General features: G+C 59.5%; 57 protein-coding genes, 3 tRNA genes and 2 pseudogenes (1 of these 62 only partly in view). 21 read left to right on the top strand and 41 right to left on the bottom strand.

Annotated features, from left to right (window positions below):
- The 12 genes from ACR0MI_RS14380 to ACR0MI_RS14325 form a co-directional block, all read right to left on the bottom strand.
- Positions 1-115, bottom strand: partial view of a hypothetical protein gene (locus ACR0MI_RS14380; RefSeq protein WP_480854705.1) — the start only. Its footprint begins 305 nt before the window's first position; the window shows 115 of its 420 coding nt (coding positions 1-115); the start codon lies at positions 113-115; the stop codon falls past the left edge of the window.
- Complete coding sequence (ftsA, locus tag ACR0MI_RS14375) at positions 102-1,436, bottom strand: cell division protein FtsA (RefSeq protein WP_170615246.1); 1,335 nt, start codon at positions 1,434-1,436, stop codon at positions 102-104. Before ftsA ends, ACR0MI_RS14380 begins: the two co-directional genes overlap by 14 nt.
- Positions 1,437-1,444: 8 nt before the next feature.
- Entirely contained in the window at positions 1,445-2,449 is a 1,005-nt protein-coding gene (locus ACR0MI_RS14370) for a cell division protein FtsQ/DivIB (RefSeq protein ID WP_170619697.1), read from the bottom strand.
- On the bottom strand, positions 2,437-3,357 hold the full coding sequence (locus tag ACR0MI_RS14365; protein ID WP_170615242.1) for a D-alanine--D-alanine ligase: 921 nt from the start codon (positions 3,355-3,357) through the stop codon (positions 2,437-2,439). Before ACR0MI_RS14365 ends, ACR0MI_RS14370 begins: the two co-directional genes overlap by 13 nt.
- 104 nt (positions 3,358-3,461) lie before the next feature.
- A complete protein-coding gene (gene murB / locus ACR0MI_RS14360; protein ID WP_170615240.1) occupies positions 3,462-4,388 on the bottom strand; it encodes a UDP-N-acetylmuramate dehydrogenase in 927 nt (308 codons plus the stop codon).
- A complete protein-coding gene (locus tag ACR0MI_RS14355; RefSeq protein ID WP_170615238.1) occupies positions 4,385-4,678 on the bottom strand; it encodes a hypothetical protein in 294 nt (97 codons plus the stop codon). Before ACR0MI_RS14355 ends, murB begins: the two co-directional genes overlap by 4 nt.
- A gap of 24 nt (positions 4,679-4,702) precedes the next feature.
- On the bottom strand, positions 4,703-4,969 hold the full coding sequence (locus ACR0MI_RS14350) for a DUF2484 family protein (RefSeq protein WP_170615236.1): 267 nt from the start codon (positions 4,967-4,969) through the stop codon (positions 4,703-4,705).
- Positions 4,966-5,214, bottom strand: a complete 249-nt coding sequence (locus ACR0MI_RS14345; protein ID WP_170615234.1) for a DUF2484 family protein — start codon at positions 5,212-5,214, stop codon at positions 4,966-4,968. Before ACR0MI_RS14345 ends, ACR0MI_RS14350 begins: the two co-directional genes overlap by 4 nt.
- Before the next feature lie 76 nt (positions 5,215-5,290).
- Positions 5,291-6,700 carry a UDP-N-acetylmuramate--L-alanine ligase gene (murC, locus tag ACR0MI_RS14340; RefSeq protein WP_170615232.1) on the bottom strand — a complete coding sequence of 470 codons (1,410 nt, stop codon included), beginning with the start codon at positions 6,698-6,700 and terminating at the stop codon, positions 5,291-5,293.
- On the bottom strand, positions 6,697-7,794 hold the full coding sequence (locus tag ACR0MI_RS14335) for a UDP-N-acetylglucosamine--N-acetylmuramyl-(pentapeptide) pyrophosphoryl-undecaprenol N-acetylglucosamine transferase (protein WP_170615230.1): 1,098 nt from the start codon (positions 7,792-7,794) through the stop codon (positions 6,697-6,699). Before ACR0MI_RS14335 ends, murC begins: the two co-directional genes overlap by 4 nt.
- A complete protein-coding gene (gene ftsW / locus ACR0MI_RS14330) occupies positions 7,794-8,957 on the bottom strand; it encodes a putative lipid II flippase FtsW (protein WP_170615228.1) in 1,164 nt (387 codons plus the stop codon). Before ftsW ends, ACR0MI_RS14335 begins: the two co-directional genes overlap by 1 nt.
- 165 nt (positions 8,958-9,122) lie before the next feature.
- Positions 9,123-10,175, bottom strand: coding sequence for a Hint domain-containing protein (locus ACR0MI_RS14325; protein WP_170615226.1), 1,053 nt, complete (start codon positions 10,173-10,175; stop codon positions 9,123-9,125).
- 235 nt (positions 10,176-10,410) lie between these two features.
- Here ACR0MI_RS14325 and ACR0MI_RS14320 point away from each other — a divergent pair, with 235 nt between their 5' ends.
- Positions 10,411-11,589, top strand: a complete 1,179-nt coding sequence (locus ACR0MI_RS14320) for a BaiN/RdsA family NAD(P)/FAD-dependent oxidoreductase (protein ID WP_170615446.1) — start codon at positions 10,411-10,413, stop codon at positions 11,587-11,589.
- Here the strand turns inward: ACR0MI_RS14320 and ACR0MI_RS14315 are convergent.
- From ACR0MI_RS14315 to mraZ, 9 genes are all read right to left on the bottom strand, one after another.
- Entirely contained in the window at positions 11,586-11,960 is a 375-nt protein-coding gene (locus ACR0MI_RS14315; protein WP_170615224.1) for a glycine zipper family protein, read from the bottom strand. The two genes, ACR0MI_RS14320 and ACR0MI_RS14315, sit on opposite strands and share 4 nt — an antisense overlap.
- A 106-nt stretch (positions 11,961-12,066) precedes the next feature.
- Positions 12,067-13,464: a UDP-N-acetylmuramoyl-L-alanine--D-glutamate ligase gene (gene murD / locus ACR0MI_RS14310; RefSeq protein ID WP_170615222.1), complete on the bottom strand. Its 1,398-nt coding sequence runs from the start codon at positions 13,462-13,464 to the stop codon at positions 12,067-12,069.
- A 150-nt stretch (positions 13,465-13,614) separates the two neighbouring features.
- A complete protein-coding gene (mraY, locus tag ACR0MI_RS14305) occupies positions 13,615-14,697 on the bottom strand; it encodes a phospho-N-acetylmuramoyl-pentapeptide-transferase (protein WP_170615220.1) in 1,083 nt (360 codons plus the stop codon).
- Positions 14,698-14,737: 40 nt separating this feature from the next.
- The gene (locus ACR0MI_RS14300; RefSeq protein WP_170615218.1) at positions 14,738-16,132 is read right to left on the bottom strand and encodes a UDP-N-acetylmuramoyl-tripeptide--D-alanyl-D-alanine ligase; all 1,395 of its coding nucleotides are present in this window, start codon (positions 16,130-16,132) and stop codon (positions 14,738-14,740) included.
- Positions 16,129-17,610 (bottom strand): UDP-N-acetylmuramoyl-L-alanyl-D-glutamate--2,6-diaminopimelate ligase, encoded by a 1,482-nt coding sequence (locus ACR0MI_RS14295; protein WP_170817075.1) that lies wholly within the window; start codon positions 17,608-17,610, stop codon positions 16,129-16,131. Before ACR0MI_RS14295 ends, ACR0MI_RS14300 begins: the two co-directional genes overlap by 4 nt.
- A gap of 22 nt (positions 17,611-17,632) precedes the next feature.
- Positions 17,633-19,420 carry a peptidoglycan D,D-transpeptidase FtsI family protein gene (locus tag ACR0MI_RS14290; protein ID WP_170817076.1) on the bottom strand — a complete coding sequence of 596 codons (1,788 nt, stop codon included), beginning with the start codon at positions 19,418-19,420 and terminating at the stop codon, positions 17,633-17,635.
- Positions 19,417-19,785, bottom strand: coding sequence for a cell division protein FtsL (gene ftsL, locus ACR0MI_RS14285; protein ID WP_170615212.1), 369 nt, complete (start codon positions 19,783-19,785; stop codon positions 19,417-19,419). Before ftsL ends, ACR0MI_RS14290 begins: the two co-directional genes overlap by 4 nt.
- Positions 19,782-20,774, bottom strand: a complete 993-nt coding sequence (gene rsmH / locus ACR0MI_RS14280) for a 16S rRNA (cytosine(1402)-N(4))-methyltransferase RsmH (protein WP_170615210.1) — start codon at positions 20,772-20,774, stop codon at positions 19,782-19,784. Before rsmH ends, ftsL begins: the two co-directional genes overlap by 4 nt.
- Positions 20,775-20,778: 4 nt before the next feature.
- Positions 20,779-21,282, bottom strand: coding sequence for a division/cell wall cluster transcriptional repressor MraZ (mraZ, locus tag ACR0MI_RS14275; protein ID WP_170615208.1), 504 nt, complete (start codon positions 21,280-21,282; stop codon positions 20,779-20,781).
- Between the two features lie 897 nt (positions 21,283-22,179).
- On the opposite strand from mraZ, the gene ACR0MI_RS14270 reads away from it, so the two are divergent.
- Together ACR0MI_RS14270 and ACR0MI_RS14265 are read left to right on the top strand one after the other, a co-directional pair.
- Positions 22,180-22,404, top strand: a complete 225-nt coding sequence (locus ACR0MI_RS14270) for a DUF1127 domain-containing protein (RefSeq protein WP_170615206.1) — start codon at positions 22,180-22,182, stop codon at positions 22,402-22,404.
- Between the two features lie 375 nt (positions 22,405-22,779).
- Positions 22,780-23,070, top strand: a complete 291-nt coding sequence (locus ACR0MI_RS14265) for a DUF1330 domain-containing protein (RefSeq protein ID WP_170615204.1) — start codon at positions 22,780-22,782, stop codon at positions 23,068-23,070.
- Here ACR0MI_RS14265 and ACR0MI_RS14260 read toward each other — a convergent pair.
- Positions 23,067-25,463, bottom strand: coding sequence for a UvrD-helicase domain-containing protein (locus ACR0MI_RS14260; RefSeq protein ID WP_170615202.1), 2,397 nt, complete (start codon positions 25,461-25,463; stop codon positions 23,067-23,069). The two genes, ACR0MI_RS14265 and ACR0MI_RS14260, sit on opposite strands and share 4 nt — an antisense overlap.
- Before the next feature lie 689 nt (positions 25,464-26,152).
- Between ACR0MI_RS14260 and ACR0MI_RS14255 the strand changes: the two genes are divergently transcribed.
- From ACR0MI_RS14255 to ACR0MI_RS14245, 3 genes are all read left to right on the top strand, one after another.
- On the top strand, positions 26,153-27,310 hold the full coding sequence (locus ACR0MI_RS14255; protein ID WP_170615198.1) for an alpha-hydroxy acid oxidase: 1,158 nt from the start codon (positions 26,153-26,155) through the stop codon (positions 27,308-27,310).
- Between the two features lie 124 nt (positions 27,311-27,434).
- The gene (locus ACR0MI_RS14250) at positions 27,435-30,872 is read left to right on the top strand and encodes a pyruvate carboxylase (RefSeq protein ID WP_170615196.1); all 3,438 of its coding nucleotides are present in this window, start codon (positions 27,435-27,437) and stop codon (positions 30,870-30,872) included.
- Between the two features lie 78 nt (positions 30,873-30,950).
- Positions 30,951-31,334 carry an MAPEG family protein gene (locus ACR0MI_RS14245; RefSeq protein ID WP_170615194.1) on the top strand — a complete coding sequence of 128 codons (384 nt, stop codon included), beginning with the start codon at positions 30,951-30,953 and terminating at the stop codon, positions 31,332-31,334.
- Between the two features lie 2 nt (positions 31,335-31,336).
- Here the strand turns inward: ACR0MI_RS14245 and ACR0MI_RS14240 are convergent, their stop codons facing one another.
- Positions 31,337-31,489, bottom strand: a complete 153-nt coding sequence (locus ACR0MI_RS14240; RefSeq protein WP_170615191.1) for a hypothetical protein — start codon at positions 31,487-31,489, stop codon at positions 31,337-31,339.
- Between the two features lie 151 nt (positions 31,490-31,640).
- Between ACR0MI_RS14240 and ACR0MI_RS14235 the strand changes: the two genes are divergently transcribed.
- From ACR0MI_RS14235 to ACR0MI_RS14225, 3 genes are all read left to right on the top strand, one after another.
- Positions 31,641-31,715, top strand: a tRNA-Gly gene (locus ACR0MI_RS14235).
- Positions 31,716-31,748: 33 nt separating this feature from the next.
- A tRNA-Gly gene (locus tag ACR0MI_RS14230) sits at positions 31,749-31,823 on the top strand.
- Positions 31,824-31,907: 84 nt separating this feature from the next.
- Positions 31,908-32,774, top strand: coding sequence for a GNAT family N-acetyltransferase (locus ACR0MI_RS14225; protein ID WP_170615189.1), 867 nt, complete (start codon positions 31,908-31,910; stop codon positions 32,772-32,774).
- 3 nt (positions 32,775-32,777) lie between these two features.
- On the opposite strand, the gene ACR0MI_RS14220 is transcribed toward ACR0MI_RS14225, so the two are convergent.
- Entirely contained in the window at positions 32,778-33,017 is a 240-nt protein-coding gene (locus ACR0MI_RS14220; protein ID WP_170615187.1) for an Lrp/AsnC ligand binding domain-containing protein, read from the bottom strand.
- Between the two features lie 154 nt (positions 33,018-33,171).
- Here ACR0MI_RS14220 and hisB point away from each other — a divergent pair, with 154 nt between their 5' ends.
- A complete protein-coding gene (gene hisB, locus ACR0MI_RS14215) occupies positions 33,172-33,759 on the top strand; it encodes an imidazoleglycerol-phosphate dehydratase HisB (RefSeq protein WP_170619696.1) in 588 nt (195 codons plus the stop codon).
- Complete coding sequence (hisH, locus tag ACR0MI_RS14210; RefSeq protein ID WP_170817077.1) at positions 33,760-34,398, top strand: imidazole glycerol phosphate synthase subunit HisH; 639 nt, start codon at positions 33,760-33,762, stop codon at positions 34,396-34,398. It begins immediately after the preceding gene.
- Positions 34,399-34,402: 4 nt separating this feature from the next.
- Here the strand turns inward: hisH and ACR0MI_RS14205 are convergent, their stop codons facing one another.
- Positions 34,403-34,804 (bottom strand): DUF2147 domain-containing protein, encoded by a 402-nt coding sequence (locus tag ACR0MI_RS14205; RefSeq protein ID WP_170615181.1) that lies wholly within the window; start codon positions 34,802-34,804, stop codon positions 34,403-34,405.
- A gap of 134 nt (positions 34,805-34,938) precedes the next feature.
- Here ACR0MI_RS14205 and hisA point away from each other — a divergent pair, with 134 nt between their 5' ends.
- The gene (gene hisA, locus ACR0MI_RS14200) at positions 34,939-35,658 is read left to right on the top strand and encodes a 1-(5-phosphoribosyl)-5-[(5-phosphoribosylamino)methylideneamino]imidazole-4-carboxamide isomerase (protein ID WP_170615179.1); all 720 of its coding nucleotides are present in this window, start codon (positions 34,939-34,941) and stop codon (positions 35,656-35,658) included.
- Here the strand turns inward: hisA and ACR0MI_RS14195 are convergent, their stop codons facing one another.
- A complete protein-coding gene (locus ACR0MI_RS14195; protein ID WP_480441403.1) occupies positions 35,659-36,105 on the bottom strand; it encodes a DUF302 domain-containing protein in 447 nt (148 codons plus the stop codon). It lies immediately after the preceding gene.
- 117 nt (positions 36,106-36,222) lie between these two features.
- On the opposite strand from ACR0MI_RS14195, the gene hisF reads away from it, so the two are divergent.
- From hisF to ACR0MI_RS14180, 3 genes are all read left to right on the top strand, one after another.
- Positions 36,223-36,984, top strand: coding sequence for an imidazole glycerol phosphate synthase subunit HisF (gene hisF, locus ACR0MI_RS14190; protein ID WP_170615177.1), 762 nt, complete (start codon positions 36,223-36,225; stop codon positions 36,982-36,984).
- Positions 36,981-37,298: a phosphoribosyl-ATP diphosphatase gene (locus tag ACR0MI_RS14185; protein WP_170615175.1), complete on the top strand. Its 318-nt coding sequence runs from the start codon at positions 36,981-36,983 to the stop codon at positions 37,296-37,298. Before hisF ends, ACR0MI_RS14185 begins: the two co-directional genes overlap by 4 nt.
- A 73-nt stretch (positions 37,299-37,371) precedes the next feature.
- Complete coding sequence (locus ACR0MI_RS14180; protein ID WP_170615173.1) at positions 37,372-37,938, top strand: hypothetical protein; 567 nt, start codon at positions 37,372-37,374, stop codon at positions 37,936-37,938.
- 3 nt (positions 37,939-37,941) lie between these two features.
- On the opposite strand, the gene ACR0MI_RS14175 is transcribed toward ACR0MI_RS14180, so the two are convergent.
- The 4 genes from ACR0MI_RS14175 to rlmB form a co-directional block, all read right to left on the bottom strand.
- Complete coding sequence (locus ACR0MI_RS14175; RefSeq protein ID WP_480854685.1) at positions 37,942-38,358, bottom strand: CoA-binding protein; 417 nt, start codon at positions 38,356-38,358, stop codon at positions 37,942-37,944.
- A 257-nt stretch (positions 38,359-38,615) separates the two neighbouring features.
- Complete coding sequence (locus tag ACR0MI_RS14170; protein ID WP_170615169.1) at positions 38,616-39,065, bottom strand: YHS domain-containing (seleno)protein; 450 nt, start codon at positions 39,063-39,065, stop codon at positions 38,616-38,618.
- A 107-nt stretch (positions 39,066-39,172) separates the two neighbouring features.
- Positions 39,173-39,454 carry a hypothetical protein gene (locus ACR0MI_RS14165; RefSeq protein WP_480854755.1) on the bottom strand — a complete coding sequence of 94 codons (282 nt, stop codon included), beginning with the start codon at positions 39,452-39,454 and terminating at the stop codon, positions 39,173-39,175.
- A gap of 12 nt (positions 39,455-39,466) precedes the next feature.
- On the bottom strand, positions 39,467-40,240 hold the full coding sequence (gene rlmB, locus ACR0MI_RS14160) for a 23S rRNA (guanosine(2251)-2'-O)-methyltransferase RlmB (RefSeq protein ID WP_170615167.1): 774 nt from the start codon (positions 40,238-40,240) through the stop codon (positions 39,467-39,469).
- Positions 40,241-40,356: 116 nt separating this feature from the next.
- Between rlmB and ACR0MI_RS14155 the strand changes: the two genes are divergently transcribed.
- A tRNA-Tyr gene (locus ACR0MI_RS14155) sits at positions 40,357-40,440 on the top strand.
- An 85-nt stretch (positions 40,441-40,525) separates the two neighbouring features.
- On the opposite strand, the gene ACR0MI_RS14150 is transcribed toward ACR0MI_RS14155, so the two are convergent.
- The 6 genes from ACR0MI_RS14150 to ACR0MI_RS14125 all read right to left on the bottom strand — a co-directional run bounded on the left by ACR0MI_RS14150 (position 40,526) and on the right by ACR0MI_RS14125 (position 44,380).
- Positions 40,526-40,957, bottom strand: coding sequence for a c-type cytochrome (locus ACR0MI_RS14150; RefSeq protein WP_170615165.1), 432 nt, complete (start codon positions 40,955-40,957; stop codon positions 40,526-40,528).
- The gene (locus ACR0MI_RS14145) at positions 40,954-42,273 is read right to left on the bottom strand and encodes a multicopper oxidase family protein (RefSeq protein ID WP_170615163.1); all 1,320 of its coding nucleotides are present in this window, start codon (positions 42,271-42,273) and stop codon (positions 40,954-40,956) included. The genes ACR0MI_RS14150 and ACR0MI_RS14145 overlap by 4 nt, the downstream gene beginning before the upstream one ends.
- An 8-nt stretch (positions 42,274-42,281) precedes the next feature.
- Positions 42,282-43,148, bottom strand: coding sequence for a CopD family protein (locus ACR0MI_RS14140; protein ID WP_170619695.1), 867 nt, complete (start codon positions 43,146-43,148; stop codon positions 42,282-42,284).
- Positions 43,149-43,150: 2 nt separating this feature from the next.
- Positions 43,151-43,492, bottom strand: a complete 342-nt coding sequence (locus ACR0MI_RS14135; RefSeq protein ID WP_170619694.1) for a copper resistance CopC family protein — start codon at positions 43,490-43,492, stop codon at positions 43,151-43,153.
- A gap of 10 nt (positions 43,493-43,502) precedes the next feature.
- Positions 43,503-43,934, bottom strand: coding sequence for a c-type cytochrome (locus ACR0MI_RS14130; RefSeq protein WP_170615158.1), 432 nt, complete (start codon positions 43,932-43,934; stop codon positions 43,503-43,505).
- A gap of 95 nt (positions 43,935-44,029) precedes the next feature.
- The gene (locus tag ACR0MI_RS14125) at positions 44,030-44,380 is read right to left on the bottom strand and encodes a hypothetical protein (protein ID WP_170817079.1); all 351 of its coding nucleotides are present in this window, start codon (positions 44,378-44,380) and stop codon (positions 44,030-44,032) included.
- Between the two features lie 369 nt (positions 44,381-44,749).
- Between ACR0MI_RS14125 and ACR0MI_RS14120 the strand changes: the two genes are divergently transcribed.
- The gene (locus tag ACR0MI_RS14120; protein ID WP_170817080.1) at positions 44,750-46,087 is read left to right on the top strand and encodes a DUF3300 domain-containing protein; all 1,338 of its coding nucleotides are present in this window, start codon (positions 44,750-44,752) and stop codon (positions 46,085-46,087) included.
- Position 46,088: 1 nt separating this feature from the next.
- A complete protein-coding gene (locus ACR0MI_RS14115; RefSeq protein WP_170817081.1) occupies positions 46,089-46,979 on the top strand; it encodes a DUF2950 family protein in 891 nt (296 codons plus the stop codon).
- A 199-nt stretch (positions 46,980-47,178) separates the two neighbouring features.
- On the opposite strand, the gene ACR0MI_RS14110 is transcribed toward ACR0MI_RS14115, so the two are convergent.
- Both ACR0MI_RS14110 and ACR0MI_RS14105 read right to left on the bottom strand, forming a co-directional pair.
- Positions 47,179-48,123 carry a L,D-transpeptidase family protein gene (locus ACR0MI_RS14110; RefSeq protein ID WP_170615439.1) on the bottom strand — a complete coding sequence of 315 codons (945 nt, stop codon included), beginning with the start codon at positions 48,121-48,123 and terminating at the stop codon, positions 47,179-47,181.
- Positions 48,124-48,539: 416 nt separating this feature from the next.
- Positions 48,540-48,959 (bottom strand): hypothetical protein, encoded by a 420-nt coding sequence (locus ACR0MI_RS14105; RefSeq protein ID WP_170615150.1) that lies wholly within the window; start codon positions 48,957-48,959, stop codon positions 48,540-48,542.
- Between the two features lie 415 nt (positions 48,960-49,374).
- On the opposite strand from ACR0MI_RS14105, the pseudogene ACR0MI_RS14100 reads away from it, so the two are divergent.
- Positions 49,375-50,147, top strand: a pseudogene (locus ACR0MI_RS14100) (transposase).
- Here ACR0MI_RS14100 and ACR0MI_RS14095 read toward each other — a convergent pair.
- A pseudogene (locus ACR0MI_RS14095) lies at positions 50,061-51,074 on the bottom strand (aromatic ring-hydroxylating oxygenase subunit alpha); the annotation flags it as partial. The pseudogenes ACR0MI_RS14100 and ACR0MI_RS14095 sit on opposite strands and share 87 nt — an antisense overlap.
- 43 nt (positions 51,075-51,117) lie before the next feature.
- Complete coding sequence (locus tag ACR0MI_RS14090; RefSeq protein WP_170615146.1) at positions 51,118-52,275, bottom strand: SRPBCC family protein; 1,158 nt, start codon at positions 52,273-52,275, stop codon at positions 51,118-51,120.
- Positions 52,276-52,407: 132 nt separating this feature from the next.
- On the opposite strand from ACR0MI_RS14090, the gene ACR0MI_RS14085 reads away from it, so the two are divergent.
- Together ACR0MI_RS14085 and ACR0MI_RS14080 are read left to right on the top strand one after the other, a co-directional pair.
- Positions 52,408-53,328: a LysR substrate-binding domain-containing protein gene (locus tag ACR0MI_RS14085; protein ID WP_170817082.1), complete on the top strand. Its 921-nt coding sequence runs from the start codon at positions 52,408-52,410 to the stop codon at positions 53,326-53,328.
- Between the two features lie 123 nt (positions 53,329-53,451).
- The gene (locus ACR0MI_RS14080; RefSeq protein ID WP_170817083.1) at positions 53,452-53,799 is read left to right on the top strand and encodes a hypothetical protein; all 348 of its coding nucleotides are present in this window, start codon (positions 53,452-53,454) and stop codon (positions 53,797-53,799) included.
- Positions 53,800-53,915: 116 nt separating this feature from the next.
- Here ACR0MI_RS14080 and ACR0MI_RS14075 read toward each other — a convergent pair whose 3' ends face one another.
- Positions 53,916-54,227, bottom strand: coding sequence for an ankyrin repeat domain-containing protein (locus ACR0MI_RS14075; RefSeq protein ID WP_480441412.1), 312 nt, complete (start codon positions 54,225-54,227; stop codon positions 53,916-53,918).
- Positions 54,228-54,387: the final 160 nt, after the last annotated feature.

Below are 54,387 nucleotides of genomic sequence, written 5' to 3'. Positions count from 1 at the left end.
TGCCGATGACCGCATCCAGAAACGCGTCGGGAGAGATGGCGGTCTGAGCGACCGCGCCGGCGGGCAACAGCAACGGGGCGATCAGCCCCCGAAGCAGCCTTCTACCAGTTGTCACGGAACCAGCGCACGGCGCGTTTGAAGGGGCGCGCCGCGTAGGTGTCGACCGGGATCTCGAAATCCCACCATTCGTCCTGCGGATGGGCGGCGAACAGGCTGAGGCCCACAGCAGACGAAAAGCTCGGCCCTGTGGCCGATTGCGGCAGGCCGTGAACGCGCAAGGGGCGACCAAGGCGGACACGTTGACCCAGGATACGGGTGGCGAGGCCGTCCAGCCCCATGATCTGGCTGCCGCCGCCGGTCAGGACGATCTGCTGGCTGGGCATGTGTTCGAACCCGGCTGCATCCAGCCGCACACGGACCTCTTCGAGAATTTCCTCGACCCTTGGGCGCATGATTCCGATCAGTTCGGCACGGCTGACGGTGCGACGGTCATGTTCCCAATCGCCGGTATCGCCACCGATATCGATCAGATCGCGGTCATCGGCCCCTGTGGCATGCACGCCGCCATTGAACGTCTTGATCCGCTCGGCCACTGCCGCTGGAACGCCGAGGCCCATGGAAATGTCCGAGGTCACGTGATCACCACCCATGCGCACGCAATCGGCATAGATCATGTGTTTCTTCATGAAGATCGACACGCTGGTCGTGCCGCCGCCCATGTCGATACAGGCCGCGCCCAGTTCCTGCTCGTCCTCGACCAGCGCCGAGATGCCCGAGACATAGGCTGAATTCGCTATCCCCGCCAATTCCAGGTCGCAACGTTTGATGCACCGCACGATGTTCTGAATCGCCACCGCATCAACGGTCAGCATGTGCATATCGACCGCAAGGCTCTGCCCCATTTGTCCCCGCGGGTCGATCAGGCCGGACCGGTTGTCCAGCGCGAAGTTCACCGGCTGGGCATGCAGAACCTCGCGCCCGGCCCCGTAATCGGGCACGTCGCAGGCGTTCAGCACACGTCCGACCTCGGCTTCGGTCACAAGCTGACCTTCCAGATCGACCTGTGCGTCCAGACCGTAGGAGCGCGGGTTCGCGCCCGAGAAACTGGCGATGACGTGATCAACGCGAATGTCCGCCATCTTCTGCGCCGCCTGCAAGGCAGTGCGGATGGCGCGTTCGGTTTCCTGCATGGCAGTGACTTCGCCGAACTGCACTCCGCGCGAGCGGGTCGTTGCGGCGCCGATGACACGGAACCCGGTCTGCCCAGCCAATGAGCCGATGCTGTTGTCATCGCTCAGCCGGCCGGTGCCGTCGAAGCGCAGCACCAGACAGGCGATCTTGGAACTGCCTACGTCCAGAATGGCGATGACGCCCCTTTGCATGGCTTGCCTGCGCATTTGCCGCATGGCCCGCTGGGACTGGTAAAGATCGGTCATCATTGTCGCTACTGCCCGCTACTCGTTGTCACTTTTGTATTCCACCAGTCTTCGCTGGCGGCTTTGGTCATTCGGATGGTCGGACGCTGACCGAGGCGCATGTCGACCACGGCCACATCACGTTCCAGAAGGTCCTGTACCTCGTTTACCGCCAATACCCGCTCGAGCGCGCGTACAGGGCGGTCGGTTGGCAGCATGATGCGCTGGCCACGATCCAGGACCAGGTCCCAGCGGCGTTCACCGATGCGTACCAGTCCGCGCACGCGGTCACCAAGGCTGCGCGCTGTGGTCAGGATCCGCAGCGCTTCGCCGACATGCTGATCCGCCCCCTGACCCGCGATCAGCGGCAGATCCGCATGATCCTTGCGCGAGGCGACCTGATCCACATGGGCACCAGTTTCGTCCAACAATTCGATCCCGTCGCGCGTGCGCCAGACGATGACCGGCTGACGTTCGACCACATCGACCTGAAGAATGCCGCCCGGGCGAATGCGGACGGTGGCCGATTTCACCGGGTCCAGTCCGGTTATGGTGTCGCGCATCTGTTCGACATCCAGATCCCAGGAACTGATCGGGAAGTCCAACGGCACGACTTCGCGGATGTCGTCGGACAGGCCCGGCCCCGCACCATCGATGGCCATCAGGTTGACCATGAATTCGGGGCGCTCCTGAACCGAGGTCTTGATGTCGGCGATATAGGCGCTGAGCGCTTCGCGCCGGTCTTCGGACGCGAAATAGAGCCCGACCGCCGCCGCAACAACGCAAACCGGCAGGCCCAGACGAACGCTCAGCCGGATGCCCGGTGTCAGCATCCAGCGCTGGAACCGGTAGCTGAGCCGCGACGGCGCGGGATCGGAGCGGCGGGCGTTGCGACCAAAAAACCGGGCGCCGCGCAGTTGCAGTTTCGGCTTGGCCTGAGGGGTCGGCTCGGCAGTGGCGAAATCGGCATCCGGCCCGGCCAGAGGCTTGCTGCGATGGATCACGGGTGCGCGGGTGGCGGTCAACGGTCGCATGAGGCGTCCTCCACCATCCAGGCGCAAAACTGGCCGAAACTCATGCCCAGATGCGCGCCCTGTTCTGGCGCCAGCGAGGTCGGCGTCATGCCGGGCTGGGTATTGGTTTCCAGCAGGAACAGACCATCCGCGCCCCGTGCATCGTCCCAGCGGAAGTCGGTGCGGCTGACGCCCTTGCACCCCAACACCTTATGAGCGCGCACGGCATAGTCCATGCACATGTCGAAAATGTCAGCCGGAATCTTGGCAGGCAGTTCGTGCGACGAGCCACCGGGCTTGTACTTGGCGTCGTAGTCGTACCAGCCTTCGGTCATGATCTCGGTTACGGTCAGGGCACGGTCGCCCATCACGGTCACGGTCAGTTCGCGCCCCGCCACATATTGCTCGACCATTACCTGATCCGGCATGTCGTCGGACAGTTTCGGGGGACCGTTGGTACCCTCGTGCACCAGATAGATACCGACGCTGGAGCCTTCGTTGTTGGGTTTGACCACATAGGGCGCAGGCATGACGTGGTCGGCTTCGACCTCAACCTTCGGGGCAATGATGCTTTCTGCGATGGGCAGGCCTTCGACGCGGAACGCTTCCTTGCTGCGCTGCTTGTCCATGGCCAGGGCCGAAGCCAGAACGCCGGAATGCGTATACGGGATACGCATCCATTCGAGCATCCCCTGCACACAGCCATCCTCGCCCCAGCGGCCATGCAGGGCGTTGAAAACCACATCAGGCCTGATATCCAGAAGACGCGCGTAAAGGTCGGGACCAGCGTCCAGTTCGACCACCTCAAAGCCTTCTTCCCTAAGGGCGGCTGCGCATTCGCGCCCGCTGCTGAGCGAGACCTCGCGTTCCTTCGAGGGGCCGCCCATCAATACCGCCACTTTGGGGTTTGTCCTGCTCGACTTACCCACTTCGTGCGCCTCAATGTCCCCGGACCTTATGTGGTGGTCCGTATCTTGTTTATGCCTTTGATCCGCCGCCTGAATTTGCCTGTTATGGTCTGACGGATGGGGCTTTATTCTGTCAGCGGATCACCGACCCGCATGATTTCCCACTCTAGCGTGATGCCGCTTGTTTCGTAAACCTTTTTTCGCACCTCCTCGCCCAGTCCTTCGAGGTCGGCGGCGGTGGCTGTGCCGGTGTTAATCAGGAAGTTCGAGTGCTTTGGACTCATCTGCGCCCCGCCACGTGTCGCGCCGCGCATGCCCGCATCATCGATCACTTTCCACGCCTTCAGGTCGTGGACGTCATCGGCCCGGCCTGTGGAGGAGAAACCGGCAGGGTTGCGGAAAGTGGAACCGGCGCTGCGATCCTTGGTGGGCTGTGTCTCGTCGCGCTTTTGCAACTGCGCCGCCATGCGCGCATGAAGGTCCTCGGGATCGCCCGGGGGGCCTTCGAACGTGGCCGAGACCAGAACCGCGCCTTCGGGCAGATCTGTCTGGCGGTAGCGGAAGTTCAGTTGGTCGGGCGACAGGTCCACAACACTGCCCTGCCGAGTCACGATGGTGGCCTTGCGCAGTACATCCGCCGTGTAGTTGCCGTAACAGCCTGCGTTCATTCGCACCGCACCACCGATGGAGCCGGGGATGGTTCGCAGGAAGGTCAGGTCGACCCCCGCGTCCGCCGCCTTGCGCGCCACATGCGCGTCCAGTGCCGCCGCGCCTGAGGTAACAGTGTTTCCCTTGACCGAGATGCCGTTGAAGCCGCGCCCCAGCCGGATCACCATGGCCCGCAAGCCGCCGTCGCGGACAATCAGGTTCGAACCGACGCCCATCGGGAACACCGGAACATCCGCCGGCAGGTCGCGCAGGAACGATTGCAGATCTTCAAGGTCGGCTGGCTGGAACAAATAATCCGCCGGTCCTCCGACACGAAGCCATGTGAGGTCGGCCAGCGGACGGGCCTCGGACAGGCGGCCTCGGGTCGCGGGGAGGGTTGTCATTCGGCTGCACGCGCAGCCAGGCTGCGCCCGCCGACCCCGCCCATGATCGCGGCGAATAGAAACGGAAGCACACCGGCGGTCAGCCAGACGAGCGGACCGAATGCCTGCTCTTCTTCGCCCGTTCCAACGCTGGCCAGCATCACGATCAGCACCAGCCCGGCGGCAGACGCCAGCCCAATCAGCCACAACAGACCGCGCAGTCCAATCCAGCGGCCTGCGGTGAACCCTGCGGCGGCACCAAGAACAAGGGAAATGAGCGGCAGATAGGCAAATGTGGTGATCGTCGCCATGGCGGACCTCGTGAAGTTGGCCGGTTATTCGTCAGCCGCCTTCATGCCCTGCATTTTCGCCTTTGTCCAACGGGTCAGATAAATCACCGGCCAGCGCAGCACCGACATGCCGGCGGCCAGTACGATCAGGCCGACCCATGGGCCATTCTGATAGGTCACAAATCCCAGGATCGGGATACCCAACGCGATCAGGAAATAGGCGCGGGTCCAGTGATTGTCCTTGCTGGGGATCATCGCCAGCACATTCGCGGCAACCCCCCAGAGAGCGGCGAGAGCAATGGACCAGTTCATTCCATGACCTCCCCGCGCACCCATTTGCGCCAGTAATAGCGGATCGGGTTGCGGAACATCGAGACAAAACCGCCCAAAGCCAGCATCGACCAAAGCCAGCCATGTACGTAGCCCAGCCAAACGATCAGCACCGGCGCACAGATCAGCAAAATGATACCCGGAGGGAATTGCAGCCGCATCGGCAACAACGCCACGATAGTAGCGCAGATCACCCAGAGCGCTGAGAAGATCATCGAATAATCCATTCGCCCCTCCAAGGACGCGCGGAAGCCGCCCGCAGCATATCACACTTTTGGGTTGTGCGCCAAATGAGCGCGGGGGTCAAACAGCTTGTTTTCGCTGCAATCTTTCGGGCAATCCATTGGCCCAAGCGCTGATTGTACCAGCACCGAGGCAGACGACCATGTCGCCTGGACGGGCCTGTTCCCGGACAAGGCGCTCCAGATCGTCCTCGCTCAGGATTGCACGGGAATGGCGGTGGCCATGGCGGATCAGGCCTTGCACCAGAGCATCGCGCGAGGCGCCTTCGATCGGGTCTTCCCCGGCCGCGAACACCTCGGCGATGGCGACCACGTCGGCGTCGTTGAAGCAGGTGCAGAAGTCATCAAACAGGTTCGACAGGCGGGTATAACGGTGCGGCTGGTGCACGGCGATGACACGGCCGTCGGTGGCCTGACGGGCCGCCTTTAGCACGGCGGCGATTTCAACCGGGTGGTGGCCGTAGTCGTCGATGATGGTGACACCGTCGACTTCCCCGACCTTGGTGAAGCGGCGGTTGACACCGCCGAAATTCGCCAGCGCCTCGCGGATTTCCGACGCCTTCATACCCAGATGACGGGCGACAGCCACTGCAGACAAGGCGTTCGAGACGTTGTGGTCGCCCGGCATCGGCAGGGTGCAACCTTCGATCACCTTATCTTCGTATTGCAGGTGGATGTCGAAATGCGCCACACCGCCCTTGTAGGTCAGGTTCACTGCCCGCACGTCCGCCTGCGCGTTGAAACCGTAAGTGCGGACGCGGCGATCGGTGATGCGGCCCACCAGCGCCTGCACTTCGGCATGGTCCGTGCAGCAAACGGCCAGACCGTAGAACGGCAGATTCGTGACGAATTCATAGAACCCGTCGCGCAGTGTGTCGAAATCGCCCCAGTGCTCCATATGCTCGGGGTCGATATTGGTGACGATAGCGATAGTTGCAGGCAGTCGGTTGAACGAGCCATCGGATTCGTCGGCCTCGACCACCATCCATTCGCCCTGCCCCATGCGCGCGTTGGAACCATAGGCATGGATGATGCCGCCATTGATGACGGTCGGGTCGAAATCGCCCGCCACCATCAGTTCGGCCATCATGGTGGTTGTCGTCGTCTTGCCGTGGGTTCCGGCGATGGCGATGTTGGATTTCAGGCGCATCAGCTCGGCCAGCATGTCGGCGCGGCGGACAACTGGCAGGCCCTGCGCACGGGCTTCGTCCAGTTCGGGATTGCCCGGCTTGATCGCGGTCGAGACAACGACAACAGCGGCGTTCTTCAGGTTCTCGGCGCGCTGCCCCACGAATATCTCGGCCCCCAGACTGGCCAGACGATCCGTGATTTTGGAAGCTTTCAGGTCAGAGCCCTGTACCCGGTAGCCAAGGTTCAGCAACACCTCGGCGATGCCAGACATCCCGATCCCTCCGATCCCGACGAAATGGATCGGCCCTACGTCCTGCGGCAGTTTGGTTGCTGGGGTCATGCGGTCTCCTTCTGCGCCAGATGTTCGACAAGGGCTGTCAGTCGCTCGGTTGCGTCCGGCGCCCCCGCGGACAAGGCGGCACGGGCCATTTTCTGCGCGGCTTCGGGGTTGGTCAGAACCGTGGTGATTTGCTGTGTCAGCGAGGCAACGTCAAGTGCATTTTCGGGGATCATGATCGCCCCACCCGCCTGAACCAGTCCGCGCGCATTGGCGGTCTGGTGGTCCCCTGCCGCGGCAGCAAAGGGGATCAAGATCGAGGGGCGGCCGATCACTGAGATATCGGCGACACTGGATGCGCCCGAACGGCTGATGACCAGTTGGGCATCTGACATGCGGCGGGGCACATCGTCGAAAAAGGGTTGAACATCGGCGCGAATGCCGTGGTCGCTGTAGAACGCGGTGACCCGTTCGCCATCTTCGTCGCGCGCCTGATGAGAGACGCGGATATGGTTGCGGATATCTTCGGGCAGTTCGGCGATGGCTCCGGGCACCATATCGCTTAGGATGCGTGCGCCCTGCGAGCCACCCATCACCAGGATCGACATCGGGTAATCACCCGGCGGGATATACCCTGCTGCGGCCCGATCCAGAACAGCAGCGCGAACCGGGTTGCCGGTATGGATGCCATGTGCACCTTCGGGCAGATCTGTGGGCCAGACGCCGCAGGCCACTTGTGCAACACGGGTGGCGAACAATTGGTTCACACGGCCCAGTACCCCGTTCTGTTCATGGATCATGCGGGGGATTTTCAGCATGGTCGCCGCACCCAACGCCGGAATCGAAGGATAGCCGCCAAAGCCCACGACCACATCCGGGCGGTCGCGCATCATCTGAAACGCCATCCCCGTTACACCGGCGGCGATCCGGGGCCCGACCATCGCCTTGGCCGCCAAGCCACCACGTGCGAAAGTGGCCGAAGATGCCTCGACAATCTCGGTCGCGTCGGGGAAGGCCCCGGTGTACCGGGCGCCACGGGCATCGGTGGACAGGCGCACGCGCCATCCTTTTTGCAGCATCGCCTCGGCCAGCGCCTGCGCCGGGAACATGTGGCCCCCGGTGCCGCCCGCCGCAATCAGAAGGTAGGGTTTGCTCATCAACCTCGTCCGCGCAGAATATCACCCAGTTCGCCCTGTGGGCGGGTGCGGGTAAACGCCAAAAGCATGCCGACCGCAATGCCGCCTGCAATCAGCGATGAGCCGCCGTAGCTGACGAACGGCAGCGTCATGCCCTTGGCGGGCAACAGGCGCACGGCAACGCCCATGTTGATCATCGCCTGAACGCCGAACATGCAGGCCAGACCGGTTCCGGCCAGACGGATGAACATGTCTCGTTCGCGCATCAGGCGCAGCAGCGACCGCACGACGATCAGTGAGTATAGCGCGATGATGATCAGCACCAGGATCAGGCCGTACTCCTCGGCCGCCACGGCGATGATGAAATCCGTATGCGCGTCGGGCAGCGACCATTTCACCTGCCCCTCACCGACGCCGACACCAAAAAGCCCACCCTCGCGGATGGCGTTGGTGGCATAGCCCAACTGGGTGGTCGGATCGACCTCCTGGTTGAGGAAACCGTCGATACGGCGGGCGAAGTGTTCCGAGTTCGAGTAAGCGAACATGCCGCCCAGAACCACAAATGCGGCCATCCCCACCAGCAACAGCATCGGTGCGCCTGCCACGAAGTACATAACACCCCAACCAAACAGGATCAGGCACGCCTGCCCGAAATCGGGTTGCATCACCAGCATGCCGACAATCGCCATGCACAGCGCGAAAGACCACAACCGCCCCGGCGGGCCGTTGATTTCCTGTGATGCGGCAAGAAGCCATGCAGCCACGACAACAAACCCGGGTTTCAGAAACTCGGACGGCTGCAGCGAGGCAAACCCGAGCGAATACCAGCGCACCGCGCCTTTGCCGAAATCGGTGCCGAAGACGGGCAGAAAGGCCAGCGCCACAAAGGAAGCCAGAAAACCCAGCACCGCCAGACGTCGCACCAATGTCGGCGACATCATCGAGGTCAGCAGCATTGCGATCAACGCCAATCCGCCGAAAAACGCCTGACGTTCGACATAGTGGAACGGGTCGAACCCGTTGCGCCCCGCCAGTGGCGGTGATGAGGCAAGCCCCAGCAAAAGCCCGATGACAAACAGGATCAGAACACAGGACATCGTCCAGCGATCAATCGTGCGCCACCACTTTGGTAGAATCGGTTCGCCGCGCTGGTCCTGGACCGCGCCATACACCATCTCAGTCATGAGATACCGCCACTTTCTGCCTCGTTCACGTCCCGTTTTCGGGATCTGATTGAGAGTCTAACGCGATTTTTGCGTTTGGGCCAGTGGAATGAGGGCGGTCAGCGGAATTCCCATCGCGAGAATGCCAGGGGCTCCGTGCCCCCAAGACTGTGGTGAGGGTGGAACTCAGGCCTCGGAAACCAGCGGCTTGCTGTTTTTCAGATGCCGCTTGACCAGTGTCCGCGTTTGCCCTCCGGTCCGCGGGATGATCCGCGCCATTTCGGGCGCATAGGTTTCGGACATGATCTCGGGAAACAGTTCTGCGATTTCGGCGGTGGCCTCTTCACCTATGCCTTTGAGGGCCTGTGGTCCGGTGAACAGGCTTTCCGACGGCGCCCCTTCGGCAAAAATCACCTCATGTCGATCAAACAGTATGTGGAAATACGTCACCTGCTGGTCGTCTTCTTCGATGGAAATACCAGGCATCCCAACCAGCTCGTGCGCAGGCACCAGAACCTCGGGCTTGGAAAACATTCTGGCCGCGATCGGGGATCGGACCAGCATCCGATGCTGCCGGGAGACTCGCAGGTCGTCTTTAGGCAGACCATTCCCAAGCGCACCCCTGGCGATCCGAACCGGCCGCAGCTTTGGCTTGACCCTCAGATCAATGCTGTCCAGTTCGCGCGAACCGATCCAGCGGATTATCTGGGGCCCATTGTCCAGGGTCGTGACCACATCGCCCGGAATCAAGGTCTCGATCCGGCGTGGACCATCAGGCGTCTGGATGCTTGTCCCTTCCACAAAGCAAGGGACAACAGTGTCGACATCGATGTCCGGGCCATTGTCTATAATGGCGGTGATGGTCAGCGTCGTGTTTAGGGGCGGTATGGTCCCGCCGATGAAGCCCAGAAAATACCCGTCCTCGCTGTCGACCCCGATCGAATTTCCATCCCCGTCGAGGTCATAGTCGAAAAGGCCGATCTGGTAAGTATTCGTGCCGTCCGTCACCGAAACGGTGAAATCCCAGAAGATGATCTCTCCGTTCAGGGTCTGGGTCGGGTCGTTGCCGGTCTCGTTTGAGATGTTGTCGCCATCGATAATCGTGGCGTCTGCGCCGTCCTGGATCGTGATCTGGCTGTAGGCCGATATCTGGAACGTGGATCCCACGACAGTGGATGAAGCCCCTGCATCGGACAATGTGCTGTCAGACCGAAAGGCACCATATACGTTCGTGGGCATGCGGCCCCTCCACCAAATTTATTAACGCAGACAAATAGTCACTTTACCGAAGAATTCGTAGGATTTGAGGCTCGTGCAGGTCAAGTGCCGCCGCGGGAAAACTTCGAAGTTGTGACCGGCAGGCAAGTCCTCGTCGTGCCGCCCACCTGTTGGAAAGACCGAAACCAAAGAAAATGGGGCGTTGGAAAACATCTCGCCCTTGCGGTTGCGGGAAAACCGGGCCATGCGCTTGCACATGACCTTTGACACGATCATCCTTGGTGCCGGAGCCGCCGGCATGATGTGCGCTGCCCACTGTGGCGGGCGTGTTCTCGTGGTCGATCATGCCAAGGCGCCCGGTGAGAAAATCCGCATCTCGGGTGGTGGGCGCTGCAACTTTACCAACATGTATGCAGGGCCGCAGAACTTCCTGTCGCGAAACCCCCATTTCTGCAAATCGGCGCTGGCGCGATATACGCAGTGGGATTTTATCGATCTGGTAAACCGCCACGGCATCGCCTGGCATGAAAAAACTCTGGGTCAGCTGTTCTGCGACGGGTCGTCAAAGCAGATCATTCAGATGCTGCTGGACGAGATGCAGCGTGCGGGGGCCGAACTTTGGATCCGAACCGAACTGAAGGACCTGCGCAAGGCCGAAGGCGGCTTTGCACTGGATGTCGAGCGTGAAGGTAAACGCCTGAGCCTGACCTGCGCCAATCTGGTGCTGGCCACGGGTGGCAAGTCGATCCCCAAGATGGGTGCGACCGGGCTGGCCTATGACCTCGCCCGGCAGTTCGGGCTAAGGCTGACGGAAACGCAGGCGGCGCTGGTGCCTTTTACCTTTTCGGACGGCAAGTTCCGGGACCTGTCTGGCGTGTCCCTGCCCGCACGGTTGTCAAACGCGCGGACCAGTTTTGACGAGGCACTGTTGTTCACCCATCGCGGCCTCAGCGGACCATCGGTGCTGCAATTGTCGTCCTATTGGCGCGAAGGTGAGACGATCAGAGTGAACCTGATCCCGGATCTGCCGCTGTTCGACATGCTGCGGGACCAGCGGCAAAGTGGTGGCCGCAAGGCCCTGACCACGGAACTGGCGCGCCTCCTTCCCGCGCGATTGGTGGATTACCTGAAACAGTACATCTCGATGCAGGGCAATCTGGCGGATCAGTCCGATGCCGCGCTGAACGACCTGATCGCTGCCCTGTCCGACTGGGAACTGACGCCTTCCGGCACGGAAGGCTATCGCACGGCCGAGGTCACGCTGGGCGGAATTGACACCGACGGCCTGTCGTCCAGAACGATGGAGGCCAGGGATGTCCCCGGCCTCTATGCGATTGGCGAAGCTGTGGATGTCACCGGCTGGCTGGGCGGTTACAATTTCCAATGGGCGTGGTCTTCGGGCTACGCCGCCGGAACTGCAATCGCGGGGCGTTAGCCGACGACGTTGTACCCGCGTCCGCGCATGCAGTTGCGCACGATAACTTCCTTGTTCTGGTTTTTCGCGATGACATCCGCGCCCGCGCCGATCACCGCCCCGGCGGCGGCGGCCCTGCCCAGGTTGGAACTGCTGTCCTGAATGATGGCGGTCGTGGCGGCAGCACCCGCCGCGCCGATCGCCGCGTTGCCGGCGGTCGAGCCGTCAACGCTGGCCTGCGACGCCGCCAGCTGCTGGCATTGCGCCAGATCCGAATTGTAGTTCGGACCAACCGGGCCATCGATGACCGGTTGGTAATTGGCACCGGAGTTGGCGCAGGCGCCCACCAGAACAAGTGCGGGAACGACAAAAAGTGACTTGCGATTGAGCATTTTCGTGACCTCGTATTGATTTACCCGCAGGTAATACCGCCGGGGACAGTCTTCAAGCAGGCAGGGTCCAAGCCTGCCCGAACCGGCGGTCTATTGCAAACGCGGCTCAATCCAGCCGTTGGCGCACCTGCGCGGTGAAGTCATCTCCGCGCTGCTCGAAATTGTCGTACTGGTCGAAACTGGCCGCTGCCGGAGCCAGCAATACCGTTTCACCCGGCTGCGCGTCCTGCATCGCGCGCTCGACCGCCATGGCCATCGTGGTGCAGATTTCGGTCTCGACCTCAAGCTGCATGGCGAATCCTGCGGCCTCGCGCCCGATCACGTAGGCTTTGCGGACCTGATCCTTCACGTCGTTCAGGCCGGACAGGCCGCCGTCCTTTTCCAGCCCCCCACAGATCCAGCGGATGTTGCGGAACGCGCTCAGCGCCTTTACCGCGCTGTCCACATTGGTCGCCTTGGAATCGTTCACATAGGTCACATCGTTTGCTTCGGCGATGATCTGGCTGCGATGCGGCAGGCCGGGATAGCTGCGCAGGGCCTGCTCGATCATTTTTGGCGCAAGCCCCACTGACCGGCAGGCAGCATATGCGGCGCAGGCGTTCTGGTGGTTATGCGCCCCTGGCAGTCCCTTGATCCCACGCAGGTCGATTGATCCGGCCTGGCGCCCCTTGCGGTACTCCGAAAGAAACCCCTTGCGGGCAAAAACCTGCCAGCCCGGCCCGGTCAGCTTGCGCGCAACCGATACCCGGATGACGCGGTCGTCGGCAGGGCCTTCGGACATCTGACCGGCCAGAAACGCGCCTTCGGCCTCACCCACGCCGATGACCGCGCGATCCGGTCCGCCTTCGGCAAACAGGCGACGCTTGGCGGCGAAATACCCGCCCATGCCGCCATGGCGGTCCAGATGGTCGGGCGAGAGGTTGGTGAACACAGCCACATCCGGCGTCAGCGCACGGGCAAGTTCGGTCTGATAGCTGGAAAGCTCAAGCACCACGACCGAACCATCACCGCCGGGATCAATATCCAGCACTCCGCGTCCGATATTCCCGGCCAGCTGCGCCTCGCGTCCGGCCTCGGTCAGGATGTGGTGAATCAGTGCCGCGGTGGTGGATTTGCCGTTCGACCCGGTTACGGCGATCACACGTGGCGGGGTGTCAAAGTTGTTCCATGTCTGATCCGCGAATGACCGGAAGAACAGGCCGATATCGTTGTCGACCGGCACACCGGCCTCAAGCGCGGCCGCCACGACCGGGTTGGGTTCGGGATAGAGATGCGGAATGCCGGGGGAGACGATCAGAGTGGCGATGTCATCGAAGGCCCCATGACGCCGCAGATCGGCACAGGTGAACCCTTCGCCTGACGCTATGTCACGCGCCGTCGGGTTGTCATCCCAGCAGATCGCATCGGCCCCACCCGCCCGCAGCGCACGCGCCGTGGTCAGACCGGACCGGCCCAGCCCCAGAACCGCAACTTTCTGCCCTGAAAACCCTTTGACCGGGATCATGCCGCCACCCTTCCTACGACCTTCAATTGGCCGCCACACTGCGCAGAAGACCTGACCGAAGGCAAGGGTCCGGAAAGGCTCGCGCGGCAGCGCGAGCCGGGCCCAACAGGTGGCAGGCGGACCGCAGGTCCGCCGAACCTGGCGGGAGCGTTAGCGGACCTTGAGCGTCGCCAGACCGATCATTGCCAGGATCAGCGAGATGATCCAGAAGCGGATGACGATGGTGGGTTCCGCCCAGCCCTTTTTCTCGTAATGGTGATGGATCGGCGCCATCAGGAACACGCGGCGACCTGTGCGTTTGAAATACAGCACCTGAATGATCACGCTCAGCGCCTCGACCACGAACAGCCCGCCGACAACGGCCAGTACCAGCTCGTGTTTGGTGGCCACGGCAATTGCGCCCAGCGCCCCGCCCAAGGCCAAGGATCCGGTGTCACCCATGAAAACCGCAGCCGGCGGCGCGTTGTACCACAGGAACCCAAGCCCCGCGCCAAAGAGCGCCGAGGTGAAGATGAAAATCTCACCTGTGCCTGGCACGTAATGCACATCCAGATATTCGGTGAAGTCGACCCGCCCCACCGCGTAGGCGATGATGCCCAGCGTCGAAGCCGCAATCATCGCGGGCATGATCGCCAGACCGTCCAGACCATCGGTCAGGTTCACCGCATTGGCGGCCCCGACAATCACCACGATCGAGAAGGGAATATAAAAGATCCCCAGATTGATCAGCGTGTCCTTGAAGATCGGCAATGCCAGCTGGCTTTGCAGCATTTCGGGGTGATTCAACGTTGCCCAAAGCGCCGCCAGGGCTGCAATGATGATGCCCAGCGCCATGCGCATTCGGCCGGACACGCCTTGTGTGTTCTGCTTGGACACTTTGGCATAATCGTCGGCAAAGCCTATGGCCGCATAAGCCAGAGTGACGAACAGTACCATCCAGACATACGGGTTATCCCATCGCGCCCAGATCAGCGTCGATGTCACCAGCGCCCCAACGATCAGCAACCCACCCATCGTGGGCGTTCCGGCCTTGGAAAAATGCCCCTCTGGGCCATCATCGCGGATCGGCTGACCTTTGCCCTGCTTGCGGCGCAGCACGTTGATCAGCGGTTTGCCGAACAGGAAGCCGAAGATCAGCGCCGTCATGAAGGCACCGCCTGCACGGAAGGTGATATACCGGAAGAGGTTCCAGAAATCTCCTCCGTCCGACAGGCCGGTCAGCCAATACAACATAGCGATACCTTTCTCACGCGGTGGTCACGGGGGCAAACGCTCATGACCCGGGCGCGCCCACTTGCCCCATTTTGCGCAAACCGTCAACAATACGGGCCAGCGCCATGCTCAGCGAGCCCTTGGCCAGAACGGTGTCTCCATCCCGGACCAGTTCCGGCAGGCGGTCGGCCATCTCGGCGCTTGTCTCAAACCACAATCCCCGTTTTTCTGCGGGCAACGCCTGATGCAACGACTGCATCAGCGGGCCGATGCAATGGATCTGATCGACCTCGCCCATGGCAGGCAGGTCAGCCATACCGGCGTGCATGGCGATTTCCTGCGCGCCCAACTCCTTCATATCGCCCAGAAATGCGATCCGGCGGGAGCCGCGCGACGCGGCCAGTACATTCAGCGCCGCCTCCATCGAGGTGGGGTTGGCGTTATAGCTGTCGTCGAGCAGTTCGATATTGCCGCCTTCAGCCAATGTGACTTGCTCGCGCACACCGCGCCCTTTGACCGGCGACCATTGCCCCAGTCCAGCGATCGCCTGATCAAGGTCCACACCCATTTCGACACAAGCTGCCAATGCACCCAATGCGTTCATGGCAAAATGCAGACCAGCGGACCTGACGCCAAAACGGATCGTTTTGCCGCCCACCATTGCCGTTGCGGAAACCGAATCGACCTCCTGTGCCGCGCCTTCCAGAATGAAATCCTGCCCATCGCGGCCAAATTCGACTGTTTTCAGGCCGAGCTTCTGCGCACATTCCCGCAGGATGTGCGCGTGTTCGATGTCCGCATTGACGATGGCTGCGCCGCCTTCGGTCAGTCCCTCAAAAATCGCGGCCTTTTCCCGGGCGATAGCAGCTACCGACTCGAAGGCTTCGAGGTGAACCGCCGCCACGGTTGTCACCAGCGCCACATGCGGCTTTGCCTGCCGCGCCAGCGGCGCAATCTCGCCCGGGTGGTTCATGCCGATCTCGATCACCGCGAATTCGGTGTCGCGCGGCATCCGGGCCAGCGTCAACGGCACTCCCCAGTGGTTGTTGTAACTGGCAACGCTGGCATGGGTCCTGCCCTGCGTTTCCAGAATCGTTGCAAGCATTTCCTTGGTCGAGGTCTTGCCGACGCTGCCGGTCACGCCGACAACTTTCGCATTTGTCCGGGCGCGTGCGGCCTGACCCAGCGCTTCGAGCCCCGCCTGAACATCGTCGACGATCAGCAACGGCGCGTCGTCTGGCACGCCATCCGGAATACGCGAGACCAGCGCTGCGCCTGCGCCCTTCTCAAGCGCCTGCGCCACAAAGTCGTGCCCGTCACGCGCGGCCTTCAGTGCGACGAACAGATCGCCCGGCTGGATGGTGCGGGTGTCGATGGACACGCCGTTTGCTTCCCAGTCAGAGGTCGCACGCCCGCCGGTTGCCGCGGCTGCCTCAGTCGCTGTCCAGAGCGTCATGCCACCCTCCCGTCCAGTGCGGCCACGGCGATACTGGCCTGTTCCGCATCGTCGAACGGCAAAACCTGATCGCCGACAATCTGGCCCGTCTCGTGCCCTTTGCCCGCAATCAGCAGCGCGTCACCCGGTTGAAGCGCGTCGATGCCACGCAGGATGGCTTCGGCGCGGTCACCCACTTCGGTGGCTTCCGGCGCGCCATCCATGACGGCGGCACGGATCGTGGCCGGATCTTCGCTGCGCGGGTTATCGTCGGTGACAAAGACGATGTCAGCGTGATCAGCCGCAGCCCTGCCCATCAGCGGGCGCTTGGTGGCATCCCGGTCCCCGCCCGCGCCGACGATGGCGATCAGGCGACCCATGACATGCGGGCGCATCGCTTTCAGCGCCGTGGCGACCGCGTCAGGCGTGTGGGCGTAATCGACAAAGACCGCAGCCCCGTTTTCGCGGGTTGCGGCAAGCTGCATCCGCCCGCGAACCGTTGTCAGGTACGGCAGGGTTTCGAACACACGCTCGGGTTCATCGCCAGCCGCGATGACCAGCCCGGCGGCCAGCAGTACGTTTTCGGCCTGAAACCCCCCGATCAGGTTCAGGCGGGTCAGATGCGTTTTGCCCTGCCACGAAAACCGCAAATCCTGCCCGGTCGCGTCAAAGCGCTGGTTCATCAGGCAAAGGTCCGCATCGCCCAGCCCGACTGTCAGGACGGTCTGACCGCGCTGTTCGGCAATCCGGCGCACCTGGGCCCCCTTGGGATCGCTCAGATTGACGACGGCTGTTCCATCCTGCGGAAGAACCCGGTCGAACAGGCCCATTTTCGCGGTGAAATACGCCTCGAACGTTTCGTGGTAATCCAGATGATCCTGCGTGAAGTTCGAGAATCCGGCGGCCGAAAGGTGCACACCGTCCAGGCGGCGCTGCTCCAGTCCGTGCGAGGACGCCTCCATCGCGGCGTGGGTCACGCCATTCCCCGCTGCCGCCGCCAGACAGCGATGCAAGGTGATAGGTTCCGGCGTGGTGTGGACCAGCGGCGCGGTCCATGCGCCTTCGACACCGGTGGTGCCGAGGTTCACGGCGGCGTGGCCAAGCTCGGTCCAGATCTGGCGGACAAACGTGGCAACCGAGGTTTTGCCGTTGGTCCCAGTGACGGCCACGATGGTTTGCGGCTGCGCGCCGAACCACAGGGCTGCGGCGCCTGCCAGCGCCTGACGCGTATCTTCGACAACAATCAGGGCCGCGTCCGATGCAGCCAGTTCGCTGGCCGCGATCTCAGCGCCCCTAGCATCGGTCAGGATGGCGGCGGCTCCCATGCGCAGGGCGAACTGGATGAATTCGCCCCCATGAACGCGTGTCCCGGGAAGCGCTGCGAAGAGAAAACCGTCTTTGACCTCGCGGCTGTCAACCGCCAGACCGGTGATGTCGGGATTCGCGCCGCCCCGCGCGGTCAGGGCCAGTTGGCTTAGTTTCTTTGACCTTGCGCCCATGACCCACCTCTTGTCCGACGGCCTAGTTCGAGGTCAGCGTTATAGCAGCGCGCGCCTCAGGCTCAAGCCGGGGTCTGAGGCCCAGCAAAGGTGCGACCCGGCCGATCAGTTCGGCAGCCACCGGGACGGCCGTCCAGCCTGCCGTGCGGCGTTTTTCGCCATAGGCCACGATCGACGGTTCATCGAGCGTGACGATCAGAACGTATTTCGGGTCGTAGGCCGGGAAGATCGTCGCAAAGGTGGCGATGACCTTGTCGTCATAGTAGCCCCCGCGCGGTTTTGGCTTGTCGGCGGTGCCGGTTTTGCCCGCAACATCATAGCCTGCAACTTCACCAAAGCTGGCGGTCCCGTCCGTCACGACCTTGCGCAACATCTTCTGGGCCTGCTGCGCCGCATTTGGCGACAGCACACGGGGCCCGTATTGCGGACCGTTCTTTCGCAGGATCGTGGGGCTGACATAGTGGCCGCCATTGGCGATCGACGCATACCCGGCCGCCAGATGCATGGGGCTGGTCGACAGACCGTGACCATATGAGATGGTCACAGTGCTCAATTCGCCCCATTTCTTGGGCTTCAGGGGCGCGCCACCTGCGGCCTCGACAATTTCGAACGGGGTGGGTTCGAACATGCCCAGCGATTCAAGGAAATCCTGTTGTCGCTGTGCGCCAATTTGCAGGGCCAGACGCCCGGTGCCCCGGTTCGAACTGTGGACGATCACGTCCGCCACGCTGATCTTGCCGTAGTTCTTGCCGTTGAATTCACCAATCGGAAAGCGCCCGATCTTCATCGGCCCCGAGGTGTCGATGATGGTGTTCGAATTCACCAGCCCAAGCTGGACCGCCTGCGCGGCGGTGAAAATCTTGAAGACCGATCCCAGTTCGTAGACACCCTGAACATAACGGTTGAACAGCGGGCTGTCCGAGGGATCAAACCCCGAAGTCGGCGGGCGCGGACGGTCGTTGGGGTCAAAGGATGGCAGGGAGGCCGCCGAAATCACCTCACCCGTGTGGGCATTCATCAGGACAGCCGAAGCACCTTTGGCATTCATGATCTTCATGCCGCCGTAAAGCACCTGTTCGACCGCGGCCTGAACGGTCAGGTCCAGCGACAGTTGCAGCGGCTTGTTTCCGTTGGCCGGATCGCGCAGATAGTCGTCAAACTGTTTTTCAACACCGGCAACGCCAATCACCTCAGCCGCGCTGACGCCTTCGCGACCAAACCCCGACCCACCGAGGATATGCGCGGCCAGCCTGCCGTTCGGATACAGCCGCATCTCGCGCGGGCCGAACAGGATGCCGGGGTCGCCGATGTCGTGCACCGCCTGCTTTTGCTCGGGCGAGATACGTTTCTTGATCCACAGAAACTTGCGGTTGCCAGTGAAATCCTTGACCAGACGATCCTTGTCGAGATCGGGGAAGATGGCCACAAGCTGATCGGCGGCGGCAACCGGGTCGATCATCAGCGGCGGCTGTGCATAGACCGAATACGTGTCCAGATTGGTCGCCAGAATGCGCCCGTCGCGGTCGACAATATTGGCGCGCTGCATGGCGATGGCCGCACCGGGGGCGCTGGCCAGTGGCTCCTGCGCTTCGGACGTGGCAAGCATTCCCATCCGCACGCCAACGACCGAAAAAGCGCAAAAGAAGAACAGCCCCAGCACCAGAAGACGCCCTTCGGCACGGGCGCGGGCGCGGTCTTTCATGCCCTCGTGACGTTGGCGAATGTTCTCGCGCTCGATGGCCTTGGGGTTTTCGCCCCGGGCGCGGGCGTCAAGGATGCGCGCCAGTGGGCGCAGAGGCGTGCGGGTCATGGAAACTGTACCTCGCCCAGCGCCTGAATGCTTGTGATGGCCTGCAGTTCGATCGGATCAACGATCGGCAGGTCGGGGTCTTCGGCATAGGCAATCTGGTCGGCGCGCCCGAACTGCTCGGCCCGCAGCGGCAGCAGACCAAGCCGTTCAAAGTTCAAATCCGCCAGTTCGCGCAGCCGGTCGGGTCGGTTCAGATAGGCCCATTCGGCGTTCAGCACGGCCAGCCGAACCTGCGCCATGCCAATTTCACGTTGCAGACCCTGCGTTTCCTTCAGCACCTGCTGGGTGCGGTAATTCTCCTGATAGGCCCACAACGCCAGTCCGAACACGGACAGAGCAGTCAACACATACAGAACACTCTTCATCTTGCCCTTCCCCCCAGTTGCGGCATGCCGATTGCACGGGCGTCAATTTCCCCTGCAGGCGCCTCGGTTCGTACAGCCACACGCAGCTTGGCCGAGCGCGCGCGCGGGTTTTCCAGCAATTCCTGATCATCCGGGCCGACGGCTTTACGGGTTTTCAGGGTGAATTGCGGCTGTTCCTGTTCCATCTCGGGCGCATAGCGATTGGCGCGGCCCGTTTTCCCTGCGCGCGCCTGGAAGAACCGCTTGACCATCCGGTCTTCGATGGAATGGAACGTCACAACGGCCAGTTGCCCGCCCGGTTTCAGCGCGCGTTCGGCGGCCATGAGGCCCTGAAACAATTCCTCGTATTCGGCGTTCACGGCAATGCGCAGCCCCTGAAAGCTGCGGGTCGCCGGGTGCGACTGCCCCGGTTTCGGGCGCGGCAGGCAGGATTCGATGATTTCAACCAGACGCAGGGTCGTTGTGATCGAAGCATCCGTCCGCGCCCGTGCAATCGCTTTGGCGATGCGGCGGCTGGCGCGTTCTTCGCCATAGTGAAACAGGATGTCGGCCAGTTGCGCCTCGGTTGCGGTATTCACCAGATCGGCTGCGCTTTCGCCATCCTGACTCATCCGCATGTCCAGTGGACCGTCCTTCATGAACGAAAATCCACGCTCGGCCTGATCCAGCTGCATGGACGAAACACCAAGATCCAGCACGACACCGTCCAGATCCTGAGCGTATTCATCCAGTTGCGAGAAAACGCCGGGCTGCATCACCAGTCGGTCGCCGTAGTCACCTGCCCATCCGGCTGCCATCTCAAAAGCCAGAGGATCGCGATCGACACCGATAACCTTGTCGGCGCCAGCCTCGAGCAGCGCACGCGTGTACCCGCCCGCACCAAAGGTTCCGTCCAGCCAAACGCCCGAGACGGGCGCAACGGCGGCCAGCAAAGGACGCAGCAAAACGGGGATATGGGGTTTGTCGGAAGGGGACCCGGCGCCGGCCATGCCGTTACGCGTCCCCGACGCCGTCTAGGAACTCCAGAGGATCAAAGTCCTCGGGCTGATCGTCCAGCCAGTCTTCGGCCGCGGCCAGTTCTTCGGTCTCGTAGGTTTCGGGCTTCCAAATCTGGAACGTGTCGCCAGCGGCGATAAAGAAGGCCTCATTCCCAAGCCCGATCTTGTTGCGCAGCTTGGCCGGCAGGACCAGACGCCCGGTTTCGTCGACCGTTGTCGGGAAGGACTGGCCATGGAACATACGCTGCAGCATCTTGCGCTGCATCGACCCGCGCGGCAGTGCATTAATCTTTTCGTCGACCTCGTCGATCGCCTGCATTGTATAACATTCAAGGAACTTGCGGCGGTGATCCCCGTAGACAATCACCAGTTCGGGGGTATCTCCAGGTTGCCAGTTGGGGTCCGAAGCCTCTAGCACACGGCGAAACGAGGCCGGGATCGAAACCCTGCCCTTCGTATCCACCTTGTGGTGGCTTTCACCTCTGAACCTGCGCGCCAAGACGACTGTCCCTTTCGCTTGCGCCCCACTTGATCTTTACGTTCCCCCCTGATGAAAAACGGCGGGTTGATCTGCTGCCACTGATCAACCCGCCGCATTCGCCCGCTGTGCGGGGATGTCCAGCTGCGCGCGCCACCTGGGGGGATGTCTGCTCGCCCGCGCGCCGGATCTGTTAAGTGATGAAAGCGAGATGCCTGTATGAAACCTGATTGTTTTTGGTCGGGGTCGTTTGGTGCCCCATCTGCCTCGTCCTCATCGGATGTATTAGGGATGACATGGGAAATCATGGAAATCAACAATTTTTTTGGGCACTGACGTATTCCGGACGCAATCCACGCGCGAAAAATCAACATAAACTTCACCAGTAGATACCATAAATAGACACTCTTGGTCGACTACACACAACATATCCACGGAATTTGCTCAGCCCAAATTGTCCCATGATTTCCCAGAAAATTTGAAATTCTCCTACTTCGGTTGGTGAAAAATCGGTATTTTGCCGAACACCGCCTCGAATCAACCGTGTCGGATGGCGCAATTACCCCACACACATCGCAAGAACACCGGCAGCCCATGAATTCCCATCCGGAATGCAAGGGCCCCTTAACATGTGAATGTGCATGTGCCGAACGATCGGCCTGGACACCATTTCCATTCCTCCATCACGCCCATGCGCCGGACAGCTTCACCCAAAAGCACACCCGCCGAAGCCCCAAAGGTGACCCTACGGCACCCGCTACCCCTGGGCGCGACTGCCCCAACAATTTGATATCTATGCATTTGCTGCATAGCGGCATTGATAACGCCCGCTATTGTGCATCTGCAGCATTTGCCTATTTTCATCCTCAAGCAAACGCCGGAAAACTTCGGCAAACGATCAAGTCAGAGGCATTGAAAATGGCAGTCGCAACCAACCACTCCGCGCTTGGCAATGCACCGGCAACCGGGCTGGTGGCACTGTTTGAAGCAGTAAAAACACGTTTTGTTCGCTATCGCCTGTACCGCCAGACACTCAACGAGCTGTCAGGCCTTTCGAACCGCGAACTGGCCGATCTGGGCCTGCAACGCTCGATGATCCGTCAACTGGCCCTGCAGGCCGCTGCGGATTACACCGCGCAGTAAGCGCACAACAGTTTAACGAGATCAGGTCCGTCCTCCTCCCTTTGGACCTGCATTTCGGCGGCGGCATCTCTCCTCCTCCCTGATGCTGCCGCCCCAAATACCGGCCCTGACAGCCGGGACATGACACATCGGGGCTCTCCTCCTCCCTACCCCGATGTTGAAAGCACGCGGCGACACTTATTCTCCTCCCTTGTGTCGCCGCGTCTTCCTCATACCGGGATCAGACCCGGGTTCGGATACATCGGGGCCTTCCTCCTCCCTGCCTCGATGTTGAAAAGAACGGCGGTTCCCCTTCCTCCTCCCTGGGAACCGCCGTTTTTTGTTTGTGCTTGTGTGTGTAAGGTGAAGCCGGAACCGAAGTTTCAGGAGTTTCCAATGGCTGCATATTTCATCGCCCAGATCACAATTCACGACCCAGACGGATACCAGAAATACCTTGAAGGGTTCATGCCGGTCTTTGACAGGCACGGAGGTCGCCTTCTGACAGTATCATCCAAACCAGTGGACGTGATCGAGGGCACCTGGGCTGAGGAAGGGATAGTCCTTATGGAGTTTCCGTCGATCGAAGCCGCAAAGGCATGGAAAGACGATCCCGACTATGTCGCACTGGCGAAAATCCGGCACAAGACCGCGACGGCAAACATGGTTCTGGTCGAAGGCCTTTAAAACGGAACGTCATCCTTGGCGGACAGAAAGCGCGAGACAACCTTCTTCATGCCCGCCTTGTCAAAATCGACCTCGACCTTGTCCCCTTCGATACCGATCACTGCGCCATAGCCGAATTTCTGGTGGAATACCCGTTCGCCCAGCGTGAAACTGGCCACCGCGGTCGCATCGATGACGGTGTTGCGGCTTTCGCGCGGTTGCGACATGCCATACTGACCCTGCCGCGCCTGCATCCGTTTCCAGCCGGGTGAGTTGTAGACGTTTGCTTCGGCGGCGCGGGTTTCGATCCCGGCCGTGGTCTGACCGCCACCGTAGAGACCCGGAGGCGTCAGAACCTCCACATGATCTTCGGGCAATTCATCGATAAATCGGGACGGCATCGAATTCTGCCACTGACCAAAAACGCGCCTGTTGGCGGCAAAGGATATCGTGCAGACCTCCTCCGCGCGGGTGATGCCGACATAGGCCAGCCGCCGTTCCTCCTCGAGACCCTTGAGGCCAGCTTCGTCCATCGACCGCTGCGAGGGGAACAACCCGTCCTCCCACCCCGGCAGGAAAACGGCGGGAAATTCCAGACCTTTGGCGGCATGCAGGGTCATGATCGACACTTTCGCGCCATCCGATTCCTGCTCGTTATCCATCACCAGACTGACATGTTCCAGAAAGCCCTGCAGGTTTTCAAAATTGTCCAGCTGGTTGACCAGTTCCTTGAGGTTTTCCAACCGCCCCGGGGAATCTGGATTCTTGTCGTTCTGCCAGTGCGCCGTATAGCCGGATTCGTCGAGGATAATCTGCGCCAGTTCGATATGAGTATGTTCCGGTTCGCCAAAGCGCGTGGGAGCGGTGCCATCATCAATGACTGAATCGTCGTCAACCTCGATCCTTGGACCCCGGGTCATTGCGTTCCAGCGGGCCAGCCCATCGACAAGCTGGCGCAAGGCCGTGCCGCCCTTGCCTTTGATCAGCCCTTGTTCGACCGCGACCCGCGCGCCTTCGACCAAAGAGACGCCATTCTGTCGGGCGGTCGCCTGAATCGTCTGCTGCGCCTTGTCGCCGAGGCCACGTTTGGGCGTATTTACGATCCGCTCGAACGCCAAATCGTCTTCGGGGCTGATGACCAGCCGGAAATAGGCCATGGCATCGCGGATCTCCATCCGCTCATAGAATCGCGGACCGCCGATGACCTTGTAGGGCAATCCAATGGTCAGGAACCGGTCCTCGAAGGCACGCATCTGGTGGCTGGCGCGCACGAGAATGGCGATTTCATCAAGGTTCATCGGCCGCACGCCACGGGTGCCGCCCTGCATCGCATCGATTTCCTCGCCAATCCAGCGCGCTTCTTCTTCGCCATCCCAGTGGCCAATCAGCCGGACCTTTTCGCCGTCCTGCTCATCGGTCCAAAGCTCTTTGCCCAGGCGATTTTCATTGCCGCGAATAACATTCGACGCGGCGGCGAGGATATGCGGGGTCGAGCGGTAGTTCTGTTCAAGCCGGACGACATAGGCGCCGGGGAAGTCTTTCTCGAACCGCAGAATGTTGCCCACCTCGGCCCCGCGCCAGCCATAGATCGACTGGTCATCATCGCCCACGCAACAGATGTTCTTGTGACCGCCCGCCAGCAACCGCAGCCACAGGTACTGGGCGATGTTGGTGTCCTGATACTCGTCCACCAGAATGTAACGGAACCACCGCTGGTATTGTTCCAGCACATCCGCATGTGTCTGAAAGATCGTGACCATGTGCAAAAGCAGATCACCGAAATCCACCGCGTTCAGCTCGCTCAGACGGGTCTGGTACTGGGCGTAAAGGTCGACGCCCTTGTTATTATAGGCTCCGGCATCAGCAGCAGGTATCTTGTCGGGTGTCAGTGCACGGTTTTTCCAGTCATCGATGATTCCCGCCAGCATCCGCGCAGGCCAGCGCTTGTCATCAATATTGGCCGCCTGAACCAGTTGCTTGAGCAGGCGCAACTGGTCGTCGCTGTCCAGAATCGTGAAGTTCGATTTCAGCCCCGCAAGTTCGGCGTGGCGTCGCAGCAGCTTGACGCAAATCGAATGGAACGTGCCAAGCCACGGCATCCCTTCGGCGGGCTGGCCGAGAAGGCGGCCGACACGCTCTTTCATTTCACGCGCAGCCTTGTTGGTGAATGTCACCGACAAGATCTCGTTGGGACGCGCGCGACCGGTATTCAGCAGGTGCGCGATCCGGGTCGTGAGAGCCTTGGTCTTGCCGGTCCCTGCCCCGGCCAGCATCAGAACCGGACCGTCAAGCCGTTCAACTGCATCGCGCTGCGCCGGGTTGAGATCATCCAAATAAGGCACGGCACGCGCGGTCATTGCCTTTTGGGACAGCGATGCGCCCTCGAAGGCGTCCATTTCGTCAAAACTGCTCATGCCCCCAAACTACGCCGGATGCGGCCCGAGGGAAAGGGTTTGTTCACGGCTTGTTCACAAAGAAATCGCAGAAGATAATATACTGGATTCCAGATTAAACCTTTGTGTACATCCGGCGATCTTACCTTTCTGCAAAAGTTTGTTTCTGATGACCGGTCCATTGCTGTGGGAGAGCAGCTGATGAAGCAGGCGACATGGGCGGTGCGAAGTTCGCGGCTGAAAATGGTAGGCGTTACGCTGATGCTGATCGCCCTATCGGCGGCAGCCGGTTGGGGAATTAACGCCTTACCCGCGCGTGAAGGATGTCCAGCTCACCTTCAATACCACTGTCGAAGATAATTGGCAGGTCCGTCGATGCCTTGACCCGCGCAGAAAAAGTACGGCAGGCGGTTGAATTCGGTGCGGTCAGATATAGTGAAAAATCCCTGCCCCGCATTGCGACTTCGGTGGGGGTCGCCCATTACCCGGCGCATGGAACCATGCCACAAGATCTTCTGCGCGCAGCGGATGACACCCTCTATACAACCTAGGACCGGGCCCGAAATCAGGTGCAGATTGCCAACTCCGCGTCCTGCGGCGCAGACATCGGGGACAGCCGGGTTCGAAACAAGGGGGCCAAAATCAAACCGTCTTCCTCGACAGCCGCTTGAAAAACTTGCCGAATCGCGCGGCAAATCGGATCAATCCTCATGGACCTGCACAGCACATATCCCGGCATTGCCGATTTGAAACGCCTTGCGCGGCGTCGGTTGCCCCGCTTTGTCTGGGAATTTGTGGAAAGTGGCACCGGCGCTGAAACCCTGATCCGGCGCAACCGCGAAGCGCTTGACCGGGTTACACTGACCCCGTCGATCCTGCATGGCGAACTGGAGTTCGACACAGGAAAGAAGCTGCTGGATCACGATTGCGCCCTGCCGTTCGGTATCGCACCCATTGGAATGTCGGGGTTAGTCTGGCCGGATGCCGAAGGCATTCTGGCCCGCGCTGCGGCCACGGCCAACATTCCCTACACCTTGTCTACGGTCGCCAGCCAGATGCCCGAAGATCTGGCCGGCCACATCGGCGAAAACGCCTGGTTTCAATTGTATCCGCCACGGGATCCCGACATCCGCACCGATATGCTGGCCCGCGCGCGCGATGCGGGATTCCGGACGCTGGTGCTGACTGCGGATGTACCGGTTGCATCTCGGCGCGAACGGCAGGTGCGGTCCGGGTTGACACATCCGCCAAGGCTGACGCCGCGCCTGCTGGCGCAGATTTCGCGATGCCCGGCCTGGGCCATGGGGATGCTGCGTAAGGGACCACCCAGAATGCGCACGCTCGAGAAGTATTCGGACAGTAGCCTCAACCTCCCTCCTACGGCACATATCGGGTATCTTCTGAGAACGTCGCCGGACATGGAGTACGTATCCTGGCTGCGCGACAACTGGGATGGTGCATTTGTCGTCAAAGGCGTCCTGCGGCCGGAAGATGCCGTTTCGCTGCAAAAGGCGGGCGTTGACGCCATATGGGTGTCGAATCACGGTGGCCGTCAGTTTGACGGCGCGCCCGCCAGTATCGATGCGCTACCGGCCATACGCGCAGCGACGGACCTGCCGATTATCTTTGACAGTGGTATTGAAGGTGGGCTGGATATCCTTCGTGCGCTGGCCCTTGGCGCGGATTTTGTCATGCTGGGGCGCGGGTTTCTCTTTGGTCTGGCGGCGTTAGGCGAACGCGGCCCCGCTCATGTCATCGACATCCTGCGGCAGGATCTGAAGGCCAATATGGGCCAGTTGGGCCTCGCAAGTTTACAAAATGTGACATCTGCAATCACAAATATTGATGCTGCATCGCAGCATGTGTAAGTAGATTGCGCCAACAGGCGGCGTTTGCGAGCGATAACATGCCGGTTCTACCCAGAACGACTGATATACGTGCGCGTATTGTCCGCCTATGAACACGGCCACACCATAAAGACCGGGACCTGACATGACCGACTTCAAAAAGATCCTGATCGCCAATCGCGGCGAGATTGCTATTCGCGTGATGCGCGCGGCCAACGAGATGGGCAAACGCACCGTTGCCGTCTTTGCCGAGGAGGACAAGCTTGGCCTGCATCGCTTTAAAGCGGATGAGGCATATCGCATTGGCGAGGGGATGGGGCCGGTTGCCGCTTATCTGAGCATAGACGAGATCATCCGTGTCGCCAAAGAATGCGGAGCGGATGCGATCCATCCGGGCTATGGCCTGCTATCGGAGAACCCGGACTTCGTGGATGCCTGCGTCCAGAACGGCATCACTTTCATCGGTCCCAAGGCCGAGACCATGCGCGCGCTTGGCGACAAGGCCAGTGCCCGTCGTGTCGCCATCGAGGCAGGAGTTCCGGTGATCCCGGCGACCGAGGTTTTGGGCGATGACATGGACGCGATCCGCAAGGAAGCCGCCGAGATCGGCTATCCGCTGATGCTCAAGGCGTCCTGGGGCGGCGGCGGGCGCGGTATGCGCCCGATCGAGTCCGAGGACGAACTGGAAGAGAAAGTCCTGGAAGGTCGTCGCGAAGCCGAAGCCGCATTCGGCAATGGCGAGGGCTATCTGGAAAAGATGATCACCCGCGCCCGGCATGTCGAAGTGCAGATTCTGGGCGACAAGCATGGCGAGATCTACCATCTCTACGAACGCGACTGTTCTGTCCAGCGCCGGAACCAGAAGGTCGTGGAACGCGCCCCCGCCCCTTACCTGAGCGAGGAGCAGCGTGCCGAAATCTGTGAGCTGGGCTGCAAGATCTGTGCCCATGTGAACTATGAATGCGCGGGCACGGTCGAATTCCTGATGGATATGGAAACCGGCAAGTTCTACTTCATCGAGGTCAACCCGCGCGTTCAGGTGGAACACACCGTCACCGAGGAAGTTACCGGCATCGACATCGTACAAGCCCAGATTCTGATCGCCGAGGGCAAGACGCTGGCCGAGGCGACCGGGGCCGCCAGCCAGTCGGACGTTCAACTGAACGGCCACGCCCTGCAAACCCGGATCACCACCGAGGACCCGCAGAATAACTTCATCCCCGATTATGGCCGCATCACCGCCTATCGCTCGGCCACGGGTATGGGCATCCGTCTGGACGGCGGCACGGCCTATGCGGGCGGCGTGATCACGCGGTACTACGACTCGCTGCTGACCAAGGTGACCGCTTGGGCACCAACGCCGGACAAGGCGATCCATCGGATGGACCGCGCGCTGCGTGAATTCCGCATCCGCGGCGTCAGCACCAATATCGACTTTGTCATCAACCTGCTGAAGCACCCGACCTTCCTGTCGAACGAATACACCACCAAGTTCATCGACACGACGCCAGACCTGTTCCAGTTCAAACGCCGTCGGGATCGGGGCACCAAGGTTCTGACCTATATCGCGGACATTACCGTGAACGGGCACCCCGAGACCAAGGATCGTCCCGAACCGCGCGCCGATCTGAAAGAGGCCAGGCCCCCTGCCCTGAAGGGTGAGCCCAAAATGGGCACCCGCAACCTGCTGGAGCAGAAGGGCCCGCAGGCCGTGGCCGACTGGATGAAGGCGCAGCGGCAGTTGCTGATCACCGACACCACCATGCGCGACGGCCACCAATCCCTGCTGGCGACCCGGATGCGGTCAATCGACATGATCAAGGTGGCACCGACCTATGCGGCGAACCTGCCGCAACTGTTCAGTGTTGAATGCTGGGGCGGCGCGACCTTTGACGTGGCCTATCGCTTTCTTCAGGAATGCCCGTGGCAGCGTCTGCGTGACCTGCGCGAGGCGATGCCGAACCTGATGACACAGATGCTTCTGCGCGGCGCGAACGGTGTTGGCTATACCAACTACCCCGACAACGTGGTGCAGGAGTTCGTGCGTCAGGCCTCGAAGAATATCGACGTCTTCCGCGTATTCGACTCGCTGAACTGGGTCGAGAACATGCGCGTGGCCATGGATGCGGTGGTTGAAAACGGCAAGATCTGTGAAGGCACCGTCTGCTATACCGGTGACATTCTGGACCCCGATCGCGCCAAGTATGACCTGAAATACTATGTCGGCATGGCGAAAGAGCTGCGCGACGCAGGTGCGCATATTCTGGGTCTGAAGGACATGGCAGGCCTGCTGAAACCGGCCTCGGCCAAAATCCTGATCCGCGCGCTGAAGGAAGAGGTCGGTTTGCCGATCCACTTCCACACGCACGACACCGCCGGTATCGCCAGCGCCACGATTCTGGCCGCGTCCGAGGCGGGCGTGGACGCGGTGGATTGCGCGATGGACAGCTTCAGCGGCAACACCAGCCAGGCGACGCTGGGCACCGTTGTCGAGGCGCTGCGCCATACCGAGCGTGACACCGGACTGGATATCAAGGCCATCCGCGAGATCAGCGATTACTTCGAAGCCGTTCGCGGCCAGTACGCGGCCTTTGAATCCAGCCTGCAGGCCCCTGCATCGGAAGTGTACCTGCACGAGATGCCCGGCGGCCAGTTCACCAACCTCAAGGCGCAGGCGCGTTCGCTTGGGCTGGAGGAACGCTGGCACGAGGTGGCGCAGATGTATGCCGACGTGAACCAGATGTTTGGGGACATCGTTAAGGTGACGCCGTCCTCCAAGGTGGTCGGTGACATGGCGCTGATGATGGTCAGCCAGGGGCTGACCCGCGCCGACGTGGAAAGCCCCGAAACTGATGTGGCCTTCCCGGATTCTGTCGTCGACATGATGCGCGGCAATCTGGGTCAGCCTCCGGGCGGGTTCCCCGATACGATCATCAAGAAGGTCCTCAAGGACGAAGCGCCCAACACCCAGCGCCCCGGCAAGGACGTTCCCGCCGTTGATCTTGAGGCTACCCGCGCCGAACTGTCGAAGCAACTGGAAGGCAAGGAGGTCGATGACGAGGATCTGAACGGATACCTCATGTATCCCAAGGTCTTCCTGGACTACATGGGCCGCCACCGGGTTTACGGCCCGGTCCGGACCCTGCCAACGCGCACCTTCTTCTACGGCATGGAGCCGGGCGAAGAAATCACGGCCGAAATCGATCCGGGCAAAACGCTTGAAATCCGCTGTCAGGCGATTGGTGAAACCGATGAAAAGGGCGAGGTCAAAGTTTTCTTTGAACTCAATGGTCAGCCCCGTGTCATCCGGGTGCCGAACCGTCTGGTAACTTCGACCACGCAGGCCCGGCCCAAGGCCGAGGCCGGCAACCCCAACCATATCGGCGCGCCGATGCCGGGTGTTGTCGCGACCGTTTCAGTCACCGCCGGTCAGGAGGTCAAGGAAGGCGACCTGCTGCTGACCATCGAAGCGATGAAGATGGAAACCGGCATCCATGCCGAACGCGATGCGGTGGTCAAAGCGGTTCACATTCAGCCCGGCGGCCAGATTGACGCAAAGGACCTTTTGGTCGAACTGGAATAAGCCGACAAACAGGTTAATGTCAGCCGGGCCGCGCAGGATACTGCGCGGCCCTTTTTCATGCCCCTGCGGAGCCACGCCATGCTGACCATTACCCCGATCTACGCCGCGCTGATTGCCCTCCTGTTTCTCGCGCTCAGCCTTAACGTCATCCGGCAGCGGTTTATGGGGCAAATCTCGGTCGGCGACGGCGGAAACAAGGCGCTGATCAAGGCCATCCGCACGCATTCCAACTGCGTCGAATACGCGCCGTTCACGCTGTTGCTGATCGCCATGGCCGAAATTCAAGGTGCGGGGGGCGTTCTGGTCAACCTGATGGGTTTGGCGATTCTGTCCGGACGATTGCTGCATGCCTACGGATTCGGGCGTACACCTCAGATCGTGATTCTGCGCCGGACGGGAATGTTGCTGACATTTGCCGCCATTCTGGTCGCTGCGGTCACCAACCTCGTGCTGGCACTTTAGGATCAGCCGGCCAGCACCTTGACTTCAACCGGGCATGCAGGCTGCCATATCTGTTGGGCGGTCTGCCCTTTGTCGCCACCGGCCTGCGCCACGATGCCCGCCATGAACATCGAAACAACCAGCACCGAGAGTTTCAGGGTTTCTTTCGGGTTCATCTGTCACCTCCGCCGTTCTTTCCTGACGTGTTCAGACAGTTGAACGGATGGGGTCCGGATTTCCGTCGCCAGAAAAGAAATTTTGCGGAAGATGCGTTTTTCCTCTTGCAGCTTTGCGCCAGAATTTATACTTCACGCCTCACTCAACGGCGCGGGCGTAGCTCAGGGGTAGAGCATAACCTTGCCAAGGTTAGGGTCGGGCGTTCGAATCGCCTCGCCCGCTCCATTGAGAGGTCTTTGGACCACATATGTATCTGATGCGGGCGTAGCTCAGGGGTAGAGCATAACCTTGCCAAGGTTAGGGTCGGGCGTTCGAATCGCCTCGCCCGCTCCAGATACCAACCTCCCTTAAATTTCTGGTTCTTTGTTATCTGCTGCGGCATTCTCGGGTCGCACGCAATCACGACGGAGATGCGCCATGCCAGAATACGTAATTCGCGCTCTGACAGCGGATGAGGTCCAGACGGCTGTTGATTGGGCCGCCCGCGAAGGTTGGAACCCCGGCCTTCACGACGCGGTGTGTTTCCGCAGCTCCGATCCCGAAGGGTTCAAGGGCGGATTTCTGGATGGCAAGATGATCGCGTCGGCCTCGGCGGTGAATTACGACGACACCTATTCGTTCCTGGGCTTTTACATCGTCCTGCCCGAATATCGCGGATCGGGCTACGGGATGCAGGTTGCCGAGGCCGTCAAGGCGCATTGCGAACATCGGAACATGGGCATGGACGGGGTCGTCGAACAGCAGGACAATTACCGGAAGTTCGGGTTCGAGCTGGCTTATGACAACTACCGCTTTTCGGGCACAGCGGGTGAAATCCTCAACGCCCTGGGCCGTTCCGGCCACGGTCAGGTTTCACTGATCGACACACTTACGGATGAGCTGAAGTCTTATGATCGGGGCCTGTTCCCTGCCCCGCGCGACACGTTCCTGCAGGCCTGGCTGGATGCACCCAACCATACCTCGCGGGTGTTTGAGGCAGGCGACCGGATCAGAGGCTATGCAACGCTGCGCCGATGTTTGGCCGGGTACAAGGTCGGGCCATTGTTTGCGGACACACCCGAGATCGCGCAGGCGCTTTTGGTGTCGCTGCTGATGACGCTTCCGGCTGACCGGATGAATGCCGAGGTCTTTATCGACATGCCCAACCCCAACACGCAGGCGATGGCGATGGCGCAACAACTGGGATTGACCAAAGTGTTCGAAACCGGCCGCATGTATTCCAGCCACGCGCCGGAAATTGATCTGCACCGTATCTATGGGATCACGACGTTCGAGCTGGGGTAACGTTCAGAACGCCTTGAACGTCATCGTGGTCAGGGATCGTTCGATATTGGGAATCACCAGCAGGTTTTCGTTGATGAAGTGCCCTACATCCTCGGTTTCGGGGATATAGAGTTTCAGCAGCAGGTCGTATTCGCCGCTGGTCGAGTAAAGCTCGGAATGGATTTCGCGCAGGGCGATTTCTTCGGCGACCTTGTACGTGGAACCGGGTTTGCAGCGGATCTGGATGAAAACGCAGGTGGACATGGGGTTGACCCTGTTTGTTGAGTTGCGCGCAGGCTGGCATGGGCCGCGCCCGGGCGCAATCCCCTGCAACAGTTTGGCGCGCATGTAATGCTTGGTCTGGATATGCCCGGCGATCCCCGTCTATAAGCGCGCTTGTATCAAAAGGAATTCGCCCATGCGCAGCGCAAAGATCAGCCGTCAGACCGCCGAGACCGAGATCACGGTCGAGGTCAATCTGGACGGCACCGGCCAGTATGAAAATCAGACCGGCGTTGGCTTCTTCGATCACATGCTGGACCAACTGGCGCGCCATTCGCTTATCGACATGACGATCCGCGCCAAGGGCGATTATCACATCGACGATCACCACACGGTCGAGGACACAGGCATCGCACTGGGTCAGGCGCTGACGCAGGCATTGGACGACAAGAAGGGTATCCGCCGCTATGGCGAGTGCCACCTGCCGATGGATGACGCTCAGGTGCGCTGTGCGCTGGATCTGTCGGGCCGTCCGTTCCTGATCTGGAACGTGGATTTGCCGACACCCAAGATCGGGACCTTCGACACCGAGCTGGTGCGCGAGTTCTTTCAGGCGCTCAGCACCCATGGTGGTATCACCCTGCATATAGATCAGTTACACGGTTTCAACAGCCACCATATCGCCGAGGCGGCCTTCAAGGCGGTTGCCCGTGCCCTTCGGCTGGCGGTTGAGACCGACCCGCGCAAGGCCGATGCGATTCCGTCGACCAAAGGCGCCTTGTAGATGCTGACTGCCATCATCGACTACGAAAGCGGCAATCTGCATTCCGCTGAAAAGGCGTTTCAGCGCATGGCACGTGAACTGGATGCGGGTGAGGTCGTCGTGACCTCGGACGCAGATGTTGTCGCGCGGGCTGATCGGCTGGTTCTGCCCGGCGATGGTGCGTTTCCAGCCTGTGCGGCCGAACTGCGCGGCCATAAGGGTATCTATGACGCGATGGTCGAAGCGGTCGAACAAAAGGGCCGCCCTTTTCTGGGTATCTGCGTCGGTATGCAGCTGATGGCCTCGAAAGGCCATGAATACCGTGAAACCGATGGTTTGGATTGGATCGCGGGCGACGTGGTTCGGATCGAGCCGTCAGACCATGCGTTGAAAGTACCACATATGGGCTGGAACGATCTGGTTCTGGAAAGCAGACACCCGGTGTTTGAAGGGGTGAAATCAGGTGATCACGCCTATTTCGTGCACTCCTACCATTTCCGCGTGACGGACCCGGCGCAGAGGTTAGCCTATGTGGATTACGGCCAAGAGGTCACGGCCGTGATTGGCCGTGACACGATGGTCGGGATGCAGTTCCACCCTGAGAAAAGTCAGGATGTCGGCCTGCGTATGATCGGAAATTTCCTGACCTGGGCTCCGTGACGGCCTATTGCACGCGTGTCCAGGTTTGCCCACGGCAGATCAGGCCACCGGCAACGCAACCTTTCACGGTCAGTTGGTTCTGGCTGTCCAGCGTCATTTTCGAGTTGTAGGTCTTGTCGCGGTCCGGCGCCCAGATCTTGCCGTTGTCATAGGCCCCGCCACCTTCCGGAACCATGTCCCAGATAATCTGTTTGCCCAAATTCTCGTAGTCCAGCTGCTCATCGCCGTTGGCGTCAAACGCCGTGTCGATGGTGCCGCAGACGGCACTGCCGCACGATCCGATGGAAACATGCAGATACCCGCCGGTGTCACCGGGCTGGGTCTTCCAGATGCCATCAACCGGATCGGCCGCATAAGCGCTGCTTGCCAAGGCGGCAAACCCTGCGGCCAGAACGAATTTCTTCATGATATCCTCCCTGTTTTGCAGGCAGTCTGGCGCGCCGGTCGCCATCGGGCAAGATTGACTTTGCGTCGCGTTGCATCCCCTGCCCTGTGTGTGCGATATCCCGCGCGGATAACATTGATATAGGGCCGCCCGACATGATCCTCTACCCCGCCATCGACCTAAAAGACGGCCAGGCCGTGCGCCTGCTGCGCGGTGAAATGGACAAGGCCACGGTGTTCAACGAAGACCCTGCCGCGCAAGCCCGCGCCTTCGTCGAAGCGGGTTGCGAGTGGCTGCATCTGGTCGATCTGAATGGCGCCTTTGCAGGGGAACCCGTCAATGCCGCTCCGGTCGAGGCGATTTTGAAAGCCTGTGATGTGCCCGCCCAACTGGGTGGCGGCATCCGTGACATGGCAACAATCGAAACATGGCTCGACAAGGGGCTCGCGCGCGTCATTCTGGGCACTGTCGCCGTCGAGAACCCCGATCTGGTGCGTCAAGCGGCACAAGAGTTCCCCGGCCATGTAGCCGTCGGTATTGACGCACGCAATGGCATGGTCGCCACCAAGGGCTGGGCCGAAGAAACCGATGTGCAGGTCACGGATCTGGCCCGAAGCTTCGAGGATGCGGGTGTTGCCGCGATCATCTACACCGACATCAACCGCGACGGAGCGATGCAGGGCCCCAATATCGAGGCCACTGCGGCACTGGCCCGCGCCGTGTCGATCCCGGTCATCGCATCGGGCGGAGTTAGCTCGCTGGACGACCTGATCGCCTTGCGTGATTGCGGGGTCGAACTTAACGGCGCAATCTCCGGCCGGGCGCTTTATGACGGCGCGATCGATCTGAACGAGGCCATTCGCGCCCTGAGCTGACTACTGGGCGGCGACCGATGTAAGCTTGGCCAGCGCCCCGCGCATCTTCTCGATGACCGGGGATTTCTCGACCGCATCTAGTTCGTCCATGGTCTCTTTCGGGTCTTCATAGGCCAGCCAGACCTGCCCGTTTTCGTCCTCGTAGGCCTGCACTTTTAGCGGCAGAAACAGACCTGCGCGCGGGTCGGCCTGCATGGCAGGTGTGCCCAGCGCTGGATTGCCGAAGATCAGCACCTGATTTGCCGGGATGGTCATGCCCACCCTCTCGGCGCCCGCTGCGTGATCGACACGCGCAAAGACCGTGGCACCCGCGTTGCCAACTGCGGCCTCGAGCGCGTCCATCGCCTCGGACACGGATTTGGCTGTCTCTACTTTGATGATATCGTCAGCCATCGCGGCGACAGCTCCTGTGAATATGAATGTGGTCGTCAAAAAGAGGTTACGCATCTCATTGATCTCCGGATGAAATAAGGACCAGTTTTCACAGGTTCGAGAGATGTGGCAATCACAAGTCTGGCATCGGCGGGGCTTTGCCGGTAGAGGTGCGCCAACAAAGGACATGCCATGCTCAAAACACGGATAATTCCCTGCCTTGATGTTGCCGATGGCCGCGTGGTTAAGGGTGTCAATTTCGTCGGCTTGCGCGACGCGGGCGACCCGGTGGAATCAGCCAAGGCCTATGATGCCGCCGGCGCGGACGAAATCTGCTTTCTGGATATTCACGCCACCCATGAAAACCGGGGCACCATGTTCGATGTGGTGCAGCGCACGGCGGAACAGTGTTTTGTTCCGCTGACGGTGGGCGGTGGTGTCCGCACCAGGGAAGATGTCCGCGCGCTGCTGCTGGCAGGTGCCGACAAGGTCAGTTTCAACTCGGCCGCCGTGGCGAACCCGGATGTTGTGGCCGAGGCCGCCGATCAGTTCGGCAGCCAGTGCATCGTGGTCGCTATCGATGCCAAAACCGTCAGCCCCGGCAAGTGGGAGATCTTTACCCACGGGGGACGCAAACCAACCGGCATTGACGCGGTCGAGTTTGCAAGAACCGTGGTCGCCAAGGGCGCAGGGGAAATCCTGCTGACTTCGATGGATCGTGACGGCACCAAATCCGGGTTCAACCTGCCCCTGACCCGCGCGATCTCGGACGCGGTGGATGTACCGGTGATCGCATCGGGCGGGGTCGGCAATCTGGATCATCTGGTCGAAGGCGTGACCGAAGGCGGTGCCAGCGCGGTATTGGCGGCTTCGATCTTCCATTTCGGAGAATACACCATCCGCGAGGCCAAGGAACACATGGCCGCCGCAGGCATCCCGATGAGGCTGACATGAGCATTCTGCACGAACTGGCCGCAACCATCGAAGCGCGCAAGGGAACCGACCCCGAGTTGAGCTGGACCGCCAAACTGCTTGCCAAGGGCCCAGAAAAGTGTGCCGAGAAGTTCGGCGAAGAAGCCGTCGAGGCCATCATCGAAGCCATCAAGGGTGATCGCGCCGGGCTGACGTCCGAGGCGGCTGATGTGCTGTATCACCTGCTGGTGATGCTGGCCGCCCGTGATGTGGCGCTGGATGACGTTCTGAACGAGCTTGCCCGGCGTCAGGGCATCGGCGGCATTGCCGAAAAAGCGGCGCGTCCCAAGGGCTAAGCGTGGGTTTCGTGCGCTGCTCCTGCCCGCTATAGTGCTGTGTCAGGGTGCCACGGATCAGGGAACGCGCGCGATGATCAGAGCATTGGTTTTTGTGGCGACGCTTGCCATCCTGGCGGCCTGTTCTGCGCCGCCCCGTTCCACCGGGGACGAGGTTCAACGGCTGGCAGCGAAAATCCAAAGCCTCGGACCCGATATCGACCCCGCAGAAGCGCAGCGCGCGGCGCGGGTCGCCTACAGCTACACCGCGCAGTTGGTCGAGGAATATGAGATCACCGACCCGCCGCTGATCCATAACGCAAAGGTCAATAAGGGCCTGCGTCCGCGCGGATTGTGCTGGCACTGGGCCGAAGACATTGAACGGCGCCTAAAACAGGAAGAGTTCGAAACACTGACCCTGCACCGCGCCATCGCCAATGCCGACAATCCGTTCCGAATCGACCACTCGACCGCCATTATCAGCCGACGGGGAGAAACCATGTACGAAGGGATCGTACTGGACCCGTGGCGGTATGGTGGAGTGCTGTACTGGGGACCTTTGGTCGAGGACACACGTTACGAGTGGGTTCCGCGCGATCAGGTTCTGGAAAAGCGGCGACTGGAACAGGTTGCCCGGCTGAAAACGGCAGGCGGCGGCTGACGGTCACAGCTTTGAGGATATGATCCCGGTGGCAAACCCGCCCATGCGCAATTCCCCGAAAAGCCGCTGATACTCGATCTTCGGGCATCGGTTCATGACCACATCAACACCTTCGGCCTGTGCGACTGCTGCCGCGCCTTCATGTGCGACACCGATCTGCATCCAGACTGTCCTGAGCTTTGGAAAAGCCTGCAAAGCTTCGTCCACAATCGGTGGCACGGCTTCGGATCGGCGAAATATGTCCACCATGTCGACAGGTTCGGAAATATCCGACAGCGACGCATGAACAGTCTGACCGAACAATTGCTTCCCAACATGTCCCGGATTGACCGGAATGACCCGGTATCCTTTCAGCGAAAGGTAACGCGCCACGTAATAACTGGGCCGCACCGGGTTCATCGACACCCCAACGACCGCCACAACTTTGGTGCGTTGCAGGATGCCTTTCAGGAACTCATCGAAATAATCTGCCTTGAGGGCACCCTAATCGCTGCGTTCAAAAGAAAAAAGCGCCCAGGTCGAACCTGAGCGCCAGTTGTTGGAACGAGGGACAGTGAAATGACCCGCGGCAGTTCCGTTCCGCGGTCACTGTGACATTTAGGCATGAGTTCGGCAAAAAAAAGAGGGCGCGCGCACTTTTGTGATGACAGATCAAAAAAAACGCGAAGTTTCGCCTGTCACTTGTACAGAACCGATGGCCAGTGCTCCTCGGCCATGCGGATATTCAGCGCCATGTCTTCCTGCCACACTTTCTCGATCGCGAGCGAATGCACCAAATAAAGCCTGCCATCCACGACCCTCCACGCCATCGGGTCGGTGCTGGACAGAAGGCCCAAGGCCATAGCATAGGCGCAGTATCCGCCAAACTGAGGCGCAAAGGCGCGCGGATCACGCTCGAACCGCTCCTGGTTCTCGGCTGATGCGAAATGCCATTCGACGCCTTTCCACATCAACGAATGCTCGGCATGGCCCAGCACCGGCGCGTCATCCACGAAATAGGACACGGGATCATAGCCCGCCATTGCCGCACCATCTGTGGCAAAATAGACGGGCGCATCCTGCGCCTGGACGGCAGGTGCGAACATGATAGCGGCCATAGCGCCAATGAAGAAACGTCGGGTCAGCATCGTCGGTCTGAGTTGTTAGAATTCGAGACCGTCAAAATGCAACTTTTTCAGCGCCATGAAACCCCCCTTGACGCGGTTGTGAACACCCGTGTCGCCGAAGAAACAAGTCAGTCGAAGATATCTTCGATCACATCCCAGGCTTCATCCAGCACGCGCGAGAACACACCTTTTTTCCGTTTCTTGTATTTGTATTTCGGCGTTCGGGCCTTGGACTTGGCCGGACGCATTTGCCTTTCTTCAGTCAGCTTTCGTTTGGGCAACATCTTGAGGTCGTGCAGGGGGGCGCCACAACTGGAACAGCTGAGCTCGTGACGTTGTTTTCCCTGCAGAACCAGCGCGGCACGCGTGCCGCAGTAACAGCAAGTGGCAATTTTCGACGGGCTGGGAATGACGCTCTCCTGTTATTTGTGCCTCGATGCATATAGGGCAATCGCCGCCGCATTTGAGACGTTGAGCGACCCGAAACCGCCGGCTGCGTCAATTTTCACCAGATGATCGACGGTTTCCTTGGTTTTCTGCCGCAGACCGGGACCTTCGGCACCCAACACCAGTGCAACCGGTCGGTCCAGCTTGCCCGCCAACGTGGTTTCGATGGTCTGATCCGCCTCGCCGTCCAGCCCCAGCACCAGAAACCCCATATTCTGCAGCTCGACGATTGCGTCCGCCAGATTGCGCACCCGCAGATAGGGCTGACGTTCGAGCGCGCCGCTGGCGGTTTTCGCCAGCGCTCCGGTTTCCGGCGCCGAATGGTGGCGTGTGCCGACAACGGCGCTTGCACCCAGCACCTCAGCCGAGCGCAGAATCGCCCCGACGTTGTGCGGGTCGGTGACCCGGTCCAGCAGAATGACGCGCGGGTGTTCACGACCGATGCAGTTTTCCGCCAGCCCACCCCAGTCCAGCGGCTTGACCTCAAGCGCCGCGCCCTGATGCACCGACCCCGGATCGATCGGAGCGGTGAATTTGCGTGGATCAACCAGCTCGGCTTCAATTCCTGAAAATTCAATGGCTTCCGCCAGCTTGGCCTGCGCGTTCAGAGTCACGATCAGACGCAATTTCTGACGCTTCGGGTTCATGAGCGCGTCACGGACGGCGTGCAGTCCGAACAACCAGACAGTCTCGGACGCGGCTGCTTTGCGCGCCTGTTCCTTTTCGACGACCCATTTGGGTTTCTTCATTTTAAGGGCCTCCGGGCCGGGAATTCGGTTTCCTGCGCCAAAGCGGAATTTTCCTGTTGACGCTCCTTTAAGGCGCTAGTAATCACGCCTCCACGTCAGGTGCAACGCCTGACAGTGGGCGACAGGCCGCAAGGTGTGGCAGGGGACTGTAACTCCCTCGCGGAGACGCACGCCTGGTTCGATTCCAGGGTCGCCCACCACTTCTTCAAGCAACTCAAATTTAGATCATTGTGTGCGGCAAACGTCCAGACGCGGTTCGTCGGCGTTAACCGGCTATTAGCGGTGTCAGTCGTGCGGCGGGTTTCTGGAGGCCTGAATTTCCTGCGCACGTTCAGACCAGGTTGATCGAATGTAGGCTAAGATATCCCAGATATCATCGTCGGATATTACTTCCTCAAACCCGGGCATTCCACTTGCGAAGTCGCTGATTCCGCGTACCGCCAAAGCTTTTTCTCCACCTAATTGGGTGTATTCAAAAAGAAGTAGGTTATCGTGATGCCAGGTGTGCCCCGTCTCATCATGGGGAGGCGCGGGCAAGACACCGTTTTCGTCTGGCGTTTGCCAGTTCGGTTGTCCTTCGAGGTTTGCACCGTGACAGGACGCGCAATGTTCAGCGTAAAGGGCCTGACCGCTGGCCAAGTCCCGGCCATCCAGTTCGTGACCTGCGATTGCCCCGGTTGCAACGCTAAAGGCTGCGATGATCAGAACGCGTTTCATGCAACCTCGACCCAGGTTTTCATGCCCGACGCCTGATGGCCCAGCATGTGACAGTGCATCAGCCATTTGCCGGGGTTGTCGAACACGCAAACGATTTCTCGCGTTTCACCCGGATCAATCAGCGTTGTATCCCGGAAAGCACCTAAATTGCCGTCGGCTTCGACCTCGAAAAAGTGATGCCCGTGCAGATGGATACCATGGGGAAAGCGGGTATCGTTCACTAGTTGGATGCGCGCAGTCTGTCCGCGTTGGAAGCTGTGGAAAGGGGTGTCCGCAAGGCCGGACTGTCCGTTGAACGCCCAGATGCCCTCTTCCATCAGCCCCTGCATCATTCTTTGGCTCATGGCCCCGCCCTCCATGGTCAAGGTCAGGGAAACGGCATTGTCCAAGTCGGGCTGCACCGTCGCGTTTGGCGGCAGCGCGGATATCTCTGATGGTTGTCGCGCCGTGTTCTCGCCTTCAACCGGGATTTCGCCCAGCAGGTAAGGATCATCCCGGGTCGGAAATATAAAAGCGATTGTTTCAGCGGAAGTGACATCCGCTATGATATCAACCCGTTGGGCCGGGGCCAAAACCAGGTCAGAAACCTCTTGCGGATCGGAAAGCGGCATACCGTCCAATGCAACAGTCTTGCCGTCAATGCCTTCAAGTTCAATCGGGAAAATCCTGTCAGTCGCGACGTTGATCAACCTCAAGCGCACACGGTCACCAAGACGAACGGACGCGTCCGGTTCGAAAAGCACACGGGCATAGTTGCCAAGCCGACCCTGATGCGCCTGATCGTGCATGTTCTCAAAGCCATCGGCGAGTGTGCCGTCTTCGGTCAGGCGCCAGTCATCAATCATGACGATCACGTCATGGTCCACATCAGGCGGGGATTGCTCCTCGACGATCAGGGGGCCGTAAAGCCCCCTTGCAACCTGTTCCCAGGACCGGTTATGCGAGTGATACCAGAAGGTTCCGGCGTCCGGCGCGCGAAAGCGATAGGTGAACTCTGCACCCGTTTCGACAACGTCCTGTGTCAGGCCCGGCACGCCGTCCATCGCATTGTCGGTCCGCAACCCGTGCCAATGGACCGCCGAGCCGTCGTCTATCTGGTTGAGAAAACGGATGTCGAAAACCTCGTCCTGACGGACGCGAAGGACCGGACCGGGCGTGCTGCCGTTGAAGCCAAGCATCGGCGTTGCCGGATCGCCTTCCGGCAGGATTTGCGCAGAGACTGGCTGTGCAATCAGGTTCAATGGAGCCGCCGCGATGACGACGCCGGGAACCAATGCCATTGCACTTGTCGTGATCAGGAATTCTCTTCGGTTCATCTTAAACCTCAATTCGGAAGGGTCAGGACGCTGGTAAGGGTAGCTGTTGCCGCGAACACGACCAGTATGACCGCAGTTTCTATTTCGATGGAGCGTGCCAAATGACGCGCTGCGTCGTGATCACCTGCCTGCATGGCGGGAACAAACCGAAACTTGTTGGCGGCTGCCATCACAAGCACCAACGCCACCAGCCCCAGTTTGATGAGAAGCGCCTGCCCGTAGCCCGAAACAAAAAGGCTTCGAAGATCACCCAACAGAAGCCAGGACATCAGCAAGCCCGCCAAAATCAACGCAGGGACAATGACCGAGGCGGCTTGCCCGAAACGATCCCCCAGCGCTGCTGCCTCGTCCAAGCGTTCGGGCTGTAACGACAAGCGCCGTAACGGACCAAGAATGCCGATCCAGAACGCAAGGCAAAGCAAATGCAAAAGCAGCAGAAGCCTTACGCCGCTTTGTTCCAGGCCGGGCACATGCCCAATCTGTGCAAACGACCACAGCGCCAGCACACCGCCACCAAGGGATATCCATTGACCGGCAAATGGCACGAACAACCCGACAAGGATCATGGTCGCGCCGACCAGTCGATAGACCAGAACATCACCGACCGGTGTTTGCCACAAAAGCCTCAGCATCTCGGGATCGCTCATCCCATCAGCGCCGCCGGTTAGGGCGGCCCCGCGCAGCATGAACCCAATGACAGACGCGACTATCGCAAGCCCAGCCAAGAACGCAGTATGGACGCGCATCCGGCCGCTCAGCGACGAGAGGAGATCAGCAAAGGCGGCGCGCATGATCACCAGCCCGCTGGATCCTGCAATGCCAACATACAGCAGGAGTTTTGACAGGATCGCAGCAATGCCCCAGACGTCCGGCATCCTCAGTCAACCGTAAAGGAAAACTCGCCCTGCATCGCATGGCCGTCCACGCCCAGACCGCGCCATTCTATGCGATAGGCGCCTGTCCCCATATCCTGAAGCGGGAGGGTGAAGAGACGATCAAAACTGGTCTGGTTCCCAATGTCGAGTGGGACCGAATGAATATCCTGATGGGTCATCTCCACTCGGGTCAGACGGATGTCGTCCGCAAAGTTGAAACTGATTTCAGACGGGACTTCCGCAATCGTCGCGCCGTTTTCTGGCGTCGTCGTGTCCACGCGGGAATGCGCAAGCGCAACCGTGGCAAGCGTGGCAAGCAGAGCAAGGATCGTGAGCGTCTTCATAGAGTGTTCCTCAGTTAATTCCGTTGGCGCGCTGGATTTCGCGGATATAGGCGACAACCATGGCAACGTCGCCACGGGTTAAGCCTTCGACCGGCGGCATATCTCCGAACGACCAGTGATGGCTTCTTACACCTGTCGCAACTGCGCGCTGAAAGGATTCGTCGGCGTGATGGCTGGGTTCATAGATAACATGGATCAGTGGAGGTCCGGCACCTTCAATTCCGACAGCATTGGTGCCGTGGCACGCGGCGCAAGCCTCATCGAAGAAGCGCTGTCCAATGGCAGCGTTGCCCTCGATCGGGGGCATTTGAATGGCCACCATGGCATCCCCTTCTACAGGGGACGACGGAGTGGCAATTTCGGACGTACCGGGCCGCAGCATAATGTAGGCAGCAGCGACCGCCACGGCACACGCTCCGATAACGAGATACTTTCGGTTCATGGTTCTTCCTGACTTTATGAAACAGAATATTGACCGCGCTGAGCGGCGGCCAAGCAAAAACACCAGGCGCGTACACCTAGCGTCGAAGTGCCGTTTCAGAAGTTAGGTGGTCTGTCCGGATGTTCCGGCTCACGCAGCGCAGAAAGTTCGCTTACCTGCCAATTCAATACCTGTTCGAACTGGTCTGGTGATGCATCCGACGTCTCGGAGGCAAGTAACATCAGGTTGCAGAGGAAAGGATTGCATCCATCATGGTCTGCGCCGTCCGTTTCGTGATGGCCGGTCGGCGACAAACGATCCAAGTGCGGAGATCGCTCCAAAGACTGAACCTCGTCACAATGTCCATCGTTGCAATGCAGCGGCATGTCGTGGGCAACACTTGCGAACCCGGTCAATAAGACCAGAATTGCTGCCAGGAACACCGATAATATCCGCTGCAAAATCATTTCGGCGGAAACCTATTACGCAAATCGGAACAAAACAATACAGGAATAGACCTTGGCGCAGGCATACACGGGGGTCATCAATTGGCCTGTCTCGCCGACAAAGTGGTTGGTGGCAAATGGGAAACCAAAGCGGTTCTGTCACCCCACCGCGCGATCACGGTAGAATTTGCGCCGAAATGCCGCGAAAGGGGCAATTGCCAAACGTTTGCTCGTTGAGTTTGCGACATTTTCCCTATTCTTTCGGTCGCAGGGCCCGGCGCACGGGGATGCCTCCAGCAACGGTTTCGCCTCCAACAAATGTCTGTAAGACCGCCCGGTTGCCAGAATCGCGGTCTTGGGTGATCCTTCAAGAAATTGAAGGATCGCAATATGTTTAGATATCTAATATTTGCGCTCGGTATTTGCGCATCTACGACCTTGTTCGCACAAGAGGCATCTGATGACGCTGCTGCGACGGAAAACGCCTCGGCCACTTCGTCCGATCTTCTGACTGATGCTGAGTTGCAGACCCTGGTCGCTCCGGTCGCTCTTTATCCTGATACGCTGCTGATACAGATTTTGGTCGCGGCGACGCAGCCGTTGGAGATCGTGAAGGCCGAACGGTATTTGCTGGACAACGCCGACCGAGACGCCTCCGAGCTTGGTCCGGAAATTGAAGCCATGGGCTGGGATCCTTCGGTCAGTGTGTTGGCGACAGCGTTTCCCGAAGTCGTCGGTCAGATGGCCACCCATGTCGATTGGACCGAGACGGTGGGAACGGCCATGCTGGCGCAGTCCGATGATGTGCTGGATGCGGTTCAAGTCATGCGGGACCAGGCGATTGACAGCGGAGCGCTTGTGTCCGGGCCCGCGCAAACTGTCGAGGTGACGGAAGAAGACACGGTTGTCATTACACCGACAGAGCCGGAAACCGTATACGTCCCGCAGTATAACCCTGAGACCGTCTATACGGGACCGTCGGTGGGGGACGTTGCAGGCGCGGCCCTGCTGACATTTGGCACCGTCGCCCTGATCGACGAGATTTTTGACGACGACGACGATTGGTATGGCTATTGGGGGTGCCGGAACTGCGGTGGCTGGGGCGGTGGCCCGATTTACAGAAACCCGAACATCGACATTGACGTCGAAGGAAACGTCAACATCGGCAACAACATTGATCTGGGCAACCGCACGGATATCGGATGGAAACCCGATCCTGGCCGTCAGCAGCAAGCCCGAGACAAAATCGCCAATCACAAAAGACCAGAAGGGGGTCGCGGCAATTTGCCGGTCAACCGCCCCGAGGGTCGCACGGATGAATTGCGGTCAAAACTGAGCCGCGAGTCCGGCGCCGCGGACATCAGCCGCGACCGTGCGGCGGCTGCCGTTGCGGCTGGCGCAGGTGCAGGGGCCGTGGCCGGTGGTGCTCTGGCAAATCGGAGCGGTGGGAAAAAACCGTTGCCGCAGATAAACCGGGGCAACGTCGACCGGGACAAGGCCGCTGCAAAACAACAGGCCGTTGATCGGACCAAACGACCCGATGCGGCGAAACGGCCTGTCGCACAAAAACCGCAGACAGCCAGAAAACCGCAGGCGAAGAAGGCCGCAACGGCGCAGCGCAAACCCAGTGCGTCCAGGGGGCAAGCGATGAAGAAAAAGGCGTCCGGAAGCAGAACTCACAGCGCGTCCAAGCGAGGGCACGCCGCCAAAGGCAAGCGGAGACGGTAAGATGCGTATATCGGTATTTTCAGTTGTTTTGCTCGCTGCGACCGCAGGCGTCGCGCTTTCTGACGGCGCCCGGTTTGATACTCCGCAAAGCGCGCTGGACGCGTTCGCAGATGCTCTGAAAGCAAATGATCAGAGTAAGTTGCTTGAAATTTTCGGACCTGAAGCCGAAGATTTGGTCGGATCGGGAGATCCGGCAGAAGACCAGCAAAGAAGGCAGGAAGTTCTTGGCATGTACGCCGAAGGGTACCGCTTTCAGCCCGAGGATGATGGGGTTGTTCTTCTGCTGGGTGAAGAAAGTTGGCCTTTCCCGATTCCAATCCTGCGCGGGGAAGACGGCTGGCGTTTTGACCTGGAGGCCGGGATCGAAGAACTTTCGGCCCGGGAAATCGGCTTGAATGAGCTGGAAGTGATTGATTTGCTGGAGGCTTATGTCGACCTACAGGCGGCATTCCGGCTGATGGATCACAACGGTGACGGCGTCATGGAATTTGCGCAGACGATCATTTCCGACCCGGGCGAGCGAAACGGACTTTTCTGGCCCGAAGACGACAGCTTTGTCGGCGCGGCACTTGCCCGAGCCGCCGCCTCGGGGTGGAGCGACGGTGAGACCGACTATGAGGCGGAACCATTCCTCGGCTATTACTTCACCATCCTTCACGAACAGGGGGCGAATGCGGCTGGCGGAGCCTACTCGTACTTTGTCGGGGATCGCTTCGTGGCCGGACATGCCTTGCTTGCAGTGCCTTCGGATTACGGAGAAACAGGCATCCATTCCTTCATGGTCGGTGAAAACGGTATCGTTTACGAGGCCGATTTCGGCCCCGAGACCCTCGATGCCACTGCCGATATCAACATCTACGATCCCGGCCCGGACTGGTCGCCGGTTGAGTAGCCGCCGATCTCCGGCGCACTTCCCGCCGCAGCAAAGCGATTGGTAAGTGATGGTCGCCCAAAGTGGGCGACCATGCCGACCGGATGGCGTCAAGCGACGAGCCTGCTCCAACTGGACCATATCGAACAAACGGGAAAGGATCGCGCACTTCAGCGCTGTCCCGCGAAACCAATGTATCGTTGCCTTCGTCCCGCCCGCCTTACTTGCAGATCGGCAACTCCAATGGAGGCTGCTTGGGCAAAGAATCCCTCCATTGGTTTATGATGGGTTGGAGGCTGCGCTTGGGCCAGAACTTCGGAGCACCGATTGCCTGTAGACAGGCGGCGTTCCAGTAAACCCCCGCCCCAGATAACGATTTGCCCTTTTTGACCGCCTTTGCGACGGCGTTAATGTCTTTGCCTTCCGGATAGATGTAGAGGGTTGTCGGGTTCCCTTCCACCAGGGCCAGAATCTCTTTCGAGGCGGATTGCGACCATGTCGTGCACCCGTTGCTGCGGCCCCCGGCATAGTTCACGAGCCTTCCGTATGGGACATAGCCGTCATCATCCGCATGAGAGCTTTGCGGATTTTTGAACCGGCATTGCCACTTCAGGAAAACGGCAGGATGTCCGCCAATTGCGCGCTCCCGTGCGTTGCTCGTTTCGCCTTCGCCATCAAACAAAAGAAACGTCCGATAGAACGGTTTCGTCTGACCGGAATGACTGTAATAGCCTTTGAATGATGTTCGTGTCTCGGCGGTCACGTAGGATCCGCCAGCGGTTAGTTTCGACCCCTCAGCGTTGCTGAAATTCTTCGCGCATTGCCGACCGTTCGAGAAATTGGCGCGTTGCAGTTTGCGCCCATTCCCGTAGCCGGACGAGACGGCCTGGAAAGATCTCCGAGACTCGCAGATGACATAAAACCGACGTCCCGGATTGCCGTTTCGCGCGGTACTGGGCCGGGTTGCATCCTTTGCAAGGTAGCAAGGGTTTCTGACCACGCCCTGCCGCACTTTTTCCTGATACAAATCCCGCGCCCTTTTCAGGACGATCGGAGCTATTTGGCCATCGCCCGTGCCCACATGCTTTTGCAACCAGGCGGGGATATCCGATGACAGTGCATTAACTCGATCAGGCAGCGAACCTGCCGAGACGGCAATTGTCATGAACGTGACTGCAAGACGGAGCGATATCGGTTTCAACGGAAAACCTCCTGCCAGAATGTCCTCGTGACCAACTTACCACAATTTTAGCGTGCAGGGATGTCTGTCGAAGGAACGACGGAGGGCGCCTGTTGCTGCAAATCCCACTTTTGCAATGAGGGGTCTCTTGGCAGTTCATTTTCCAAAACACTGAGGTTCATGCGTTGACGGCTACTGATCTGGAAGTGCCCGTCTAGAATTAAGTGCCGATTTCGTGGTTATGGCTTCACAGGCTTCGGAAACCGCCTTGGCGGCGCGGCTTGGCGAAAAGGGCGACAGAGTGACTTTGAGGCTGACCAAACTGCCTTGCCGCAATTTGAATGACATTCGAACCTGGCAAGTAGTTCTCTAATTAACCGTACGTCCTGAAAGCCAGTCGTTTAGTTGAGACGGTTTGCGGTGGCACTTCTTGCCACGTCGACCACACGGTCATCTCCAGACTGAATACAGCTGACCGGAACTTCGCCTCCCAGCTCACTTTTGGGCGAGGTCATCCACAACGCGCATTGCCACGGGGTCATTTCAACGGGCAGCGCCTTCAAAACATCTTCCATCAACGGAAACGGAGTACCATCTTCGGCAAACTGAAAAGATGGATACGCGTCAATACCTTCATATGGAACGGAGAAAACCTTTCCGCTTCGCTTCCAGATGTCGCCAATCCGCGTGACCAGCCGCGAGCCTGTCTTCCACTGCGCGTGTACCGCGCCCATGTCGAGCAAAGGGAACTTGCGGGAAAACTCATCCTTGCGGATGTCGCTGACAATACAGAACTGTTCTTCGAATTTGGCCAAGTACATCTGATTACACACAACACTAACAAATTCACACACGACAACACTGCCAGAACATCGCCCTCGCGAAAGTAAAATAGTTCACTTTCAAAAGTGCGTACTGATCTAAAGTCGCGCGAAGAAAGTTAAGCTACTGTAATTATTTCAACTTTCAGACAGATAAACCCTCAACCCGAAGACCAGAAAACCATATTGGCCTTTCCGTTTACCTGGCATGCGGGCAACAATTCCTGTGAGAGCAGCAAATTGATTACAGTTAAGGGTGAAATTACACGGATCGGAACCACTCAGGTGCTGTGGGCTACTTCCCGCCTGCGTCGGAAACCATTATCCCGATGGCAAACAGGGCAATGGCTCACCAGGGTCAGGATGTATTTTTTCCTGCGATGGGAGGTTCACGGTTCGAAAACCGAGCCGCGACATGAGCGACCTGAATTGGCTGACCATTGAGCAGATGGCCAAGCTCGCTCCTTATTTCCGGAAGTCACAGGGCAAGCCTCGGGTAGATGCCAAAAGCGTGTTTGCCGAGATTATCTTCATCAATGGCGGCGGTTTGGGATGGCGGGACGATCCGGAATCCGACGGTCTGCAAAAGACCCATTGCAGCCGGTGGAAGCATTGGAACAAGACGGTGTTTTCGCCCGGAGGATGGCCGTTCTTGCCGCCGAGCACAGCAAAGAGAAGGCCGTCAAGATCGATAGGAACAGACGAACATCATGCGTTCAGCTGAGCCTGCGCAAGTATCTCAGGTCACTCCGCGCCGCGACGAGCATGGTCGCGCAATAAAGGTTAGTCGCCGGATCGGGAGAACCAAAGGCGGCTTGAATACCAAGCTTGATGCCATTTGCGACAGCCATAGGCGCCCGCTCAACCTGTTCGTTGCCGACGGGGCAGATCAGCGATCAAATCGGTGCTCGGGTCCTGATCAGTTGCCCACCAAATGTGGACCGTTTGCTCGGAGATCGCCACCACGACGACGACAGGTTCCGAGATATGTTGAAAGACACAGGTATATCCACTGGCCTCCATTTTTTATCATGCAGGGAATTGTCGCGACAGGTAACGGTAAAAATCCCATATGGTTCCTTCATAGTCGCTTGGCGCGAGATGGCCGGACGGCGCGTGGCGCGAACTGAGCGCCGATTGCATTTTCTCCAGCTTCTCGCGATCCTCGCGATTTACCTCGTGCCATAACTTGATGCGTTCTTCCAACTCATCCTGGGTCAGCTCGTCGCCATAGGTCGACATCGTCCATCGCACCCGGATGCAATCCACGGACAAAGGTTTGATGGACAAAGAAACTAGCAATGTCGCGGCCTGGCTGGCCACCTGAGCGGGGAAGACATTGAACAAGGTTGAGCGGCGGCGTTCGTCATCGCTCAGCCCTGGCGCGCCCAAGCCACGGGATTCTGCGCTTGATGGGTAGTTGGCACAATAAGCCGTGAACGTGTCGTCGGATAAGGCCTTTCGGCTTAAACCCGTCGGCGTGTAGGGATGCAGCGTTTCCGGATGCACGACCGAGAGGTGGTACGCTTCCATGAAATTCTCGACAAGGCACTTCCAGTTCGTGTGCCAGTCTTCTTCAAACGTTGCAACATGGCGCATCCTGTCCGTCTGATAGTTGCCAAGCAGAACTTCCAGTTGCTCAAGGCGCGGCGCCAGCGGCTCTGCATCATCGTCCAGATTGACATAGACAAAGCCGTTCCACTGCTCACAGCGAAATTCCGGTAAGGCGCAACTGCCCTTTTTGACGCCTTTGTCTCGCATGCGCGGCGCGTTCAAAAGCTCACCGTCTCGCGCATAGCTCCACGCATGGTAGCTGCAGACAAACTTACGGGTTGAACCAGACCCTTCGGCAATCGGCATGCCCCGATGGCGGCACAGGTTCGACAAGATTCTGACTTGCTCGTCATCCCCGCGAACGACCAGCAGGGGTTCGTCGAAAAGCTGCGCTGTAAAGTAGTCCCCGGCACTTGGGATTTCGTCGGCACGGCCAAGGCAATGCCACTCCTTGCTCAGGAATGTTTTCACCTCGAAATCAAAGAACTCGGGATCCGTGTAAAACCATCCGGGCAAGCACTGCGCTTGCGACTCTGGCAGGGCCGCGACCTGATGGAGCATTCCCACCATCTCAGCAACCCGCTGCTTTCGAACCATTTGCATTTTACTGCGCGGCCTCCTGTCCGAAGACGCGGTTGAACCCGGCCGTCTTCTCGGCCAGATACTGCGTGAAGTCGTAGATCGGTCGTTCGAGGTAAGAGAGATGTCCGGCCCGCGCCGCGCCGGAGTTCAGACCCTTGAACACTTTTTCCGTACAGCCGCGGTCTTCGTCATTCACGTCATCCAGCAGCTTCTTCAGTGTCGCGATATATTCATCCGCCTTCGGGTCCGCCATGAATTCGGGTGACAAACCGCCGCCATAGACAATCGAGACCTGGCCCGTGCCTTTTGGGTGCAACGAAAGATACCAGAAGTATCCCGGCGTCAGAGTAATCAGGTGACTTGGGTAAAGCGTCAGCAGAGCGGTGGTCTTGCGCCAATCGCCCTCAAGGCGCGTGTTGTCCGGATGGGCGTTGCCCATCGGCAGCGACGCCTCTTTGGTGATCCAGTGATAATTGAAGTGCTTCAGCCCAGGCGGGCAATCCATCTCCTCCAGTTTGGAATGGCCCCCAACTGTCTGGGCGTGACACACAGGCAGGTGGTAGCTCTCCATGAAGTTCTCTGCCAGAACCTTCCAGTTCGTGTCCCAGACATGGGTCTCGCGGAAGCACTCGACATAGTTCTCCATTCCGTACTGGGACACCATCTCTTCCAGTTCGGACAGTTGCTGGGCCACCGGGGCTGAATCCGGGTTCAGGGTCACGTAAATCCAGCCCAGCCATTCCTCGCAGCGGATTTTGGGGAGCTTGTAGCTTTCTTTGCAAAAACCCGTCGTCTCTTTCATGAACGGTGCGCCGCGCAGGTTGCCTTCCAGATCGTAGGTCCAGGCATGATACGGGCAGACCAGAACGCGGGCGTTCCCTTCGCCTTCCACGATCGTCGACATGCGGTGCAAACAAACATTCGAAAACGCTTTCAGCTCTTCGGACTTGCCCCGAAGCACGACGATGGGTTGTTCCGCGACTTCAAGGGCAATGTAGTCACCGGGATTTGCCAATCGGCTGGAACGTCCAACGCAGACCCAGTCCTTGCCAAAAACATTGTCCAACTCACTGCGCAGGAAATCCTGACTTGTGTAGACAGAAGGAGGCATGGCAACCGCGTCTTCCATCGGCCGATGAGCGGCATTCAACAATTCAGTAACTGCCTGGTCTAACGACATGGGTGGCTCCTCAATCATGCGGTGACCCCGATTTGCAGGCTAAGACAGCCTGTCATCCTCGGACGATTTCATGTTGCACTCGAACTGAAAAATATAAAAACTTAAAAAAGATGGCCTTTAAGAAGGTAAAATATGGTTCACTTCACTTTGCGCCAATGCACCTATTTTCGAACCGTCGCCGAATACGGCGGCATTGCACAGGCCGCGCGTGTGCTGAACATTTCGCAGCCTTCGGTCGCGCAGGCGATACAAAAGCTTGAAGATGTCACCGGGTTGGTCCTGTTCAATCGCCACCATGCTCGGGGCTTGTCGCTCACGCTTCAGGGGCGCCTGTTTCTGGAACATGTCAAGGAACTTGAAGCGCAGGCTGAACGTGTCGGCACTCAGGCAAAGGCACTGCTTTCGGAAACGGCGGGCGAACTTCGGCTGGGCGCATTTCGGACCCTTTCACCCTTTTTCCTTCCGACGCTCATTCGAAAATTCCAACACACTTATCCGGATGTCCGGGTGTTTCAACAAGAGTATGGTCTGGCTGAACTTGGTGATGCGCTGCGAAACGGAGAGATTGATCTGGCTCTGACATACGACAGGGGCTGGTCACTGGATGGGCTGGAGATCGTCAGACTGGCCGCTTTGCAGCCGAAAGTTATTATTTCTTCGAACCATCCGCTGGCACAAAATGAAGAGGTTCGACTATCTGACTTGCGCGATATTCCATATGTCATGTTCGACGGGCCAGGCAGCCGGACCTATTTCGAAGATTTGCTGAGAGAGGCGGCCCTCTATCCAGACATAGCCTATGCGTCGAATTCTCTTGAAACCGTGCGCAGTGCCGTAGCTGAGGAGTTCGGATTTTCGTTTTTGATAATGCTGCCCGAGTCGACGACGACATATAGCGGAGGCACGATAAAAGCGCTGCAGTTGGTCGAAACCCTGCGTCCCCTAAACGTTGTACTTGCGTATCACAGAGATCTTCAGAGCAAGTTCATCATGGGTTTTAAGGCACTTGCGAGTGAGCACTTTGGTGGCCGTTCTGAGGACCAAACTGAATGAGAAAAGTGTTGTAACCTCCAGCTGGGTGTCAGGCCCTTTGGCACAGTGGGTATAAGCCTCCGCAACTGAACTGGTCCACCGCTATGTTTAGAATACGGAGGACCAAGAACGGCAAACCAGCGGTTGAAGCCCGAAGAGATTACCTTGAAGTTGCAGCAGGTTGAGGTGTTGATGGCGCCAGGTATGACCTGCCTGGATGCGATCAGACAGATCGGCGTCGTTGAACAGACTTGCCTCAACCACTTGCCGGAGAGGGATTCGATCAGTGTTGCAGCCCGATCATCGTTACTTGCTGCCATTGGTGTGTTCATAATGAAAAAGAAAGACGGGAAAACCACTGAAACCCGCCTCGCTCCTTTTCATCAGATCACACAGTTTTCTAACCACACGGTTCAAACGCGACCACCTGTTTCTCTTGTTCTTTCAGTTCCAGCACCCACTGACGAAACTGTCTTTTTGCTAACGGCGTGATCTGTCTGGACACCATATTGGCCGCGCGCGGCGCCTTTGCGAACTCGGCTACCGATCCTGACCAACCAGCCGCTCCGGCGCCAGCTTTCAACGGTGCCCACTGAACGAGGTACCGCTCACCATCGAGCAACCCTGCTCACTGATGGAACGGCCGCAATCGTGACCAAGTCGCTGGCCTGACCGTCAAGCGCATTCATATCGGCGCGCTTCTCGCCTAGCGCACGCAATGCCTCGTCCTCTGAAGCAAAGGCTGCCACATGGGCTGGTGTGCGGCCTTGCGAGTCCCTCGCGGTGACATTTGTCCCCGCTGCCACGAGCTGCCGGAACATTTCGTCATCATCGGTATGAGCGGCTGCGAAGAGACCGATGAGCGATCTTTCCCAGCTCTTCGTTACACAACCTTTGCAAACCTTAGCAAACCTTAACATGTCAGATGTCTTTGAAGACACTTTGGTGTAACCGCAAGACAAACCGGTTCAGTGGTTCATATGCGACCCTGTCTTAGCCCCGTAAAACTGTGCCACTATTTTGGTGTCACGGAAGGGATGATGGATGGCTCGGAAGCGGTATTCGGATGAAGATGCGTTG

This window comes from Ruegeria sp. D4 (assembly GCF_056534475.1).
The sequence above is the reverse complement of the archived record's forward strand: the minus strand, read 5'-3'. Positions and strand labels throughout refer to the sequence as shown.

What these genes read in the sequence shown, in the direction of transcription:
- ACR0MI_RS14335 (WP_170615230.1), bottom strand. Translation starts at nt 7,794, where the DNA reads ATGAGCAAACCCTACCTTCTGATTGCGGCGGGCGGCACCGGGGGCCAC.
- ACR0MI_RS14150 (WP_170615165.1), bottom strand. Translation starts at nt 40,957, where the DNA reads ATGAAACGCGTTCTGATCATCGCAGCCTTTAGCGTTGCAACCGGGGCA.
- ftsW (WP_170615228.1), bottom strand. Translation starts at nt 8,957, where the DNA reads ATGACTGAGATGGTGTATGGCGCGGTCCAGGACCAGCGCGGCGAACCG.
- ACR0MI_RS14315 (WP_170615224.1), bottom strand. Translation starts at nt 11,960, where the DNA reads ATGCTCAATCGCAAGTCACTTTTTGTCGTTCCCGCACTTGTTCTGGTG.
- rsmH (WP_170615210.1), bottom strand. Translation starts at nt 20,774, where the DNA reads ATGGCCGGCGCCGGGTCCCCTTCCGACAAACCCCATATCCCCGTTTTG.
- ACR0MI_RS14120 (WP_170817080.1), top strand. Translation starts at nt 44,750, where the DNA reads ATGTTTAGATATCTAATATTTGCGCTCGGTATTTGCGCATCTACGACC.
- ACR0MI_RS14255 (WP_170615198.1), top strand. Translation starts at nt 26,153, where the DNA reads ATGGACCTGCACAGCACATATCCCGGCATTGCCGATTTGAAACGCCTT.
- hisB (WP_170619696.1), top strand. Translation starts at nt 33,172, where the DNA reads ATGCGCAGCGCAAAGATCAGCCGTCAGACCGCCGAGACCGAGATCACG.
- ACR0MI_RS14250 (WP_170615196.1), top strand. Translation starts at nt 27,435, where the DNA reads ATGACCGACTTCAAAAAGATCCTGATCGCCAATCGCGGCGAGATTGCT.
- ACR0MI_RS14075 (WP_480441412.1), bottom strand. Translation starts at nt 54,227, where the DNA reads ATGTTAAGGTTTGCTAAGGTTTGCAAAGGTTGTGTAACGAAGAGCTGG.
- ACR0MI_RS14135 (WP_170619694.1), bottom strand. Translation starts at nt 43,492, where the DNA reads ATGAAGACGCTCACGATCCTTGCTCTGCTTGCCACGCTTGCCACGGTT.
- ACR0MI_RS14320 (WP_170615446.1), top strand. Translation starts at nt 10,411, where the DNA reads ATGACCTTTGACACGATCATCCTTGGTGCCGGAGCCGCCGGCATGATG.
- ACR0MI_RS14325 (WP_170615226.1), bottom strand. Translation starts at nt 10,175, where the DNA reads ATGCCCACGAACGTATATGGTGCCTTTCGGTCTGACAGCACATTGTCC.
- ftsL (WP_170615212.1), bottom strand. Translation starts at nt 19,785, where the DNA reads ATGAAGAGTGTTCTGTATGTGTTGACTGCTCTGTCCGTGTTCGGACTG.
- hisA (WP_170615179.1), top strand. Translation starts at nt 34,939, where the DNA reads ATGATCCTCTACCCCGCCATCGACCTAAAAGACGGCCAGGCCGTGCGC.
- ACR0MI_RS14185 (WP_170615175.1), top strand. Translation starts at nt 36,981, where the DNA reads ATGAGCATTCTGCACGAACTGGCCGCAACCATCGAAGCGCGCAAGGGA.
- ACR0MI_RS14295 (WP_170817075.1), bottom strand. Translation starts at nt 17,610, where the DNA reads ATGGGCGCAAGGTCAAAGAAACTAAGCCAACTGGCCCTGACCGCGCGG.
- murD (WP_170615222.1), bottom strand. Translation starts at nt 13,464, where the DNA reads ATGATCCCGGTCAAAGGGTTTTCAGGGCAGAAAGTTGCGGTTCTGGGG.
- ACR0MI_RS14290 (WP_170817076.1), bottom strand. Translation starts at nt 19,420, where the DNA reads ATGACCCGCACGCCTCTGCGCCCACTGGCGCGCATCCTTGACGCCCGC.
- ACR0MI_RS14140 (WP_170619695.1), bottom strand. Translation starts at nt 43,148, where the DNA reads ATGCCGGACGTCTGGGGCATTGCTGCGATCCTGTCAAAACTCCTGCTG.
- ACR0MI_RS14240 (WP_170615191.1), bottom strand. Translation starts at nt 31,489, where the DNA reads ATGAACCCGAAAGAAACCCTGAAACTCTCGGTGCTGGTTGTTTCGATG.
- ACR0MI_RS14270 (WP_170615206.1), top strand. Translation starts at nt 22,180, where the DNA reads ATGGCAGTCGCAACCAACCACTCCGCGCTTGGCAATGCACCGGCAACC.
- ACR0MI_RS14265 (WP_170615204.1), top strand. Translation starts at nt 22,780, where the DNA reads ATGGCTGCATATTTCATCGCCCAGATCACAATTCACGACCCAGACGGA.
- ACR0MI_RS14110 (WP_170615439.1), bottom strand. Translation starts at nt 48,123, where the DNA reads ATGACAATTGCCGTCTCGGCAGGTTCGCTGCCTGATCGAGTTAATGCA.
- murB (WP_170615240.1), bottom strand. Translation starts at nt 4,388, where the DNA reads ATGACAACCCTCCCCGCGACCCGAGGCCGCCTGTCCGAGGCCCGTCCG.
- ACR0MI_RS14090 (WP_170615146.1), bottom strand. Translation starts at nt 52,275, where the DNA reads ATGTCGTTAGACCAGGCAGTTACTGAATTGTTGAATGCCGCTCATCGG.
- ACR0MI_RS14145 (WP_170615163.1), bottom strand. Translation starts at nt 42,273, where the DNA reads ATGAACCGAAGAGAATTCCTGATCACGACAAGTGCAATGGCATTGGTT.
- rlmB (WP_170615167.1), bottom strand. Translation starts at nt 40,240, where the DNA reads ATGAAGAAACCCAAATGGGTCGTCGAAAAGGAACAGGCGCGCAAAGCA.
- ACR0MI_RS14205 (WP_170615181.1), bottom strand. Translation starts at nt 34,804, where the DNA reads ATGAAGAAATTCGTTCTGGCCGCAGGGTTTGCCGCCTTGGCAAGCAGC.
- mraY (WP_170615220.1), bottom strand. Translation starts at nt 14,697, where the DNA reads ATGTTGTATTGGCTGACCGGCCTGTCGGACGGAGGAGATTTCTGGAAC.
- ACR0MI_RS14220 (WP_170615187.1), bottom strand. Translation starts at nt 33,017, where the DNA reads ATGTCCACCTGCGTTTTCATCCAGATCCGCTGCAAACCCGGTTCCACG.
- hisF (WP_170615177.1), top strand. Translation starts at nt 36,223, where the DNA reads ATGCTCAAAACACGGATAATTCCCTGCCTTGATGTTGCCGATGGCCGC.
- ACR0MI_RS14260 (WP_170615202.1), bottom strand. Translation starts at nt 25,463, where the DNA reads ATGAGCAGTTTTGACGAAATGGACGCCTTCGAGGGCGCATCGCTGTCC.
- ftsA (WP_170615246.1), bottom strand. Translation starts at nt 1,436, where the DNA reads ATGACCGATCTTTACCAGTCCCAGCGGGCCATGCGGCAAATGCGCAGG.
- ACR0MI_RS14195 (WP_480441403.1), bottom strand. Translation starts at nt 36,105, where the DNA reads ATGCGTAACCTCTTTTTGACGACCACATTCATATTCACAGGAGCTGTC.
- ACR0MI_RS14115 (WP_170817081.1), top strand. Translation starts at nt 46,089, where the DNA reads ATGCGTATATCGGTATTTTCAGTTGTTTTGCTCGCTGCGACCGCAGGC.
- ACR0MI_RS14105 (WP_170615150.1), bottom strand. Translation starts at nt 48,959, where the DNA reads ATGTACTTGGCCAAATTCGAAGAACAGTTCTGTATTGTCAGCGACATC.
- ACR0MI_RS14370 (WP_170619697.1), bottom strand. Translation starts at nt 2,449, where the DNA reads ATGCGACCGTTGACCGCCACCCGCGCACCCGTGATCCATCGCAGCAAG.
- ACR0MI_RS14170 (WP_170615169.1), bottom strand. Translation starts at nt 39,065, where the DNA reads ATGCTGACCCGACGTTTCTTCATTGGCGCTATGGCCGCTATCATGTTC.
- ACR0MI_RS14345 (WP_170615234.1), bottom strand. Translation starts at nt 5,214, where the DNA reads ATGGATTATTCGATGATCTTCTCAGCGCTCTGGGTGATCTGCGCTACT.
- ACR0MI_RS14180 (WP_170615173.1), top strand. Translation starts at nt 37,372, where the DNA reads ATGATCAGAGCATTGGTTTTTGTGGCGACGCTTGCCATCCTGGCGGCC.
- ACR0MI_RS14225 (WP_170615189.1), top strand. Translation starts at nt 31,908, where the DNA reads ATGCCAGAATACGTAATTCGCGCTCTGACAGCGGATGAGGTCCAGACG.
- murC (WP_170615232.1), bottom strand. Translation starts at nt 6,700, where the DNA reads ATGACCCCAGCAACCAAACTGCCGCAGGACGTAGGGCCGATCCATTTC.
- ACR0MI_RS14350 (WP_170615236.1), bottom strand. Translation starts at nt 4,969, where the DNA reads ATGAACTGGTCCATTGCTCTCGCCGCTCTCTGGGGGGTTGCCGCGAAT.
- ACR0MI_RS14245 (WP_170615194.1), top strand. Translation starts at nt 30,951, where the DNA reads ATGCTGACCATTACCCCGATCTACGCCGCGCTGATTGCCCTCCTGTTT.
- ACR0MI_RS14355 (WP_170615238.1), bottom strand. Translation starts at nt 4,678, where the DNA reads ATGGCGACGATCACCACATTTGCCTATCTGCCGCTCATTTCCCTTGTT.
- ACR0MI_RS14125 (WP_170817079.1), bottom strand. Translation starts at nt 44,380, where the DNA reads ATGATTTTGCAGCGGATATTATCGGTGTTCCTGGCAGCAATTCTGGTC.
- ACR0MI_RS14085 (WP_170817082.1), top strand. Translation starts at nt 52,408, where the DNA reads ATGGTTCACTTCACTTTGCGCCAATGCACCTATTTTCGAACCGTCGCC.
- hisH (WP_170817077.1), top strand. Translation starts at nt 33,760, where the DNA reads ATGCTGACTGCCATCATCGACTACGAAAGCGGCAATCTGCATTCCGCT.
- ACR0MI_RS14130 (WP_170615158.1), bottom strand. Translation starts at nt 43,934, where the DNA reads ATGAACCGAAAGTATCTCGTTATCGGAGCGTGTGCCGTGGCGGTCGCT.
- ACR0MI_RS14300 (WP_170615218.1), bottom strand. Translation starts at nt 16,132, where the DNA reads ATGACGCTCTGGACAGCGACTGAGGCAGCCGCGGCAACCGGCGGGCGT.